Genomic DNA, 56846 nt, shown 5'->3' on the forward strand with positions numbered 1-56846 from the left:
ATGGCGGGCGTGAACTCCGGTGATCCGTGGTGAGACTGCTTCAGCACCAGAATCATACACGAATTCAGTGGATTAGCCTTGCGCCCGCCGCCCCTTGCGCCAGCCCTGATGAATTATTCGGGCTAGAGGCTCTGCTGCATCCCCGCACCCGGGAGGAGGATGAGCAGCGCCGGCTGGTCGCGGTTTTGAATCCTCTCTTGGAGCGTGATGGCTTCCACCTAGCCGAAACCGCTTCCGTGTCGGGCTATCCGCTGTTCACTGTCAAAGCCACCGGCGGCTCCGCCGAGGCTCCGGCCGACCCTCTCATCTCGGAAACGCTCGCCGCCTTCGACGAAGCCAGTGTGCACGAAGCCTGGACCCGGGCGCTGCAGCGGCGGGCAACCCATCCAGAGGGCGCGATCACTTCGGCCCGAACATTGCTGGAGACCGTCTGCAAGCACATCATCGAAGATGCTGGCGGGACCTACAGTGATCGGGAGGAGCTACCGAAGCTCTACCGGACGGCCGCCGAACACCTTCAGCTTGCCCTGGACCAGCACACCGAGGAAGTGTTCAAGACCATCCTCGGCAACTGCCAGAGCGTCGTAAACAGCTTGGCCAGCATCCGCAACAAGCTGAGCGATGCCCACGGCCGTGGCCGCAAGGCGGTCCGCCCGTCAGCGCGACATGCGGAGCTGGCGGTGAATCTCGCCGGCACAGTAGCGACCTTCCCGGTGTCGACGTGGCGGGCCCGCCAAGCGGTTAAGCCGTGATGCGCACGCGTGACGGCATCATGTGATGCGCTTGCCGCCTATCGCGGCTGTGGCAGTCCGGTCGATGGAATTTGACCAGCGCCACTGTTCTGTCGACGATGTGCAACTGTCAGCGTCAAGGCATGAGCACTGTGCGAAATCCCAGATGGCTTGCGCCGAGTGCAACCTCCTGCGGGTGGCGTGAGGCCGGGCGGTAGCGCTGGCAGAAATTCTGCGCGCAGAGGAATGACCCGCCCTTGATAACCCGGCTGGGGATGTCCGGCTGCCGGGGGTCATAGCTGTCCTCCTGCCGGGGTCCTGTCGGATTGGGAGAGTCGAGTCCATCGTGCCTGGGCCGGTACCAGTCCGACGTCCACTCCCACACGTTGCCGATCATGTCGTAAAGCCCGTAACCGTTCGCCTTGAAGCATCCCACGGGCGCAGTCGCCCGATATCCGTCCGCCTGGGTGTTCCGGATTGGAAAGAAGCCCTGCCAGGTGTTGGCCATCGCGAGCCCTTGGGGCGTGAATTCCCCACCCCAGGCATATGGTGCCCCCTCGAGGCCGCCGCGGGCGGCGAATTCCCACTGCGCCTCGGTCGGGAGCTCCCGGCCCAGCCATCGGGCGTAGGCCAGGGCATCCTGATGGGTTACGTGAACGACGGGGTGGTTCCTGCGTCCCTCGATGTCACTGCCGGGACCTTCCGGATGACGCCAGTTCGCTCCGGGCATCAGCCGCCACCAGCTGTTGGTCCCGCCCATCTGGTCGAGCGGGCTCACGAACACCACCGATCCGGCTGGCCGTGGCGAACCGGCGCCGGCAAGGCGGACGACACGCTCCGCCTCGGTCACATAGCCGGTCGCTTCGACAAATCGTGCGAATTGGGCATTCGTGACCTCGGTGCGGTCCATCCAGAAGCCATCCACCCGGACTTTGGTGGCCGGCCCCTCCTCGCTGTAATGCTCATCGGACCCGATGGTGGTCTCGCCGCCGGGCACCCAGGCCATGCCGGCGTGACGATCTCCACCGTCCGGTTTGCCGGAATAGGACTGGCACAGCAACCCCGGCTCGGAGGGTGGTGCAACGGGTGCCGCATGGGGCGCGCTGAGACCGGCTGCGCCGATGGAGACGCATAGGGCGAGCAGGGAGATGAAAGGGAAAAGGATCCTGCGAGGCATGGGACGATCTCCCGCGCTTTTTCGTTGAGCTGGACGCCGGTCGGCTCGGGAGAGCGCCACCGCTGGCTTCGGTGGCGCTCTCCCCGTTTACCTTGGTCGCGGTCACGACGGTCGCTGTCAGCGCTCGAGCTCGTCGTAGTAGCGCGTGCCGTTGCTGTATTGGAGCTGGTCGGCGATCTTGTCGTTGAAAATGACGCCGTTCCTGTCGCGGAAGCTCTCCCAGGAGGCCAGCAGCTCCTTGGTTCGCTCAGGCTGAGCGTCCGCGAGGTTGATCGCCTCTGCCGGGTCTTCGGCGAGATTGTACAGGTGCCATTCGCCGGCGCCCCAGGGCTTGTTCACCCAGACCAGCTTCCAGTCGCCCTTCCGCAGGGAGGCCCGCCCGAACAGTTCCAGGCCCAGGACATAGTCGCTCGGATGCGCGCGGTCGGATCGGCCATTCAGATAGGGCCACAGGGAGGTACCCTGCATGGGATGTACGGTGCGGCCCTTGTAGCTCCCGCCGGGATGCGTGACGCCGGCGGCCTCGAGGAAGGTCGGCGCGAGATCCATGACGGTCGCGAGCTGGTCATCCCGCTTACCGCTCCGCGCGAACTTCGGGTAGGAGACGATGGTCGGCGACCGCACGCCGCCTTCGGTCGGGAAGCCCTTGTAGAGGCGGAACGGCGTCGCGCTCACCTGCCCCCATCCCGGCCCATATCCCACATAGGATCCCGGCCGCCCGACGTTCTCCAGACTGTTGTCGAACGTCTCGTTCACCCACTTGGCGGGTACCAGATCCAGAATGTCGCTCCCTTCCGCACCGTTGTCGGACAGGAAGACGACGATCGTGTTCTCGAACTCGCCGATCTCCTTCAGGTAGGAGACCAGCCGACCGATGTTCTGGTCGAGGACGTCCACCATGGCCGCGTAGACCGCCATCCGGCGGGCCTCGATGTCTCTCTGCTGCTGCGTCAGATCCGTCCATTTGGGCCACACCGCAGACGGGGCGGGCAGCTTCATGTCTGCGGGGATCAGACCCGCCGCCTGCATGCGCTTGAACCGCTCGTTGCGAATGACGTCATAACCCGCCTTGTAGGTGTCCTTGTATTTTTCGATGACGGCGTCCGGTGCTTGCAGGGGGAAATGCGGTGCCGTGTAGGCGGCATAGGCGAAGAACGGCTTGCCGTCGGCCCGATTGCTGGCGATGTAATCGATGATCTTGTCTGTGTAGAAATTCGTCGTGTAGTCGATCTTGGGGAGGGTGGCTTCCTTGCCATTCTCCCGGTAACGGGCCTTGCTGGTGCCCTTGCCGTCCGGCGGCGGCGCGTTTCCGGTCTGATCGAAGAAGCCGGCCCCGCCCTGGACCATGGCGTAGGACTGATCGAACCCGCGGGCGGCCGGACTCAACTCCTCGGTCAATCCCAGATGCCACTTGCCGGCCATGTAGGTGTGGTATCCCGCATCGCGCAGCAGTTCCGGGAAGGGAACCACGTTCATGCTGAGCGTCCCCTCGTACCCCGGCTGGCCCTTCTGCTCCGGTGTCGGAAGCTCGGCCATGGTGCCCAGTCCAGCAACGTGGTTGTCGGCCCCCGACATCAGCATGGCGCGCGTCGGCGAGCAGGCCGGCGACACATGGAAGTTCGTCAACTGAAGCCCCGAGCGCGCCAGAGCGTCCAGATTGGGCGTCTGGATTTCGCCGCCAAAGGCACCGATGTCGGAATAGCCCAGGTCGTCGGCGAGGATCAGGAGGATGTTCGGGCGGCGCTCCGCAGAGGCCGCGCCGCCGCCCGTCCGGGCATCGGCGGCGAATGACGGGCAGGACAGGGCTAGGCCAGCCGTGGCGGCCAAAAGCGCTCCAAGAGCGAGCCGCTGCCGGAACGACGGTGATGAGCGCATAGCTTTTTCCTCCCTTGATACTGCTTACAGTCCGCCTGTTGTGGGTCAGTCAGGCGGTTGTCTCGGTGATGGAATTCGCGGAAAGCAACACTTCTAGGGCTGCGCCGCTGCTCGCCTGGAGGCCTGCGCGCGGGCTACCGTGCGCCGCATGGCCAAGACAATCGGTCGCTCGACCATTTTTCCGTTCACTTGAATGACACCCTCCGGGGCGTCCTTCCAGGCTGCGACAACCCGCTCGGCTTCGGTAACCTCGTCCGCCGTCGGGGTGTAGGCGTCGTTGATGACGGGTACCTGATTTGGATGGATAGCCATCTTCGCGGTGAAGCCCAGGGCCAGAGCCCGATGCGCTTCACTGCGACATCCGTCGGCATCGCGAACCGCGACGAAGGGCATGTCGATGGCCGGAATGCCAGCCTGGGCTGCGGCGTGCGCGACGCGCGAGCGACCGTACAGAAGGCCGTCCCAGGTCGCTGGAACGCCGAGTTCCGCCGCCAGATCCAAACCTCCGAACATGACGGCGCTCACGCGACGCGTCGCGGCGGTGATGGCTGCTGCTTGCTCAACCCCGCGCAGCGTCTCGATCTGCGCCACCAGGCGGAGAGCGAGCCCCGCCTCGGTCAGCAAGTCATCGACCCAACAGACTTCCACAGGAGAGTCGATCTTGGGAATGACGATGGTCCCGCTCGACGGGCGCGCATCAAGGAGCGCAAGGACGTCGCGCAGCCCCGCCGCACTGCGTGGCGTGTTGATTCTCACCACGCGGTCGGGAGCGTCGCCACAATCCGCCAGGAAGCGCACGGCCGCAGCACGGGCTTCCTCCTTGTGCGCCGGCGCGACGGGGCATCCTCCAGGTCCACGCAGACCGCATCAGCGCCGCGGCAAGCGCCTTGTCGAAGCGGTCGGGGCGTGATGCCGGGACAAACAGGATGCTGCGCCAGCTGAGATCATCCATGCTGCTTCCCCCTCTGTTCTATGTCGGTACGGCACCCTGCTATGACGGAGCCGGACAATGCCGGGGGAGGCCGGCCCTCGGTGGTGTCCATGCCCGAATGGCCGAAGATCGCCAGGAGCGATGTGCTTGGTGGTGCCGGGGCGGGTTTGGCTTCAGGCCCTCTCGCGCGCCACGAGGACTTCCGGAACCTTGTGGAAGAGGCCGTCCTTCATAATCGCCAGAAGACGGTTCCGGTTCTGTAGGATTGTGATATCCGCAAGCGGGTCGCCGTCGACCAGCAGCATGTCGGCCAGATATCCTTCCCGGATCAGACCGAGTTCATTACCCATGCCCATGATCTGACCGCCGAGCTTGGTTGCAGCGACCAGGGTTTCCATCGGCGTGAAGCCGAGCAGATTCACGAAGATCTCCAAGTCGCGGGCGTTTGTGCCGTGCGGCTGCCACGCAAAACCGTAGTCGCCGCCGGGGAGAACAGTGATGCCGCGCTTGTGCATCTTCTTCATGGTATCGACCGCGATTTCCAGTTCGCGCTCGTACTGGAGCGACAGCGGGGAGCCGGGTAGGATGCCGTAGGCGCCGGCCTCGCGGGCCGTGGTGAGCAGCCAAGCCAGGCCGGGTGCCACGAAATGCCGCTCCTTGACGGCCTCGAGCTGGTCCAGCGCCTCCTCATTGGCGTAGGAGGCGTGAAAGATGCCTTCGATGCCGAATTCGACGCACAGCTTGACCGATTCCGAGGAACGCGCGTGCGCGCACAGGGTCTTGCCATGCGCCTTGGCTTCGCTGACCGCCATGGCGATCTCATCGCGCGCCATCGGCGTCACCTCGGCCGCGACGCCGGTGATCTCTTCGCCGGACAGGTTCAGTTTGATGTTGTCCACGCCGTACTTGATGTAACGGCGCACCGCCCTGCGGACCTCCTCCGGCCCGGACACGATCGTGCCGAAGTTCAATCCTTCATGTTCGATGTGCGGCGGCGAAGTGTCGCCCAGCCCGCCGGGAGTGGCGATCTCCTGACCCGCGGCGCGGTACCGCGGCCCGGGAATCTGACCCGCGTTGATCGCGTTGCGGATCACGACATCCAAGCGGGGCTTGGCTGCGGCAGCCCCGAAGCCAGCCGTGAAGCCGGCGTCCAACACCAGTTTCGCCATGTCGGCGGCGAAGAGAACGTGCTCTTCCGGCGGCATCTGCTGGATGGCCGCGAGGGTGGGCTGATTGTTCCACGACAGGTGCAGGTGCGAGTCGATGAGGCCCGGCATCAGTGTGGCGCCGCAGCCGTTCACATGGCGGTGCGCGTCGCGCGAGATCGCCCCTTCCTGTCGGGAAATCTCGACAATCCGGTTGCCCTGGACCAGCACCTCGCCGGCATAGGGTTGCACCCCGGTGCCGTCGAAGACGCGCACATTGGTGAATAGGGTCGTTTGCATCGTTTCCTCCTCATCGATCGGGGTTGATGCCGGTTTGCCGGCTTATGTTTTCATTCACCCCTGGATGGACGCTTCCGTCTCGCGGAGCGCGGCCGGCAAAGCCGGGCATCCACACGTTCACACCAAGGGGGCTCACCTCCGGACGGCCCCGCTGCGCCACGGGACGTGCACGTGCTGCAGCGGTGCGATGTCACGACGGCGCTTAGGCGGCGGAGAACAGGAAATTGACCAGCGCTTCGTTGACCGCCGCCGGACGCTCGAACGTCGTCCAGTGGCCGCAGCGGTCAAGGATGCGCAGGCTTGATCCCGGGATCTTCGACGCCAGGGCTCGTACGGCCGGAGGCGGAGCCGTGCCATCCTCGTCGCCCGTGATGAGCAGCGTCGGGCAGGTGATCCGCGTCACGTCGGCCGGCTCGGCGGCGGCGAGAGCTTCGCAGGTGCGGGCATAGCCCTCCGGGTCCTGGCGCATCAGGATCTCCCGGACGAACGCTGCGACTTCCGGCCGGCTGGCCTTGGTGTTGGCCGAGGTGCCCCCTTGGACGATCGCGTCGGCAATGCCGACCATGCCCTCGCCGCGTGCCTTGGCTGCGCGGTCGCGCAGAGCCGGACGGGCGGCCTCGGGCGGCGCGTGCAACGGCCCGAGCAGCGCCAGACTGCGCACCCGCTCCGGCTGAAGGACGGCAAGGTGCTGGCACACGATGGTGCCGAGCGAGTGGCCGACCACATGGGCGCGCTCGATGCCACGGCTGTCCAGCACCGCCAAGACCGCTTCAACAAAGCCGGCGATCGAAACGTCACCCTCGGTCGGGCTGCGCCCGGAACCGGGCAGATCGAACCGCACGCATTGGAAAAAACGCGACAACGCCCCGATCTGCGGCGTGAACACGTTGGAGGTGCCGCCCAGCCCGTGGACCAGGATCACCGGATCGCCGGCGCCATGCACCTCGACGGCCAATTGCTGTGCCATAAGGCGTTTCCCTTGTTGTCGTTGCGGAAGACCGGCCGTGTTCAGTCGAGAACGTTGCTGAGGCGGCCGAGCCCGTCGATTTCGATCGTTACGCGGTCACCCGGCTTCAGGAACTTCGGCGGGGTGAAGCCGATGCCAACACCGGCAGGCGTGCCGGTGGCGATGACGTCTCCGGGGTAGAGCGTGATGCCGGCCGACAGAGTCTCGATCATGGTCGGGATGTCGAAGATCAGATCGCTCGTGTTGGCGTTCTGGCGCAACTCGTCGTTGACCCAGCAGCGGAGCGACAGGTTCGCGGCATCGACTTCGTCGGCCGTCGCCAGCCATGGGCCCATCGGGCAGAAGGTGTCGAAGCTCTTGCCGAGGAACCATTGCTTATGGCGCGCTTGCCAATCCCGCGCCGTCACGTCGTTGATGATGACGTAGCCGAACACATGATCGTAGGCCTCGGCTTTCGAGATCCCCCGACCGCCCTTGCCGATGACCAAACCCAGTTCGGCCTCGTAGTCGATGCTGTCGCTCACGCCGTGTGGATAGCGGATTGGCTCATCATTGGCGATGACGGTCTCCGGCGGCTTGGTGAAAAAGATCGGCGCTTCAGGGATGGCGTCGGAAGCCTGCTTCGATCCGGCATCGAAGCCGCTGCGGGTGAACTCGTGAGCGTGCTCGTGGTAGTTCTTGCCAACGCAAAAAATGTTGCGATCCGGACGCGGGATCGGCGCATCGAGGCGGACGTCGGCCAGCGGAATTCCCGCGGCGTTGAGCGCGATATGCCCTTTGATCGCGTCGAACCGGCGAATGAGGTCGAGCATGTCGCCGACCGGTTCACCTTGAATGGTATCGAGCGGCCACACGCGCTGCTTGTCCGGGTCGATCACGCCGACCGCGCGGCGTCCCTCATGCTGAAAGGTCACGAACTTCATGCGCTGTCTCCATTAATCCAATAATGATCCAATTGGTGCATCCATTCACCAATTTGCGCCATGTGTGATCCAATAACAGCGCTGTGGAGCACGATTGGTCAAGAAAAAAATTCGTTCTACGGACTTTTTCGTTCGCCTTCCCGGTTGGCGCACTAGCGTTCACACTGAGTTTGCGGTTGCGCCACAACAGGCGAGCCGCCATATTGGGTTACAAATGGGGCAGGCGTGGTTGCGGAGTGATCATGGACGCATTGAATCTCAGAGACCGGGCTGCTTCCGGCGCAAGCGCGGTTGTCGCGCTGATCGAGCAGAGCATTGCCGACGGCACCTGGGGCCCCGGCACCAAGCTGCCGACCGAACGTGAATTGGAGCAGCGGTTCAAGGTCTCCCGCAACACGTTGCGCAAGAGCCTGCGCGTGCTGGAGGAGCAAGGCAAGATTGTCCGGCATGTCGGACGTGGCTCGTTCGTCTCGTCGGAAGCGGCGCCGAAGGACACGGGTGCCGGTCAAAGCCTGACCAGTCGCATCATTGGCGCCAGCCCGGCGGAAATCATGGAACTGCGGTTGATGGTTGAGCCGCAAGCGGCCGAGTTGGCCGCCGGGCGTGCCACCGCCGCCGATCTCCAGCGGATGGAGGAGTGCCTCACCCACGCGGAGCGTGCCCAGGACATCCCGGAGTTTGAGCACTGGGACGGTATGCTCCACGTGGCGATCATCGGGGCCGCCAAGAACGGTCTGCTGTCCGATGTGTACGACGCGGTCAACGCCATCCGAAACCAGCCGGAATGGGCGCGGCTCAAGGTGCGTAGCCTCACCCCGGCGCGCCGTGCCGTTTATGAAGAGCAGCACCGGCGAGTCGTCGTCGCCCTCCATGACCGCGACGGCGATCAGGCCCGGGCGGCTCTTCAGGAGCATTTGCTTCAGGTCCGAGCGAACCTCTTGGGCAGCTGAGAGGCGGTTCTGAGGGAAGTGCTGGTCGGTTCGCCTCCGTGCCGGAGTAGCTATCCACAGTCGCGTTGCTCATGCTCAGGCCAATTTCGCCCTGCAAGGTCAAAAGTTTGGTGGCGGCCGCCGAAAGCTTGCGCATGAGCGAGCGACGCTCGCGGGCACGGAGCTTCTTCGGCAACGGCCCATAAGAGGCCGTTTCCAGAACCCTCATCCGATGATCAGCCCTCCAGAAACCCGCTGATGTGCTGTCGGTTTCCTGTGCCTTTGGCACAGAGAGGCAGGCATGGGACCGACAGTTGCGGACTTGGTGGCGGGAATCATCGACCGGATCGAGGATCGGCCTCTCGGCCCCGGGCGTCCGCCGATGCCCACTGTGGAGATCATCGAAACGCTCCGCTTCTTCCTGCGTGAGGGCGTCCAATGGCGTGAGCTTCGGGCAGCAGACGGGCGTGCCTCAGGCTCGACCCTGCGCCGCCGCCTGGACGAGTGGGACACGACAGCGTTGCTCCGCCGTGTTCATGCCGTCCTTGTCCGCATGGCGCGCTCCGGCCCCGACGCAGCTGCCTGGGATGTCGTGGTCGACAGTTGCTCGGTACGAGCAAAGCGAGGCGGCGACCTGACCGGGCCGAACCCGACCGACCGCGGCAAGCCTGGGACCAAGTACCACGTGGTCGTCTCGACCGACGGCCTGCCGCTGGCGGTCCTCCCTTCGCCCGCCAACGTGCATGACACCAAGCTCTTCCCTGACTTGCTGCGCTTGGCCCAGGTCGTCTGCACGGCCATCGGCAGGCTCTACGCCGACGCAGGCTACGACAGCGCCGACAATCGCTGGCTCTGTTTACGCGACAGGGTTCAGCCGCACATCCGTAAGATCGGCGAGCCCCACGGCTCGGGGCTCGGCAAGGTCCGATGCATCGTCGAGCATGGCTGCGCTTGGCTGCTGGCAAACAAACGCCTGGATCGACGACAGGATCGATTGGGCCACATCATCCTCGCTCTGCTCACCGCGGCAGCCATCTTCATCATCGCAAACCGACTCACTGCATTCTGAAAACCGCACCTTAAGGGGCTGCGGCACCGTCCTGATCCCATGCCGCTGGCGTCCCCAGAGTAAGCCACGCGCCTTGAACTCCCGCGCGTTGTCAAGTTGCAGCGCCTGCGCCATCCCGGAAACCTGCCAGGGTGTTGTGATGCCACGGGCCGCAAGCCAGGTCGCCTTTGCCCGGATGCCCTGTTCGAGGGTGTAGGCGACGCTGCATTCGCAGGGCGCGCGCAGCGAGGCGTGGAAGCCGAAGACCATCCGGGTTCAGAGGTCGATGGCCAAGGTCAACAACGGCCGGCCGATAGACTGACGGTGTGAATCGGCATGGAATAAGGGCTCTGTCGCAGTTTTGATGGTGCTGGATTGTAGTCAGTTCTGGCTTCGTCAGCGGGATCAGCATCATGGCTCAGTCGCTTCACTGTACGGGATGCGTACCACCCGGTTTTCTGGTTGTCGAAACGGCAGACAGCAGCCTTGCAGTTCAGCTCACGGTGCGCTCCACTGCCGCGTTCAGTCCTTGCCCGGTCTGTGGCGAACACTCGTTTCAGGTGCACAGCAGATACCAGCGCTTCCTTCTCGACCTGCCACTCTCGGTCCGTAACGTCCGGCTGCACCTTCAGGCGCGGCGCTTCCATTGCGATGTCCCAACCTGTCGTCGACGGATTTTCGCTGAGCGCTTCGATCCGAATGTTCTGAAACCATGGGCCCGCCGAACGGCGCGGCTCGACGGTCTCGTCTATCATCTCGGTCTCGCCCTCGGTGGACGCCCCGCAGCCCGGCTGGGGAAACGCCCGATGGTGCCGATCACCAAGGACACGCCTCTGTGGGCCATGCGACGGCACGATTGTCCTGTTTTACCGCCGCCATCAGCTATTGGAATGGACGATTGGGCTTGGCGGCGCAACCAACGATACGGAACGCTCATCTGCGATCTTGATCGCCACCGCACTATCGCGCTCCTGCCCAACCGCGAGCCGGCGACCACGGAAGACTGGCTGCTGGACCAGCAGCAGACCGGCATCGTGGGGCGCGACCGTGGTGGCGCCTACGCTCAAGCGATCTCGCAGGCTCTACCGCACGCCATCCAGGTCGCGGACCGCTGGCACCTGATGGAGAACGCCAGCCACGCCTTCCTGGATGCCGTGCGCAAGTCGATGCGCCAGATCCGCGTCGTCATCGGAGCGACAACCGTTGATTCCGGTCTGCTCACCGCAGCTGAGCATATCCAGTACGAGGGCTATCTGCGCTGGGAGGAGACCAACGGCGTCATTCTCGCCTTGGCCAAGGAGGGCATCGCCATCAAGGAGATCGTCCGCCGTACCGGTCACAGTCGCAAGGTCGTCCGCGGTCAGCGGTCCGACATGTTTCGGATCCGGGAAAGCTCGCTTGACCTGCATCTTCCCTGGCTGGATGCGCAGTGTGCTGCCGGGCGACACAATGCGACGGACCTTTGGCGTCGGCTGAGGAGGACCGGGTTCCGGGGCAACCTGCGTATCGTTGGCGAATGGGCGACGCGCCGCCGGCGCTCAGACCAGGCGCAGGCTGGGGAACGTAGCCGGACGCCGGCGGCGCGGACGATTGCGCGCTTGCTCACCATCGGACGGGAGGCTCTGACCAAAGCGGAGACGGTAACGGTCGCGGCAATTGAGGGCGGAGTGCCGATGCTGGTCGAGGCGCGTGAAATCGTTGCGGCGTTCCAGTCGATGATCCGGAAGAAAAATGCCGAGGAACTTGAACCCTGGCTGCAGGGAGCCAAGGCGGGCTTGGTGGGATCCTTCGCCAATGGGGTGGCCAAGGACCGGACTGCCGTCATCGCGGCAATCACTCTGCCGTAGTCCAACGGCCAGACAGAGGGGCAGATCACCAAGCTCAAGCTGGTCAAGCGGCAGATGTATGGCCGCGGCAAACTCGACATCCTTCAGGCACGCGTCATCGGCCCCGGATGAGGTCCGCACCATCAAACGCCAGGACTAAACATCTAGGCCGTAACGCCTCTTTTGTTTCGTCCAGACCAATTAGCAGACCAATCTCCGGCCAAACTAGAGGCTCTCCATGCAGCAATCGAGGGGCCTTCAATGCGCACTCAGAACAACAAAGCCGTACAGAATATTAGTGATCGAAAATTTGTATTGTTAATTGAGAATAGTATGTGCCTTCGAATGGCGATGAAGACTCTCGTCGAAATGTGGGGTTATGATGTCCTGGATGCCTCTTCTGCGAGGCAAACATTTCCCGCGCTCAAGGAAGTTCAGAAGCCACCCGACGTAATGATCTCTGATCATCACCCTCTTGAAATCCAAAGCGGGATCGATTCCATTCTTGCTATCCGCGCCCTCTCAAATAAAAGGTTTCCAGCGATTCTCCTGACCAATGATTTTGTTTTCCCTGATGACAGCTTGACAGCTGAAGAGATCAACTTGCTCCGCAAGCCAATCGACCCACATCAGCTTCGCACACTCTTAGCCACAATGACGATCATATGATCAGAAGGGCGTTGGAGCGCATATCAGCGTCAGAGCGGCTCCCTGGTCTGCTTGTGGGGCTCAGCCGCCAATATGGAGGGGGCGAATACACGCATCATGGTTATCTCACCCGGCCCCATGATCGACTGCATGTCGGCCATGTATCCAACCGAGTCGCCGGAACCATAGACCAAGGCCAGACAACTCAATCAGCGCTGCCGGCATCTGCGGTCATGTGGTGGACGGAAGCCTCACGTACGTTCAAGCAACCCGCGGATGCTGTCGAGATGGTTCAGCATCATCCGCCGTGCTGCCTCGCCATCGCGGGCTTCAATCGCATCGACGATAGCCGAGTGCAGTTCGCCCTGTTCGGCGGTGTAATCATGCTTGCCGGCTTTCCGGAACAGCGCGTCGTGCTTGCGCTGCCAGGGCGCGCGGTCCCGCACCGAGGCGAGCGTGAGAAAGATAGCGATCAGCAGCGGGTTGGCGCTGGCCCGTGCCACCGCCTTGTGGAAGGCGTCGTCGTAATGCTCGTATTCGCGCCAGTCCTGCGCCGCACCGGTGCTGCGGGCAAGGTCGCGCAGAGTCCTGATGTCGTCGGCGGTCGCGGACTGGGCGGCGGCGGCGGCCAGTGCCGGTTCATAGACGCGACGCGCCTCGATCAGATTGGCAGTCGACGCTGTTGCGATCACGCGCTGTACCGGCCGGTCGATCCTGGCCGGAGCCGGGCCGATGAACGTCCCCTTGCCTTGATGACTCCAAATGAGCCCCTCGTTTTCTAGAGTGCGGAGCGCTCTCCGGACAGTTTCGCGGCTGCAGCCGATCATCGTGGCCAGGGTGCGTTCCGGGGGGATCCGGTCCTGCGGTCCTAACCCTTCGTCTTCGACATATGCGCGAAGACGCCTCTCGGCCTCGGCAACCCCCATGCGACCGGACATCGGCAACTCTCGTTCAGACCAATTTGCAGGCCAATCGCCTTCTTCTATAGCGGTTCAGACACCGCCCGGCAATGCGCCTGCGAATTGCAACCGAATGGAATGCGATGATAAAGCTTGACCCGTTCCTTGTATTGATGATCGCGGCCGTCGCCGTAGCGAGCGTGTTTCCAGCAACTGGCCAGGCAGCGCAGATCGTGGATTGGCTGGGCACGGCGGGGGTCATGTTGCTCTTTTTCGGGCATGGCGCGGCACTGTCGCGCAGGGCCATTCTGGGCGGACTGAAGCAATGGCGGTTTCATGGCTTCGTCTTCACCACCACCTTCATCATTTTTCCGCTCATCGTCCAGCCGCTCCGGCTATTGCCCAACGCCCTGCTGCCTGCCGATCTGAGCCTCGGCTTCATCTATCTGGCGGTCCTGCCGTCCGCGGTGTCGTCGTCCATCGCCTACACGGCACTGGCGAAAGGCAACGTGCCGGCGGCAGTATGCAACTCGGCCGGCTCCAACGTGTTCGGGCTGTTGCTGACGCCGATGCTGATGGCGCTGTTCATCAGTTCGACGGCCGCGGGATCGGTCGAACTCGACCGCGTCCTGGGCGATGTCGTGTTCGAGCTTCTCCTGCCCTTCGCGGCCGGCCAAGCCATCCATGGCCGTGTGGGTGGGTTCCTCACCGCCCGAAAGCATTGGCTCGACAACTACGATCAATCGGTTATCGTCCTCATAATCTACGCCGCCTTTTCCAAATCGGTCACTGTGGGTCTGTGGAAGGTGTTGCCGGTGGAAGCGCTGCTGTTTGCGGCTTGCCTGTGCACCCTTCTTCTTCTCGTCGTGCTGGCTTTCACCATCCACGGGTCCCGCCTGCTCGGCTTCCGGCGCGAGGACGAGATTGCGGCGGTGTTCTGCGGGTCGAAGAAAAGCCTGGCTTCCGGCCTGCCGCTGGCGCAGGTGATCTTCGCCGGTTCAAGCGGCTTCGGAATGATCATTTTACCGATCGTGCTCTACAATCAGATCCAGATCCTGATCGGCGCCATTCTTGCCCGCCGCTACGCGACAAAGGCCGGCTTTCCAGAACCCTGAAGAGGGTGGTGGGTCGTGGGGGCCGCAAGGTCGCCTGCGGCCCGGCCGTGGGAACATCTACGGCCGGCCCCTCCCAAGCGACCGGCCATTCAGGTCGACAATGCCCGTTGCTGCCGCGACATCAATAGCCCGCCGCCGAGCCATCGCCGCGTGGGTCCGTGGCGCCGTACAGCACACCGGTGGCCGGTTCAATGAGGATCGCGCCAGCGTGCCCCATCGCATCCGTGAAATTCTCAATGACGTTCACGGGGTGGCCTCGCCGTTTTAGGTCGTCGGCGACGGCGGTGGGAATGCGGCCTTCCAATTTCAGGTCGTTGGACCATGCGCCCCAGGTCCGGCCATGCAGCCAACGTGGGGCGTCGATCGCGTCCTGCGGCGTCATGCCGAAGTCGACGATGCGGGTGACGATGGCCGCCTGGGTTTGAGGCTGTCCCTCGCCTCCCATGGTTCCGTACACCAGGAACGGCTTGCCATCTTTCAACAGCATTGCCGGGTTCAACGTGTGGAAGGTGCGCTTGCGCGGCTCCAGCCGGTTGACGTGAGTGGGATCAAGGGTGAAGAAGCTGCCACGGTTCTGGAGCAGGATGCCGGTTCCCTTCGGCACGATGGCGGAGCCGAAATCATGGTAGACGCTCTGGATCATCGACACGGCGTTGCCGTCCTGGTCCACCACGCCGAACCAGACGGTGTCGCCTTTGGGATCCAGCGGCTTCACGTTTGTGGCCGCCTTGTCCATGGCGATCCGAGCAGCCTGATCCTTGCCGTGCTGGGTCGACAGCAGCTCATCGACGGGAATCTTCACGAAGTCCGGGTCCGACAAGTATTTGTCGCGGTCGGCGAAAGCTTGCTTGGTCGCCTCCACGATCAGGTGATAGTAGTCGGCCGACCCCTCGCCAAGCGCCTTCACGTCGTAATTGTTCAGAATGTTGAGGATGGCGAGTGACGCCATGCCCTGCGTGTTGGGGGGCAGATTGTGGGCCGTGAATCCACGGTAGCGCACCTGGATGGGTTGTACCCAGTCGGCCTTGTGGTCTGCGAAATCCTTCAACGTCAGGATACCGCCATTCGCCTGAAGGTCGGCAACGATCTTTTCCGCGATCGCGCCGCGGTAGAAGACATCGGCGCCACCCTCTGCGATCATCGTGAGGCTTTCGGCCAGGTCGGGCTGTTTCAGCACTTCGCCTGTCGTGAAGGGCTGACCATCGGCGCGCAGAAAGACGCGGCGAAACTCGTCAAAACGCTGGAGGTTGTGGAACTCCTTGTCCGCGGTGTCGGTGTCGACCTTTGACCAGAAATCGAGGCTGGGTGTGACGGCGAAACCCTCTCGGGCGTAATGAATCGCCGGCTCCATCAGCCGCTTCCAGGGCAAGCTGCGGCTCATGGTTTCCTTGGCGTAGCGATAGGCTTCATCCCAGCCCGAAATGGCGCCCGGCACGGTGGTGACCGCCTGATAGCCGCGGGCTGGAATCTTCTCCAACCCTTTGCTGGTGTAAAAGGCGATATCGGCCTTCTCGCCGGCGCGTCCACTGGCATTCAGGGCCTTCAGTTCGCCGGTCTTGGCATTGTGGATGAGCCAGAAGTTGTCGCCGCCGATGCTGGTCATCTGCGGATAGACGACGGAAAGCGTCGCCGCCACCGCGATCGCGGCATCCACAGCGTTGCCACCGTTGCGCAACACGTCGAGACCGGCCTGGGTGGCTAGATAATTCGAGCTGGTCACCATTCCATGCGTGGCCATGGGATCAATGCAGCGTGATGGCGTGTCGCAGTACCGGCCGGCGGTGTCAAAGGCCAAGGCTGGTGCCCCACCGGCGGAAAGCGTGATGCCGACAACCAGCAGGCTCATCATCAATGATTTTGGTTCGGCCATGTGTCCTCACTATCGGAACGCCAGAGCGAAGGTCGCCCCCGCAGGGAACGATGGACTAGCTGATGATTGGTTTGCTAAATGGTTTAGTGAAGGTGCTTGGGCTCCGGACGGGAGAGGACCATGGGCGCGCGATCTCACCGGGCTGCCGATCTGGAGCGGCTGCGGCAGTTCCTTCGGGAGCAGGGCTGCATGCCGCATGACCGGTTGCCTCCCGAACGCTCTCTTGCCCCACTCCTGGGGATAGGCAGAACAACCCTGCGGGCTTGCCTGGAGGCGCTGGAGGCTGAAGGCTTGGTCTGGCGCCATGTTGGACAGGGTACTTTCTACGGCCCACGCCCCGTTCATGAACCGGTCCGCACGTCCCTGCTGGTAACGATGACGTCGGCTTGGGATCTGATGAACGCCCGCCTGACCATCGAGCCAGGAATCGCTGCGGCGGCGGCCCTGACGGCGACACCCTCCCAAATTGATGCCCTGCGCGCCTGCATCGAGGAGGGAAGGAGCGCCCGCGACCTTTTTGCCTGCGAACGGGCGGACAACCGGTTTCATACCACGCTGGCGCGGACGACCGGGAATCCGGTCCTCATCAGCTTTCTGGAATTCGTGTCGGGTGCCAGAAGCCGTGCGCCATGGCAAAGGGAGTGGGGCCAGACCTATCGCCACATCGGCGATGATGAGTTCCGAGGGGAGCACAGCGACCAGCACCAAGCCATCGTGGACGCTATGGTCCGCCGGGATGCGGACCAAGCGCGAGACATGATGAGCGACCATCTGGCGACCATACAGTCCGCCATGCAGTCCGCTTCCACCAAGCGGCCAGTGAACATGGATCTCGCGCCTCCGGTCCGTTGACTGTGGATCGGCATCCAACCTCAGCCCTACGAACCGGCAGGATATGTCGTTGATTTCAAGATAAGGATTCCCTGTCGAGAGTGGCCCTGCACGGACGCCGATGAAGAGCCACCCGCTAAGCGCCTTCTTTCGTCAAATCAATGACATAGCAGAAGGTTGGTGCTGACCGAGATTGGATGCTGATCCGCACCCGCGGCGATACTTTTACCCCTCGGGGTGTAGATCAGGCGGCAATGGCGCCCTGACCTTCCGCGGGACGTTCGACGGCCAGAACCGTGAGAGTCTTCGCCTCGTCCTTGCGAGTGTACCATGTGATGGACTGCCCGCTCGCGACGCCGATGAGGGCCGCGCCAATGGGGGTCAATACCGACACCCGACCGGCCGCGAGATCGGCGTCATGCGGATACACCAGGGTGACAGTGCGCTCCAGACCGGTCATCTCGTCCCGAAACGCCACGCGTGCGCCCATGGTGACCACCGCAAGCGCGATCTCGCTGGCATCGATCACCGCAGCACGATCCAGTTTGGCCGTAAGATACTCGTAAACGTCGGGCAGTTTATCGGAGGCAGCCTCGATCAATGCCAAAAGGCGGTCATGGTCAGTGGCCTTCAGCACGATGGGCGGAAACTGGTCTGCGGGACGCATCAAAGTCTTCCTTTGTTTTTCCCAGTAAGCACATGCACCAACCACCCGGTCGCGCCACCCGGTCGGCGCTTCATCGGTCATGCAGCGGTTGGACACAGCTAGCCCGGCGGCCGCATGGACGCGCATCGGGCGGATCTCATGAATTCGGAGATTGGGTTGGCCCCGGACGGTCAGGGGGCCTTGCCTCAGGCGACCAGATCCGGGGCGAGCGAGCCTGCGTGAACGCGGCCTGCACGCAGGAAGTTACGGACATGGCGGAAAGACAGGGTCATGATTGGGCAAATTTGGACAGGTTCGCTTTAGAATTCAAGGGGCAACGAGTTGACGGTGCCCCTGCGGGAGCAGTTCGCGGCTCAGGGTGTTGCAGGAAGCCCTGTTCGAATGGAAGGTGAGACACCGCGGTTGGAGTGTCTTGCCAGCTACAACCGCATCGACATTGCACTCGACTCGCCCCCTTTCCATGGTAGGACAATGACGGCGGAATGCCCATGGATGGGAATCCACGTCGTGACGCTGCGCGGTGACCGGTAGGCCGGCTGCCTTGGACAGAGCGTTCTTGCGGGAAATTGGTGCAAATTCCATCCCGCGACCGCGGTCTAGAGTCTGGGATCAGTTGTCTGAATGCGACGCAGTGCCGTGTTTGCGCAGTTTGGCGTAGAGGTTTGTGCACGATAGGCCGAGCCTCCGGGCGGCTTCAAGCTTGTTACCCCGGCAATCCTCAAGGCCTTCCAGAATGAGCGACCGTTCCAGTTCGTCCATGGCGGCGGCCAGGGACCGCTTCCAGTCGGGTGGGGCAGGCGGCTGAATTACGGCGCTCGGAAGGATGTCCGCGAAATCCTCGGCCCTGATGCGCTCACCTTCAGGACCGCCGACCAACTGATCAGCCGTGCGCACCAGGATTGTTTCGAGCGGAGCCGTGTCCCAGGAGCGGCTGGCGATGGAGTTGTGTAGCTGGTCGTAGTCGCCGGGCGTCAGCTCGGCGGTGATCGGCTGAACGCTCTTGCGTTCCGTCCGGCCATACAGGGGGTGACGCCATAGAACGGACGAAAATATACGTTAAGCGGACAAAGTTGGAACATCATGCGGCCAGGAGTTCGGTGGGCGCACGCAATGGGCGATAGCCAACCGTGCTTGGCATACGGTTCGCGCTCCAGAGATAGTCGCCGGTCAGGTTGATGTGTTCCCATCCGAGCGGCGCGAGATGGCTCAGCAACTCTTCGGGATTGCGCTCGCCCCCGCCGCGCCGGACCAAATCACCGACGGCGTCTCCATAGTCGGGTGTCTTCATAGTCGATGGCGTTTATATGGATGGAGTCGGAAACCGCGATCCAGTTGTTCCCTGTGGCGTGAATGGTATGGCGCTCAACGATCGGAGCGCCGTCGATCGCCAAATCGTGGAGGAGAAGATGTCGTTCTACGGCCCGGGCGGCAGCGGCTTCGGGAATGTCGGCATCGCCAACGGCCCCAGGAGCGACGTGCAACATCCGCGCATTCCGGTGGCCGTCATACCAGAGAGCACGAAGAGGAGCCAATCATGGCTGAACAGACCCGCTCGAAAAGCGCTTCCGCCATTCTGGGGGGCATGAAGATCCTTCTGCCCGATGTCGAGGCGCTCTACAAGGACATCCACGCCCATCCCGAGTTGTCGATGCAGGAGACGCGAACGGCGGGCATCGCCGCCGACAGGCTCGCGCAAGCCGGCTACGAGGTTACGGCCGGGGTCGGCAAGACGGGGGTGGTCGGGCTGCTTCGCAACGGCAAGGGACCGACGGTGATGCTGCGCGCCGATATGGATGCACTCCCTATCGCCGAGAACACCGGCCTTGCCTACGCCAGCAAGGCCACCGCGATGGACCCCGAAGGGAACACGGTTCCGGTGGGCCATATGTGCGGCCACGACATGCATGTAGCCTGGCTGGTCGGCGCGGCGACGCTGCTGTCGCGGGCGCGCGACGCCTGGAAGGGCACGCTGATGGCCGTGTTTCAACCGGGCGAGGAAATCGCGCAGGGCGCCCAAGCAATGATCGATGACGGTTTGCTTGACCGCTTTCCCGTGCCCGACGTCGTGCTTGGCCAGCATGTCATGGTCGGCCCCGCCGGCACCGTTGCCGGAAGCGCCGGGCCGATCACCTCCGCGGCGGACAGTCTGCAGATCCGGCTGTTCGGGCGCGGCGCGCATGGGTCGATGCCGCAAGCCAGCGTCGATCCCGTCGTCATGGCGGCGTCCGTGGTCATGCGGCTTCAGACCATCGTGTCCCGCGAGGTCGCCGCGACCGACGCGGCCGTGGTCACGGTCGGCGTGGTGCAGGCGGGCACGAAGGAGAACGTCATTCCCGACGATGCCATCATCAAGCTCAATGTGCGAACGTTCGATGCCGGCGTGCGAAAGCACGTGCTTGCCGCGATCGAGCGGATCGTCAATGGGGAGGCCGAAGTCGCCGGCGCGCCACGCAAGCCGGAAATCACGCCACTCGACCGCTACCCGCTCAACGTGAATGACGAGGCCGCCAGCAACCGCATTGCCGAGGCGTTCCGCGGCTACTTTTCTCCCGATCGGGTGAAGCACACGGGTCCCGCCCCAGCGAGCGAGGATTTCGGTTGCTTTGGCACCGCGTGGCAGGTGCCTTCGGTGTTTTGGTTCGTGGGCGGTAATGACCCCAAAACATACGCCAAGGCCAAGGCCGCGGGGAAGCTGAACGAACTGCCGGTCAATCACAACCCTCAGTTCGCACCGGTCCTGCATCCCACCCTGGAGACGGGGATCGAAGCATTGGTCGTCGGCGCGCTGGCATGGCTTGAAACGACCTGACGGTGTTTGAATGACGAGTGTGGTGGGGAGAAAAAGACCGCAGTGTGCTCACCACGCCTCGGTTGTTCAGATTTCATGAAGTCGTTTCGCGCTTGCGTTTCGACGTGTCGGTCTTCTCGGTTGGAACGGCAGGATCGTCATGGAAACCTTCGTGCATGTTCTCGACCTGATCGGGACCTTCGTGTTTGCTATCAGTGGGGCGGTGGCTGCCGTCAACCGGCGCCTCGACATTTTCGGCACTCTCGTCCTGTCGTTCGTTGCCGGAAATTTTGGCGGGGTCGCCCGTGATCTGGTGATCGGCGCGGTCCCGCCGGCCGCTTTGACTGACGGGCGATACTTGCTGGTTTCCGTCCTGGCGGGGCTCATCACCTTCTTCTGGTATGCCGGCGTTGATAGGCTGCGCAGCCCCGTACTCCTGTTTGACGCAGCGGGGCTGTCGCTCTTCGCCGTCGCTGGTGCGCAGAAGGCACTCGGATTCGGACTCAATCCAGTGATGGCTGCCCTTCTCGGCATGTTGACCGGCATCGGAGGGGGGATTGCACGCGACGTTCTTCTCGCGGAAATCCCCCAGGTTCTGCGTTCAGACCTGTATGCCGTAGCCGCCTTGACCGGCGCAGCCGTCGTCGTGATTGGCAAGATGCTCGATCTTTCCTACGGCGTCTCCGCTCTGGCCGGAGCGGCCTTGTGCTTTGGCCTTCGCTTCATGGCGATCCGACATCATTGGAATTTGCCTGTCGCCCGTCATTCGCCGACGTCGCGCGCCGAGAACGGCCCGGAAGATGAGAAAACGCGCTGACTCAAAGCCGCGCACGCGCAGTAACTACGGTCAGCCGGTTCCGTCAGGTCTCGCGCCGAGGTGAGCGAGTAGGTGCAGAGAGCCCGTCCTCCGGCTCCGTGTTGGTCAGGCGACAGCGAGCATATCGCGCAGGGCGGCGACCCTCAACATCACCCGCGACATGCGGGGTGAGGCGCGCCTCGTTGAACGCGCCTTCAACGTCGGACCCTGCGCGCTCGCCGAGGCCTTGCAGTTCATCAGCCAGCAGCTCGAACTCCAGGACGCATAGTGTCGGCGGTGATGCCCGTATTCATCATCTCGCGCCCGCCGGCAAACTTTGCAACAGAGCCTCTGGCGCGCCGTCGATCAGCACGGCGTGGTGCTTGATATCCTGGTGCAGAGCCGGCGCAACACCAAGGCCGCCAAGCGTTTCTTCAAGAAACTCCTGAAAGGCTTGCGCTACGTGCCGCGTGTCGTCGTCACCGACAAGCTGAAGTCCTATGCCGCCGCCAAGGCCAAGATCATCCCCGGAGTCGAGCACCGGCAAAGTCGGTATCTCAATAACCGCGCCGAGAATTCACACCAGCCGACCCGCCAACGCGAACGGCGGATGAAGCGCTTCACGTCACCGCGCCAAGCCCAGCAATTCCTCTCCTCCCATGGCCCCATACACCAGCACGCCCACCCACGTCGACATCGCATGAGCGCCGCTGACTATCGCGCTTACCGGGCTGACGCCTTCGCCGTCTGGCGACAGGAAACGTGTGCCCGCAAGACGGCATGATAGGCGTCGGCGGGCTGCTGCAGGCGCCCCCTTGGTCTCGATTAAGTTAATGTGACGATGCCCGCCAGTGGGCTCGAAAGTTCGGCCCCGAGATCGCCACCCGGTTGCGCCGACGGGCGCCGCGCCGCGCCGGGGCGACAAGACCCCATGTCTGCTGGGCTGAGGATGGTGGTCCGTCTCGCGATGTGCACCGTTCGAGGGTTGCTCCGGCTCATCGCCGGCGCCTTGCCTCATGCACAGGAGACGGACCGTGGAAGATCCTATCACGTTCATTGGCCTGGATGTTCACAAGGCGACGATCGCCATCGGTGTCGCCAGCGAAGGGCGTTCCGGCGAGGTGCGGTTTCTCGGCGAAATTCCAAACCGGCCGGCCGCTCTGGCACGCATGGTCGAGAAGCTCCTCAAGCAACATCCTGGGCGACTATCCTTTTGCTACGAGGCAGGCCCATGCGGCTACGCTATCCACCGGCAGCTTCGGCAATCCGTAGGGTCCGGCCTTACCAGTTCCTATGAGTATCAGCCCTACAGACGATCGGTTTTACCGACGGAATCTGGGGCGCACACCAGAAGACGTGCCGATCAGTCGCCATACCGCTCGGGCTGCTGCAATTATCTCCGGTCTCTGTTTTCTCCCGCCATCCCGATCCATTGACGGGACATGAGCTTCCGACTAAGCTGTCTAATGAACGCGTTCAGTGAACATGTTCAGAAAGAGGGAGCCATCATCATGCCCAAGCGGTTCCGATGTGAGGATCAGCACGGCCGCATTCACCGCAACACCCTGAGCACCGCCAGGGAGCTGTTCGACAGTGCAGGAATCGAGGCTGTTTCAATGCGTGCGCCCAAGGTACGGGTGGGGGTGTCCGGTTCGGCGCGGTCCCCCTGCTTCCCGACTACGCACGATCTGCTGCGCGTCTTGTGGCGGGATGCGATCAGCGAACTGCATCACCGCATGCAGGGGATCTCGGACAGCGAACCCGATCCCGTCGCAGCTGTCCGGGCGCTTGCGCACGCCTATGTCGAATTCGCTGCGGAGAAGCCTGTCCGCTTCAAAATGCTGTTCGTTACAGCTCAAGAGGATGCAGGGAGCTTGAACCTACGCGCAGCTGCCTACGAGATCTTCCGGCAGCGTGTAGCCGAGATGTTCGACAACGAGCAGCTGGGGTCCGGTGATTCGGACCTGGCCGCTCAGACGCTGTGGGCGGAAATCGCCGGGAGAGCATTGCTGGCGGCATTCGTCAATGCACATGAGGCTGGATGGAGCGGCCAAGCCGATACTACCTACGGCATTGAGGCGCCGCGTCACGGTTCCACGATGCTTGCTGGCCGCTCCGGGTTCGATTATCAGGTCAGCGGTGAGCTGGGACTGCGTCAGCTGCGCGCCTGAAGGCAGCGCGTTTCAAAGCAAGTGTGGATTATCATCATGCCCAGACAGCCCCAGAGCGAAGAACAGCGCGACAGCGTCCAGCGCCGCATCCTGAGCGCCGCCCAGGCTCTGTTCGACAGCACCGGGATTGAGGCTGTGTCGATGCGTGCGCTCGGTGCACGGGTGGGGCTGTCGGCTTCGGCGTTGTACGCCTATTTCCCGACCAAGCGCGATCTGCTGCGTGCCTTGTGGTGGGATGCGGTCAGCGAACTGCATCACCGCATGCAGAACATCTCGGACAGCGAATCCGATCCCGTCGCGGCAATCCGGGCCATCGGGCGCGCCTATGCGGAGTTCGCGGCCGAAAACCCTGTTCGCTTCAATGTGCTGTTCATCATCGACCAAGGGGAGTTGGCGGAAGAGCTGAAGAGTTCGGGTGTCCGCGCAGCCGCCTATGAGCTTTTCCGCCAGCGTGTCGCCGAGGCGATCGAGCGTGGGCGGTTGCGGCCCGGCGATCCCGATCTCGCCGCCCAGACTCTGTGGGCAGGCATCCATGGCGTGCTGACACTCACCAATTCCTCGGCCAGCTTTCCATTTCTGCCGTCCACGCTCCTGATCGACACCGTGATGGACGCGATCCTGGCTGGCCTGAATACAACCTCGACCGATGAGAGGGCGGGGGGAAAAGCCGTTCGGGTAAAGGCGGTCGTCAGAAAAGTCTACGGCCCGACATCCGACGGTCATTCGCAGCATACCGGGACATCGTCCGAAGGGTGAAGAGGCTTGGTATGCCTCCCGAATGGCGCGGCTGGACGGGATCGGATCGGAAACTTTGACTTTATATGATACTGTACCGTACAGTTAAATGTCCGAGTGCAGTGGCCTTGCGAGTTTCGCCCAGGCCAAAGGGGTAAGTTTTTCCATGCGTATGAAGACGGAAGCCAAGCGCGAGGCCATCCTCGATGCCGCGACGCTGGAATTCACCGAACGCGGATACGAGGGAGCGTCGATGTCCGCCATCGTGGCTCGCCTCGGCGGATCGAAGCAGACGCTCTACAGCTATTTTCCATCGAAGGACGACCTGTTCGTCGAGGTGATGGTGCGAACCATTACCCAGCACGCAGCCTCTTTGCAGGCTGACATGATGGACATCACCGATGTCGCAGTCTCGCTGCGTCGGTATGGAGAGCGTTACCTGAAGGTTCGCCTTTCACCGGAAATGGTCAGTCTGGCGCGGCTGGTGTACGGGGAATCCGGCCGGTCGGACGTCAGCCGGCTTCTCCATCTGCGCGGCAAAATGAAGGTGACGAACGATGTCGGGCAGTTTCTGGCAACCGCCATGAAGGACGGCCGGCTTCGTACCGCCGATCCGGATGTCGCGGCGCTGCATTACATGGCGCTGCTCGATGCGGAACTGTTCGAGCCGGTCGTTCTGCGGGTCAGGGAACCGGCCACCGACGAGGAAATCGCGGCGGCGGTCGACCGGGCGATGGGCGTCTTCATGGCCGCCTATGGGCAACCGGGAAGCGGCCGCTTCTAATCCGGTAGGCGGGTGGGGACATTCCGGCGAAGCCGCTGTCCCCGCCCGTATTGGGGAGCGATCACGGGATCATCCCACATTCGAAGAGCTTGGTCGTCACCGGCGTCGCCACTTTGCTGATGAATTCGGCGCGAACCTGCGGGTCGCTGCGCAGCATTTTCGCAAGCTCCTGTGTCATTTCCGGCTTCGGTTCCGATTTCATCGTTGCCAACTGATCGCACGACAGAGATTGGACATGTTCCGCGACCCTTTTCGCAACGATATCCGACAGAGTGCGCTGCTCTTGCGACTGGTTCTCCGGTGGGCGCTGGTCCGGTAGACGTGTCTGTGCCGGGCGCTGTTGCTGCAATGCCTGCAACTGCTGCTCAATGGCTGGCGGCGGCCCGTTCGTGGGGAAGGTGATGGGCGGCAGTGGCAGAACCTGCGCGATTGCGACAGGGATGGTCATGGCAAACGCTCCAAGCGCGATGAAAAGGGCATGTTTCATCAGACTGCTCCAGACAGACCTTGAGATTGGCACGAGCGGGTCACATCGCGAAAAACAGCGCGAGATGAACGGCAATGATGAGGAACGAGGCCACGAATTCGGCAAGAAGACGAAGGGACGTCATGGCATTCACCTGATGGCAGGGGAAGGCGAGCGGCAGTCCGCCACCGGACAGGTGGCGGGGGCGCCCGCATGAGGAACCGGGACGCGATGGTCAGCGACGACGTCCGGCCTGTCATGTAGGACGAGCTTGGTCGGGCATTGCCGCTCCGGTTCCTTGAAAACGCGTTCAATGAACGCGTTCTGAAAATAAATTAGACCTGCCGTCGGCTGCTGTCAACGAAGGAGTGGCGAAGCCCGGTCCCCTGCGGCCGGGCGTCCGCCGGTCAACGGCTCTCGTCCGGACAGGGCAGCCCTTGCCCAGCCGCGACATGGCGCAGGCTGTCGCCGATCCGGTCGGCCAGACGGCGGCTGGCGGCGGACAGCGTGGCGGCGGCGGCGGCGGCATCACGGCCATCCACCGGCTGGCGGCCGGCCCATCGGCAACCTTGCACCGCGCCGTCGGGCAGGCGCCGCAGGGTCCAGGAAGCGTCGATCATCGCGGCCCGGCCCGGCACCGCCTCGAAGCGGTCGAGCCGGACGGCCAGGCGGAAGAGCGGCAGCGTGACCGCCGAACCGGACACCGGCGCCTGATAGGTGTCGGACGCCCTTGCGGTCTTCCACAGGCCGTCGGACAGAATCTGCCGCAACTCGTCGCCGATGGGGGACAGCCAGCGTTCGGATTCCATCACCGTCACCCGTCCCGCCTCGTCGGTGAGCACCAGATTGCTTCGCGTCAGGGACTCGGGAACGGCGACGGGCAGGATCTCCACCAGCATCCGCGCCTGTCCCGAGGCGGGAAGGGCGTCGTCCGGACGGGACAAGGCGTGATAGTGCGTCGGCGGCGAGATGCCGCAGCCGGCCGGCAGGGCGAGGCAAAGGGCCAGGAGAAGGCTGCGGGTGCAGGTGCGTGTCATCGGGTCGTTTCCTTCTTGCCTCGCAGCAGGGATTCCGGGCTGCGGTCGAGTCCATCGGTCAGTGCCTTGACGGAGCGGGTCGCATCGGCCACACCGCGCAATGCTTGGCGGACCTCCTGCAGCAGCGGCGAATCGCCGGCGATGCATCCCTGGATGGTGGCCAGCGTCTGCCGCAGGTCGCGGATTGCCAGACGGACTTCCGGCATGGTGTCGTGGTCGGCGCGCCGGGCAAGGCCGCCGAGCTGCGTCACGGTGGCTTCGGTCGCCACCATCAGGCGATGGGCGTCCTGGCCGAGCGTGTCGAAGGGCAGCGTGTCGAGCTTGCGCAGGATGTTCTGCACCTGCTGCTGCATTTCCTGCAGGTCGCCCGGAACGGTCGGCAACTCCATCGGATTGCGGCGCGGATCGAACTGTGCCGGAGACGCCTGGGGAAAGAAATCGACGGCGACGTACAACTGTCCGGTCAGCAGGTTGCCCGACCTCAGCTGAGCCCGCATCCCACGCTGCACGAGATCGGCCAGCAGGGCCCGGCGACGATCCTGCGGCATGTTCTCGGGAAATACGTCGCGGACCCGTCCCAGCCGCTGGGGATAGACGTCGATCCGCACCGACGAGACGAAGTCGGTGCCGGCGGGGTCGTATTCGACACTGACCGATCGCACCTGTCCGATCTCCACGCCGCGGAAGTCGACGGGTGCGCCGGCGCTCAGGCCGCGGATGCTCTGCTGGAAATGCAGGACAAGGGACTCGGGTGCGCCATCGGGCGGTTTCAGGGCGTCGACCCTGTCGGCGGCCAGATTGAACTGCGCGCCCTCTTCGGCGGCCTGGGCCGCAGGCGACTGGGCCGATCCGCTGGTGTCCGGGCTCTCGAAGGCGATGCCGCCCAGCAGGATGGTTGCCAGGGACTGGGTTTCCAGCTTCAGTCCCGACGCATCCATCCTCAGGTCGACGCCGCTGGCATGCCAGAAGCGGCTGTTGGTGGTGACGAAGCGCTCGTAGGGTGCCTTGACGAAGATGCCCATCGTGGTGCGGCGGCCGTCTGGATCAAGGGCGAAGCTCTCCACATGGCCGACCTGGACCCGCCGGAAGAACACCGGCGACCCGATGTCGAGCGAACCGACATCGTCGGCATGCAGGATGAAGCGGCGGCCCGGCATGTCGGACGGCACCACGGGGGGCTCCTCCTCGCCGACGAAGGCGTTGCGGGCCTCATGGCCCTGACCGCCATCGACGCCGATGTAGGCTCCCGACAGCAGGGTGCCCAGGCCCGAGATGCCCGATCCGGCCATGCGCGGGCGCACCACCCAGAAGCGGCTGCCGGCGACCGCGAACGGAGCCGCGTCCTTGGCGAGGCCGATGGTCGCCACCACCCGCGTCCGGTCGGCGCTGAGCGCCAGTCCGGTCACGTCGCCGATGTCGACGTTCTTGTATTTCACCTTTGTCTTGCCGGGCTCGATGCCCTCGGCCGAGGCGAAGGTCACGGTGACGGTCGGGCCGCGCTGCCACATGGCCTGCGCCACCAGCGACAGTCCGATCAGAGCCGCGACGATTGGAATGATCCAGACCAGGGAAACCCTGCCGTGGCGACGGTCCCGCACCGGCGGTCCGGCGATCTCCGGTTGCGCGATGGAGGGATCGGCCGCGGCCGTTTGCGTATCAGTGTTCATGACTTGATGGTCCGCTTGCATCCCACAGGAGACGGGGATCGAAGCTGGCGGCGGCCAGCATGCTAAGGACGACCACGGCGCCGAAGGCTGCGGCGCCGGGTCCGGCTTCGATGGTGGCGAGGGTGCGGAAGCGCACCATGCCGACCATCAGGGCGATGACGAAGATGTCCAGCATCGACCAGCGTCCGGCCAGCTCCACCACCCGGTACAGCCGTCCCAGCCCATGCGGGCCGGCGGCGCCGGGGCGGCGGACGTTGAAGGCCAGATAGGCCAGTGCCCCGAGCTTGATCAGCGGCACGAGGATGCTGACGCTGAAGATCAGCAGAGCGAGCCCCGGCGATCCGGACGTCCAGAAATAGACCACGCCGCTGATGATCGTGTCGCGCGACGAACCCAGCATGCTGGAGGTCTGCATCACCGGCAGCAGGTTGGCGGGGACATAGAGGATCGCGGCGGCGATCAGCAGGGCCCAGGTGCGGGACAGGCTGTCGGGCTTGCGCGGACGGACGGTGGCTCCGCAGCGTGGGCAACGCTCTGCATCGCTGCCATTCCCGGCGCTTGGCCGGCAAAGCCGACGGCAGCATCGGCATGCCCACAGGCCACGGGACAGGGCGGTGGTCATGCCGCCCCCTTCCGTCCGGCGGGCAGCTGCCACAGGCAGCGTGGATCGTAGGACAGCACCGCTGCCAGCAGCACCGTCAGCGCGATGAAGGCCCACAGAGCCACCCCCGGCACCACCTGGGCCAGATGCGACAGCTTGACAAGGGAAACGAGCACCCCCAGCATCAGCACCTCGATCATGCCCCAGGGACGTACCTGCTGGATCAGCCGCAGCAGCGGCGCGAAATAGGCCGGCCGCCGACCGGTCAGCACTGCCGCCAGCAGGGCGGTCATGGCCAGCAGATCAGCCAGGGGGGCGAGTAGTCCGGTGGCAAACACCAGCGCCGCCACCATCTGGCGATCCTCCCTCCAGAGGGCGAGGATGGCATCCAGCAGGGTGGCCCTGCTGATGCTGCCCTGCACGCGCAGCTCCAGGATGGGACAGGCGTTGGCCAGCAGGAAGGCGATCAGCGCCGCCATCACCAGCGCCAGCATCTGGTCCGGCCGCCAGTATGGCGAGCGCAGGATGACGGTGCCGCAGCGAACGCACCGCGCCTTTTCCCCGGGCCGCAGCGGCAGGTCGATATGGAGCCGGTCGCATTCCGGACAGGCCATCAGCCCTGACTCAGGGGCGGCGGTCATCACGCATGCTTTCCTTCGCGGCCGTAGCCGGCCAGGAATGCATCGACCGCCCGGTCGACGGCCGCGGCGATCTCATCGTTTGCCGCCGGTTCCCGGACGCGCAGCACCACCGGTTCGAACAGTTCGGCATCGAGCAGCGCCAGATAATGCAGTGCTGCGACGGCCGGGTCGGCGACCCGGAGCCGGCCCTCCTCCATGGCCGCCGTCAGAAAGCGGCCGATGTCCTTCGCCACCTTCAACTTGCCGCGGGGGTGGAGCAGCCGGCTGACGTCCGACCGGCCGGATTCCCCGAACACCAGCCGCGCCAGACTGACCATTTCCGGTGAAAGGCGGATCTTCAGATAGCGTTCCCCATGCCGTTGCAGCGATCCGGGGACATCCGCGGTGTCTTCCAGATCTTCCCGCGGAGTGGTGACATGCCGGTCGATGATGCGGGCCATCACTTCGACGAACAGCTCGTCCTTCGATGGGAAGTAGCGGTAGAGCGTCTGCTTCGACGCCCCGAGCCGGCCGACGATGGCCGAAATCGACGCTCCCTCGTAACCGCGTTCTGTGAATTCCAGGGTCGCGGCATTGAGAATGGCGTCGCGCTTGGTTTCCGTCTTCCTGCGCATGGGGCTCCTCATTTCCTGAACCGTCCTGTGTGCTCGACATCGAGCATGGTCTTGACCGCGTCAGTCGCCAATGTTAGACCGTACGGTACGGTTTGACAAAAGAATTTGACCTGCCCCCAGTCGCGCCAAACTGCGCCCCGACGCTGCCGAAGCCGCAAGTCCGCCCTCAGGGTGGATTGCGGCGTTGCGCGTCATCGGCTTTTGCGGTGTTTCGCGGCGGGCGGTGCGGGTCGTCGATCAGGAGTGCCGACATGTTCGCCCGTATAAAGATATCCACACGGATCTACGGTGGTTTCGCCGCAGCCCTCCTCCTGCTGCTGACCGTCGCGGCGGCGACGGTCCCGGCGCTGAGATCCGCCCACCAGCACATGCTCGCCTACTCCGCGGTCGGCGAGAATGCGGTGCGCGTCGCGCTGATCACGGCTAATGTTTCCGAAGCACGCCGCAACACCGTCATCGTCGAAACCCGCGGCGATGAGGCGGCGTTGCAGGTCGAGCAGCGCATGCGGGAGCAGCTGAGCGAGGTGCTGCCGGCTGCTGTGGCGGCCAGCAGCGATGCTCGGCAGCACGCCAACCTCATGCGGATGCGCGAGCTTTTCGATGCCTATTTCGCCGGCTTCGACAAGGTGGTGACGCTGCAGCGGCGCAAGGACGCGCTGACGTCGCATCTCGCCGACACCGGGCGCAGAGCGGTATCGATGCTGGGCGAGGTGACGCGCAATGCCGTCAATGACGGCGACCTGTCCGCGGCGATGGCGACCGGAGAGGCCGAGCGGACCCTGATGCTGGCGCGGCTGGCGGTCAGCCGTTTCGATGCCGATCCGGACTTGGAGCGGGCCCATGAGGCCGAAAACGGCACGGCGCAGGCCGTCGCCGCGGCTTCCGCGCTGGCCCGGAATGCGCAGCCCGCCTCCCGTGCCGGGGCGGTCGGTGAAATCCAGCGGCTGGTGACGGACTACAAGGCAACGGCGGTCGAGACGGTCGCCGCTACCCTGGAGCTGAACCAGCTGGTGTTCAGGGACATGGCCGCCCTGGGTGCGGAGTTTGCCACCCTCGCCGCCGATACCGAGGACATCCAGTCCCGCATCCTGGCGGAACAGCGAGACGGCGTTTTCGCCGACATGAAGTCGAGCCTGCTGGCGGCCGGATCGATCACCGCCGCCGCCCTGCTGGTCAGTCTGATCCTGTCCACACTGCTCGCCAGGGATATCGTCAATCCGTTGCGCGGAATGACGGCGGCCATGACGCGCCTGGCCCAGGGTGATCGGACTGTGGAAATCCCCGCCCGCCACCGCCGCGACGAACTTGGCGAGATGGCCGCTGCGGTGCAGGTCTTCAGGGACAATGCCCTGCGCATGGAGGAACTGGCCGCCGCCAACGAAGTGCAGAGGTGCGAGACGGAGGAGGCACGGCAGGATGCCTTGCGCGGCATGGCCGCCCGGCTCCAGGGGCAGGTGGGCACGGTGGTCGACGGCCTCACCATGGCGGCGGCCCATCTGCAGGCGTCGTCGCAGCAGATGACGGCCGCCGCCCGGGACACCATCGGACGGGCCGGCGCGGTTACCGAAATTTCCGAACAGGCGTCCGGCAACGTCCAGACCGTCGCGGCGGCGGCCGAAGAACTGGCGGCCTCCAGCAACGAGATCGCCAGCCAGATGGAGCGGTCGCGCGATGTCGCCCTGCGCGCGGACAGCGAAGCCGTCCGCACCTCCACGCTGATCGGCCGGCTGTCGGAGACCGCAGGCAGCATCGGTGCCATCGTGGCGCTGATCAATGACATCGCGCGGCAGACCAACCTGCTCGCGCTGAACGCCACCATCGAGGCGGCCCGGGCGGGGGACGCCGGCAAGGGCTTTGCCGTCGTCGCCTCCGAGGTGAAAAGCCTCGCCACCCAGACCGCCCAGGCCACGGAGGAGATCGCCGCCAAGATCACCGCGGTGCAGGACGGCACCGGAGAAGCGGTCTCGGCCATCGGTTCGATCACGGCGGTGATCCGGGAAATGAGCGAAATCAATGGGTCGGTGGCGTCAGCAGTCCAGGAGCAGACCGCAGCCACCGCCGAGATCGCCCGCAACGTCGAACAGGCCGCCATGGTCACGCGGGAGGTGACCTTGCACATCTCCGGTGTCGGGACTGCCGCCAGTGAGACCGGAGAGGTGGCCAACCAGATCAGCGACCTCTCCGCCGGTCTTCTTCATGACGCGAAAACGCTCAAGAACGAGGTCGACCGCTTCTTGGAGGGGGTGCGCAACGATGCCGGGCACCGGCCGCCTGCCGCCGGCTAGACCGGGGAAAACTTTACTGGACCGTCCGGTACGATTTCATTTGACGCTCACCTTTTTAAATCATACCGTACGGTACGGTAATAATGGTTCCGGCGGTCTTCGGCTTCCGCTGCGACAGTGCCGGACCGGAATTCCCTACGAACATCGAGCAGGAACAAGAATCGCCCGGAGTCTTCGCGTGTGCCGGGCATGCGCCGACCATCCGGGCCTTTCCGAACGTGGTCAGGGAATTGGAGTTGATCATGCTGGAACGTCAAAAGCAGGAATTGCCCTCCGCCGATACGGTGCAATCGCCTTGGCAAGTGGCCCTGCGCCCACTGCAGGATGCCGTCGACTTTGCGTTGGACGGAGCGCAGCGAACCGTCCTGTTCTGGGATGTGATGCGCCGGCGGGGAAACCAGTATCTGGACCATGCGAGCCAGGATGCGCCGCATGTGCTGCATTTCAATGGCGAGGTTCTGATCGACGGACGGATGCTCGACCGTCCGGTGAATTATGGTCTGGTGCGCATCGATCCGCCGGCGGATGCGCCGCCGACCGACCGGCGCGCCCGTCCGGTCGTCGTCGTCGATCCGCGGGCCGGCCACGGGCCGGGCATCGCCGGCTTCAAGGCCGACAGCGAGATCGGCATGGCGCTGAAGGCCGGCCATCCCTGCTATTTCATCGGCTTCCTGCCCGATCCGGTACCCGGACAGACGATCGAGGATGTGGCCGCCGCCGAGGCTGTGTTCCTGGAGGCGGTGATCGCCCGTCACCCCGAAGCCGAGGGCAAGCCCTTCGTCATCGGCAATTGCCAGGCCGGCTGGGCGGTGCTGATGCTGGCCGCGCTGCGGCCCGAGCTGTTCGGCCCGATCCTGGTGGCGGGATCGCCACTGTCCTATTGGGCCGGGGTGCATGGCCGCAATCCGATGCGCTATTCCGGCGGCCTGCTCGGCGGCAGCGCCCTGACCGCTCTGACTGGCGACCTCGGGGGCGGCCTGTTCGACGGCGCCTGGCTGGTGCAGAACTTCGAGAACATGAACCCGGCGAATACCTTGTGGTCCAAGCCCTATGGCCTCTATGCCCGGGTGGACAGCGAAGAGGCGCGCTATCTCGAATTCGAGCGCTGGTGGGGCGGCCATGTCCTGCTCAATGCCGGGGAGATGCAGTGGATCGTCGACAACCTGTTCGTCGGCAACCGCCTGTCCACCGCGCGGATCGTCACCGGCTCCGGCGAGATGGTGGATCTGCGCAACATCCGCTCGCCGATCGTCTGCTTCTGCTCCGACGGCGACAACATTACCCCGCCTCAGCAGGCGTTGGGCTGGATCCTCGACCTCTACGCCGATGTCCGCGACATCCGCGCCCATGGGCAGACCATCGTCTACAGCGTTCATGCCAATGCCGGGCACCTCGGCATCTTCGTGTCCGCCGCGGTGGCGCGGAAGGAGTATGCGGAGTTCGTCCAGAACATCGACTTCATCGACTGCCTGCCGCCGGGCCTCTACGAGGCGGTGATCCGGCCCCGCCCTGACGGTGCCGATCCGGGGCTGGGCGACCACATCGTCAGCTTCGAGGAACGCACGCTCGACGACATCCGGGCGTTTGGCTGCAACAGCCCCGAGGACGACCGCGCCTTCGCCGCGGCGGCACGCCTGTCGGAGATCAATCTCGGCCTGTATCGCACAATGCTGCAGCCATGGGTGCGCCTGATGACGCTGGAGCCTCTGGCGGCTGCGGTGCGTGCCCTGCACCCGTCACGCCTGCCCTACGAGATGGTGAACGACCGGACACCCGGCGCCGCGATGCTGGCAAGTGTCGCCGAAACGGTGCGCGAGCATCGCCGGCCTTGCGCGTCCGGCAACCCCTTCCTTGCGGCGCAGGAGCGGCTGTCCGACCTCATGGAGACGTTGCTGAACGCATGGCGTGACCGGCGCGACCGGACCGCGGAGGAGATGTTCTTCGCGATCTATGGATCACAGGCGATGCAGGCTGTGCTCGGCCTCTGCGGTGCGGCGGAGTCCGCAGCGCGCCGCCCCGCCATCGATCCCGCGCATGAACGCTACGTGCGTGAACGCATCGACGATCTGCGCCGCCGGATCGCCGATGGCGGCCTGCGCGAAGCGGTGACCCGTGCCGTTCTGTACGCATTGGGGGCGACCGCAAGTGCCGACGAACGCACCTTCGCGATGATCCAGCGCCTGCGCGCCCAGGATCCGGAGGAGCAGACGCTGGACGTCTTCAAGGAGATGCTGCGCGAGCAGTTCTTCCAACTGCTGATCGACGAGGAACGCGCGGTCGATGCGATCGGTGCCATGCTGCCCTCCGATCCCGCCACCTGCAACGCGGCGTTCGAAACCGTGCGGCAGGTTGTCGGTGCCGACGAATGCGACAGCCCGGAGAGGGGTCAACGGCTTGTCCGGCTTGAGGTGCTGTTCCGCAGTCATCAGAACGGCCCCGCCAAGGCGGCGTGACGGCGGGAGCGGCCCGGATGAGCATCGAAACCACCTCCCTCCCGGCCAGATGCGATCCCAGGACCGATCGCATCCTGGCCGCATCGGAGCGGCTATTCCTGGAGCTTGGCTACACCGCGACCTCGATGAGCCTGGTGGCGCAGCGTGCGGCCGTGTCGAAGACGACGCTCTACACCCGGTTCTCCTCGAAGGAGGAGCTGTTCGTGGCGACGATCCAGGCTGCCTGCCGCCAGTATGGAACGGACTTCGTTCCGGACGATGTGGCCGACCTGCCCCTGGAGGAGGCGCTTTACCGGGTCGCCCGGCGTCTCGTCGATCTGTTGTGGTCCCCGGACACCATCATGATCCGCCAGTCGGCCCTGAGCGAGGCGCCGCGCATACCGCTGGCGGGGCATCTCTATTGCCAAGCCGGACCGCAACGGATCGTTTCCGCCCTGACCATCCTGTTCGCGCGGCTGTCCGGCCGCGGCTGCGTCGGCATCGCGGATCCGGCCTTCATCGCAAGACAGTTCCTGGCAGCGCTTTCAGGCGGTTTTCACTCCGTTCCGGAATTGGGAATTGCCGGTCCGCCGTCCAAAGCGGAACGCGATGATTTCACCCGCAAGGCCGTGACCCTGTTCATCCGGGGTCTCTGCAAAGGCGCTGCCTGAGCTTGGTTCACCGGGCCGCCGCCGCTTGCGATCCGGTGACCGCGAAACCTCCTCCGAACCCGACATCCCGATCGGACATGCGCTCCACACTTCGGCTCCCCACTGCGGTGCTTGCTGACCGCATTGCGAGCGGACTGAGACATTTTCCAAGTCAGGAAGCAAAGACGATGCATATATCCAGGATCGCAGCGGTCAGCGTCATAGCCGCCGCCCTTGCGGGCTGCCAGGAGCATGCGCCACCCGAACCCGCCGTCCGGCCTGTCCGCGCGATCACGGTCGAGCGCAATGTGCAGGGCGCCCCGGTGACGCTGACCGGGCAGGTGCGGGCGCAGGATCAGGCCAACCTGTCCTTCCGCCTGGACGGCCGGCTGTTGGAGCGGCGCGTCAATGTCGGCGATCTCGTCCAGCCGGGACAGGTCGTCGGCAAGCTCGATCCGCAGATTCAGCAGAACTCCCTGCGCCAGGCACAGGCCGGGCTGTCGGCGGCCCAGGCGCAGCTGACCCAGGCCCGCAACGCCTTCCGGCGCCAGCAGGAGCTGCTGAAGAATGGCTGGACGACCAACGCCAGCTTCGATCAGGCCCAGCAGGCGCTCGACTCCGCCGAGGCCCAGGTCACCTCGTCCCGTGCGCAGCTGCGCAATGCCGAGGAGATGCTGAGCTACACCGACCTGTTGGCGGATACCGCCGGGACCGTCACCGCGACCGGTGCCGAACCCGGCGAGGTGGTGCGGGCCGGGCAGATGGTGGTGCAGGTCGCCCGCCAGGGCGGTCGCGATGCGGTGTTCGACGTGCCCTCCCAACTCATCCGCACGGCACCGCGCGATCCGGTCGTCGCGGTGTCGCTGGCCGACGATCCGTCGGTGATGGCGGCCGGCCGTGTCCGCGAGGTCGCCCCGCAGGCCGATCCCACCACCCGGACCTTCCAGGTCAAGGTCAGCCTGATCGATCCGCCGGACGCCATGCGGCTCGGGGCCACCGTGGCCGGCCGCATCCGGCTGAGCCCGCCGGAGGGGGTCGAAGTTCCGGCCAGTGCGCTCACCCAGTCGAACGGCCAGCCGGCCGTCTGGGTCTTCGATCCGAGAAGCCAGACCGTTTCCCTGCGCAGCGTCGAGATCTTCCAGCACGAGCCGTCAAGCGTGGTGATCTCGCAAGGGCTGGCGGCCGGCGAGGCGGTGGTCACCGCCGGTGCGCAGGTGCTGCGTCCCGGGCAGAAGGTCCGCCTGCTGGGAGGTCAGTCGTGAAAAGCCTGAACCTGTCGGAATGGGCGATCGGGCGCCGGTCCCTCATCGCCTTCTTCATGCTGGTGCTCACCGTCGCCGGCATCGGTGCCTATACCCGGCTCGGCCGCAACGAGGACCCGACCTTCACCATCAAGACGATGGTCGTGCAGGCGCAATGGCCGGGGGCGACCATCAACGACACGCTGAAGCAGGTCACCGAGCGGCTGGAGCGCAAGCTGCAGGAAACGCCCGGTCTCGATTACCTGCGCAGCTATACGACCGCCGGGCAGTCGACGATCTTCGTCAACCTGAAGGGATCGACGCCCGCCGCAAAGGTGCCCGACATCTGGTATCAGGTGCGCAAGAAGATCGGCGATATCCGCGGCACCCTGCCCCAGGGCATCGTCGGGCCGGGCTTCAACGACGAGTTCGGCGACACCTACGGCATCGTCTACGGCTTCACCGCCAACGGCTTCTCGCATCGCGAGCTGAAGGATTATGTGGACGATGTGCGGTCGCGCCTGCTCCAGGTGCCGGACGTCTCCAAGATCGACGTGCTCGGCGCCCAAGACGAACGCATCCATGTGGAGTTCTCGACCGAGCAGCTTGCCGGAATGGGCATCGACCGCTCGGCGCTCATCAACGCCCTCCAGGCGCAGAACGCCGTCACCCCCGCCGGCGTGATCCAGACCGGCGACGAGAAGATCATGCTCCGCGTCACCGGTGCCTTCCGCTCCGAACAGGATGTTCTCGCCGTCAACTTCGTCGCCAACAACCGCATCATCCGGCTCGGCGACATCGCGCGCGTGACCCGCGGTCCGGCGGATCCGCCGCAGCCGGTTTTCCGGGTCAATGGCCAGGACGCCATCGGGCTGGCCATCGCCATGCGCGACGGCGGCGATGTCCTGGCGCTGGGGCACAACATCGAACATGCGATGGCCGACATCGTGAAAGAACTGCCGGTCGGGGTCGGGGCGACGCTGGTCGCCGAACAGCCCGCCACCGTCGAGCATGCGGTCGACGAATTCATGGAGGCGCTGTGGGAAGCCATCGCCATCGTCCTGGCCGTCAGCTTCGTCAGCCTCGGCACGCGGGCGGGTGCGGTGGTGGCATGCTCCATCCCGCTGGTGCTGGCCATCGTCTTCGTGGCGATGGAAATCCTCGGGATCGATCTGCAGCGCGTGTCGCTGGGGGCCCTCATCATCGCCCTCGGCCTGCTGGTCGACGACGCGATGATCACCGTGGAAACCATGGTCACCCGGCTGGAGCGGGGTGACGGCAAGGAGAAGGCCGCCACCTTCGCCTATACCTCGACCGCCTTTCCGATGCTGACCGGCACGCTGGTCACCGTGGCCGGCTTCGTGCCCATCGGCTTCGCCCGCAGTGCGGCGGGCGAGTACACCTTCTCGATCTTCGCCGTCGTCGCCATCGCCCTGATCGCCTCCTGGTTCGTCGCCGTCCTCTTCTCGCCGCTGCTGGGCGTCTGGATCCTGAAGAAGCCGAAGACGCATCATGACGAGGAAGGCGGTCCGCTCATGCGTGCCTTCCGGCGCCTGCTGGACCTGGCGATGCGGGCGCGTTGGGTCACGATCGCGCTGACGCTGGCGATCTTCGCGCTGGGCCTGTACGGCGAGCGCTTCGTTCCCCAGCAGTTCTTCCCGTCCTCCGACCGGCCCGAACTGCTCGTGGATCTGAAGCTGCCGCAGAACGCCTCGATCGAAGCCACACGGGATTTGTCGGCCCGCCTGGACGGCATCCTGTCCAAGGATCCCGATGTAGAGCGCTGGAGCACCTATATCGGCCGCGGGGCCGTCCGCTTCTACCTGCCGCTCGACGTCCAGCTTCCCAACGACTTCTTCTCCCAGGCGGTGGTCGTCACCAAGGGGGCGGAGGTGCGCGACCGGGTGAAGGCGCGGCTGGAGCAGGCACTGGAGACCGAATTCCCCAGCGTCGTCGGGCGCATCTATCCCCTGGAGCTGGGACCGCCCGTGGGCTGGCCGCTGCAATACCGGGTGAGTGGTCCCGATCCCGAGAAGGTGCGGGGGATCGCGTTGCAGGCCGCCCGGATCATGGCCTCCGACGGTACCGTCCAGAAGGTGAACTACAACTGGTTCGAACCGGCCCGCACCGTCCAGATCCGCGTCGACCAGGATCAGGCCCGCCTGCTGGGGCTGAGTTCCCAGGGGCTGGCCCAGACGCTGAATGCCGTGGTCACCGGCGTGACCGTCACCCAGATGCGCGACGACATCTATCTCGTCGATGTGCTGACGCGGGCTTCGGCCGAGCAGCGCGTGTCGCTGGCGACCATCCGGTCGCTTCCCGTCCCCCTGCCCAACGGCAAGACCGTTCCGCTGAGCCAGCTCGCCTCCATCGAGTATGGCCAGGAACTGCCGTTCATCTGGCGCCGCGACCGCAAGCCGACGCTGACGGTCCAGGCCGACGTCGCGGCAGGCGCCCAGCCCGCGACGGTCGTGGAGGCGCTGGCGCCGAAATTCGCCGAGCTGAACGCCTCCCTGCCGGCCGGCTACCATGTGGATGTCGGCGGGACCGTGGAGGAAAGCGCCAAATCGCAGGCGTCGGTGATCGCGGTGGTGCCGGTGATGCTGCTTCTGATGCTGACGATCCTGATGATCCAGCTCCAGAGCTTCAACCGGCTGTTCCTGGTGCTCAGCGTCGCACCGCTGGGGGTGATCGGCGTCGTCGCGGCGCTGCTCGCCTCCGGCAAGCCGCTCGGTTTCGTCGCGATCCTCGGCGTGCTGGCGCTGATCGGCATGATCGCGCGCAACTCGGTCATCCTGATCGACCAGATCGAGATCGAGAAGGCGCACGGGCATCACCCATGGGATGCGATCGTCATCGCGGCCACCCATCGCTTCCGTCCGATCCTTCTCACCGCGGCGGCGGCGATCCTCGGCATGATCCCGATCGCGCCGACCGTCTTCTGGGGACCGATGGCCTACGCCATCATCGGCGGCTTGGCGGTGGCGACGTTGCTGACGCTGGTGTTCCTGCCGGCGCTGTACGTCGCCTGGTTCCGGATCGAACGGCCGCGGCCGGATGCGCTCCCTCCGCATGCCGACACCCATCGGCCGCAGCGGGAGGAAGCCGCTTTGCTCGAGGGATGAGCCCGAGCGGACCCTGGTGAAACACCGGCACGGGCTCGACGGGCGTCGCAGCCGGGCGCGGTTCCGGCACCGGCCGGTGCCGATTGATCTTCAACGACAGGCGATGGTCATGGACATCTTTCAGGTCTATTGGTCCCACGGGCAGCTGGTGGCCAACGGCGTCATCCTGCTGCACCTGGTCGGCTCCCTTTTGACGGGCGTGCTGCTGGGCTACGAGCGCTCCTACCAGGGGCGGGCGGCCGGCATGCGGACCTACGGCCTGGTCTGCATGGCCTCGACGGCTCTGACCGTGATCGTCGCCTATCCGCACCTGTGGTATGGCGGCGCCGCGGCCGGCTGGACCGGCTCCGCGGATCCGAGCCGCGTCATCCAGGGCATCGTCACCGGGCTCGGCTTCCTCGGTGCCGGGGTCATCATGCGGGAAAGCCATTCCATCAGGGGATTGTCCACCGCGTCCTCGATCTGGACGACCGCCGCCATCGGCGTCACCATCGGTGTCGGTTTCTACGTGGCGGCATTTGCCGCCACCGCCCTGACCATAGCGGCGATGGTCGGCCTGCGGCGGCTGGAGCCGATCCTGCCGCACCGGACGGTGACGCACCTGACCGTGGTCTTCACGCGGGACAAGGCGCCGCCGGCCGAGAGCATCCAGGTTCTGGCGCGGGAACGCGGCTTCGAGGTCGTGGACTGGGGATACCACCTCATGAACGGCGCCGGCCAGATCGAGTACAAGCTGGCGCTGAAGACCAGCGGGTCGCCGGACACCTCGCGGATGGTCACGGAGCTGTCCGCCACCGACGGCGTGATGGAACTTCACATGACACCGTCGCGGATTTGACGGGCGTTTGTCGGGGCTGCCAAGCCTGAAGCGGTTCAGACGTCGGAGGACTCAAGGGCAATTGCGGTGTGAATCGGCGCGGGGTTCTGACGCCGAACAGTACGAAAGCGCGTTGATAAAAATGGAATTTGAGGGGGCACGGCCGTGCGCGGCTTCACATACGGGCTGCCGGGAGCGCCAAACCGCGCAGCCACGCGGGGGCCATGACCGCGAGGGCGTTGAGTGCCGCGCGCAACGTCTCGCCCAGGAGTTCCAACCGGTTCAGTTCCCGGACAGCGGCGAGCACATGGGTCGAGTCCGTCCGTTGTCGCCCGCGGGCCTTGAGCAGGCCCTGCGTCCGGCCGGCATCGAGCACCCGCTCCAAGAGGCGTTCCTCGGCGCCCCCAGCCAGCAGCCGACCGCGGAACTCGGTCAGGACGCTGTGATCGAAGCCGGCGTCGGTCAGATCCAGGCCGAGCAGGTACTTCCAGTCGATGCGCGCCCGCACCGCCTCGGCCGCCTGGCGGTCGCTCAGCCCCTCGCGGAACTGTAGGAGCGTCACCAGCGCCAGTCGCCAGGGGGGATAGGTCGGCCGGCCGCGTTTGGGATAGAGGTCATCGAAGTCCTTGTCCACAAAGGCCGGACCGAGATCATCGCGTAGTGTCAGATAAGGATTTCCCCTCGGAAAGGCGGCGTGGGCGACACGAGCGGTTTCTTCCGGGATCGGGGGGATAGATGGGACAGATGGCTGAGCGTGGAGCGACATGGCGTAATCTCCGATCACTTCACCTCCGTCAACCGTTGCTCCCTGACGCCGTCTTACGCCTGTGCCGCCCAGTCCGTTGGGCTCTGTTGCAAATTCGGCCGGCAGGCTGCGGAATGGCTGGAGGTTGGATGGAGCCAAGCCGTGTCGGACTTCAAGGGACGCCACTTTGAGGGAGAGATCGTGCTGTGGGCGGTGCGCTGGTACTGCCGATACGGTATCAGCTATCGCGACCTCGAGCAAATGATGGCCGAGCGCGGCGTTGCGGTCGATCACTCGACCATTTACCGCTGGGTTCAGAAGTACGCGCCGGAGATCGAGAGGCGGCTACGCTGGCAGTGGCGCTGCCCACGGTCAACCAGCTGGCGGGTCGATGAGACCTACGTGAAGGTCGGTGGCAAGTGGGCCTACCTGTACCGGGCGGTCGACAAGCACGGCAACACCATCGACTTCTACCTCTCTCCTACGCGAAACACCGCCGCCACCAAGCGTTTCCTCGGTAAGGCGCTGAACGGCCTGAAGGATTGGGAGAAGCCGATGGTCATCAATACCGACAAGGCGCCAACTTACGGACCGGCCTTGGCGGAGCTGAAGGCCGAGGGCAAGTGTCCCGAGGAGACTGAGCACCGGCAGGTCAAATATCTGAACAACGTGGTGGAGGCCGACCACGGCAAGCTGAAGCAGCTGATCCGCCCGGTGCGGGGCTTCAAGACCCTGAAGACGGCCTACGCAACGATCAAGGGCTTTGAGGTGATGCGGGCGCTTCGCAAAGGTCAAGCGTCCAGCTTCAACATCACCCGCGACATGCGGGGCGAGGCGCGCCTCGTCGAACGCGCCTTCAACCTTGGACCCAATGTGCTCGCCGAGGCCGTCCAGTTCATCAGCCAGAAACTCGAACTTCAGGCGGCGTAGCATCGGCGGTGATGTTCGTAACCATCATCTCGCGCCTGCCGGCAAACTTTGCAACAGAGCCCTGCCGCCCGCTCCGACGAACAGCAGCAGGAACAGCGCGAACAGGGCGATCAGGCGCCGCTTCAGGGACATGCTACCAGCGTCATGCGACCCTCCCCCAAGCGACAATCATACGGTTGGGGCGGTCGCTGTGCCATTGTCCTTTGGAACTGTGAGATTTGGATATTGCCGAATTTTCCCGGTTCTGGACCAGGAAGAACCGGTCGGCAAACGGGGAATGTTTCGTGCCCCCATTGTGCAATTGGCGATTGGAGGGATTGGCAGCTCAAATAATCAAAATATCAAGTATTTGGGGGGAAGCATGCGATTCCATGCGTTGGGAGCCTGGGTCATCGGTTCCTGCTCTTTGGGGATCGGTTTTGCAGTGGCGGCGGAGCCGGTGACGCTGGCACCGGTGAACGTGACGACCACGCCGCTGGTCGGGCCGGGCATCGAAGCCGATACTGTGCCAGCCAACCTGACCGGCCTGACCAAGGGCGATCTGTCGGAGCGCGGCGCTGCAGATGTGACCGGCACGCTGGAACGGCGGGTTCCCGCCGTGAACCTGAACGCGGCGCAGAACAACCCCTTCCAGCCGGATCTCCAGTTCCGAGGCTTCACCGCCTCGCCCTTGATCGGGAATGCACAGGGGCTCGCCGTCTATCAGAACGGCGTCCGCGTCAACGAGGTATTCGGCGACACCGTCAATCTCGATCTGATCCCCGACATTGCCGTCGACGACATGGACGTGGTGTCGAACACCCCGGCCTTCGGGCTCAACGCGCTGGGCGGCGCGCTCAACATCCGGATGAAGGACGGCTTCACCAGCCAGGGCGGCCAACTCGTCCTCCAGGGCGGCTCCTTCGGCCGCGTCCAGGGCAGCTTCGAATATGGCCGGCAGGTCGATAACGTCGCCGGGTATGTTGCAGGCCAACTGCTGCACGAGGATGGCTGGCGCGAGCATTCTCCCTCCACCCTGCGCCAGTTCTACGGCGACATCGGGGTGCGCGGCAGCCGTGGGCAGCTGAATGTCAACCTCACCGCCGCCGACAACAGCCTGACTGGCAACGGCCCGGCGCCGATCCAGCTGGTCGAGGCGGCGCGCTCGCACGTCTTCACCTATCCGGACAACACCCGCAACCGGCTGGTCATGCCGACGGTGCGCGCCGATTTCCAGGCCACCGACACGCTGTCATTCCAGGGCACCGCCTATCTGCGCCATTACGAGCGCAAGACGCTGAACGGTGACACGGTGGACGCGGAAAGCTGCACGATCACCGACCGCAACCGTGACCGCATCGACGACCGCACCGGCGAACCGACCGGGCTGCGCACCGGCCGGCTCTGCCTGAACGACACCGGTCCGATCCTCTATGACAGCACCGGCAAGCCGATCGCCGACTTTCTGAACGATACGCGTGGCGGCGTGCTGAACCGGACGAGCACCCAGACCACCTCCGGCGGCGGCACGCTCCAGGGCACGCTTCAGGAGCCGCTGTTCGGCCACCGGAACTTCCTGGTGGTCGGCACCAGCCTGGACTATGGCGTGACCCGCTTCAACGCCAGTTCGGAGCTTGGCACCCTGACCGCCGACCGCACCGTGGACCCGACCGGCATCATCGTCGCGCAGCCGGACGGGGAGATCGCCCCCGTGTCCATCCGTGCCACCAACACCTATGTCGGTGCCTACCTGTCGGACACCTTCAACGTGACGGACGCTCTGGCTCTGACCGCCGGCGGCCGGTTGAACATCGCCCGCATCTCCACCGAGGACAAGCTGGGCAGCGCGCTCAACGGCACCAACACCTACACCCGCTTCAACCCCGCGGCAGGCATGACCTACACGCTGGACAAGGGGCTGAGCAGCTATCTCGGCTATTCGGAGAGCAACCGTGTGCCGACCGCTGCCGAGCTGTCCTGCGCCGACCCGAGCCGGCCCTGCACCCTGACCAACTTCTTCCTGTCCGACCCGCCGCTGAAGCAGGTGGTCGGCCGCACCTGGGAAGCCGGGCTGCGCGGGACCGACGCGCCGGCCTTCGAGGGGCTTCACCTTTCCTGGAATGCAGGGTTGTTCCGCACCGGGCTCAGCAACGACATCCTGAACGTGGCCTCAGGCGTCCGCGGGCGCGGCTATTTCGTGAACGCCGGCGACACCCGCCGCCAGGGGATCGAGGCGGGGACGAAGCTGGCCGGCAAGGGCTGGTCGGTCTACGCCCAGTACGCCTACGTCGAGGCGACTTTCCAGAGCGACCTGGTGCTGAACAGCCCGGACAATCCCAACCGCAACCGGACGACCGGCACCGTCCGCGCCCGTGCCGGCGACAGTCTGCCCGGCGTGCCGGCCCACCGTTTCAAGCTCGGCGGCAGCTACAACGTGACGGACGCCTGGACGGTGGGTGGTGCGCTGACCGCCTATTCTGGCCAGACCTACACCGGGGATCCTGCGGGGTCGGTGGGGAAGGTTCCCGGCTATGCCACGCTCGATGCCAACACCAGCTATCAGGTCACCGACAGCATCCAGCTCTTCGCGCTGGTGCAGAACGTCACCAACGCGCATTACGCGACGTTCGGCACCTTCGGAGGCGTGCGCGAAATTCCCATCGCCGAGGCACCGGGCGCCACTGACCCGCGCTTCATCAGCGCCGCCCCGCCGCGTGCCGCCTATGGCGGTGTGCGGGTGACCTTCTGAGCCGTGGCCGAGGCTGCAAGGCAGGCCGCGGGGCGAGGTGCGCCGCCGGTGGGGGAGGGCTGCATCGTCGCGGCGACCGCCGCCTCGATGATCCTCCACGCCACCGTGGCTGCATGGCTTCTGATCCCCACGGCAGTTCCCAGCGCCAAGCCAGCGGTTGGTCCGGATGTCATCGCCGTCGATCTGGTGATGGAAGAGCCGGCGGTGGCGGAGGCCTCCGAAGCCACCGCCGGCCTCTCCGCATCGGCTCCCGAACCATTGCCCGCAATGCCCGAGCCGGTGAGGCCGGAACTCCCGATTCCACCCCCGTCCTCCTTCACACCAGAGCCGCTATCAGAGCCGGCTGCGGCCGTGCCTGAACCGTCACCGGACCTTCAGCACTTACCTCCGGTCGTACCGGTACCGGAACCGCCGGTCTTTCCTCCACCGGTGCAGGAGCCCGCTGCAGCGGATTCTTCCGCCCTCCCGCCGTCCCCACCTCCTGCGCCACCTCGTCCGTCCACGGCGCCGTCGCGCAAACCCCGGACACCGGCGGTGGCCGCGCTTCCGAAGCCGACGACGGCAGGCACGCCTTCTCCTGCCGCAGCAACGCCCACCGCAGCGGCGGGGCTACCGTTATCGGCCCCACCCACTCCCCCATCCACATCGTCCAGCGTCACGGCCGACTACGCCGCGACGGTCAACGGGCGCCTTGAACGGGCCAAGACCTATCCGCGGCTGGCCCGCATGCGGAGGGAAGAGGGAACGGTGCAGGTTCGTTTCACTCTTGCCCGCGACGGCACGGTCACGGCCTGCACCGTGACCGGCGGTTCCGGCCACGACCTGCTCGATGTTGAAGCCTGCGCTTTGGTGTATCGGGCCTCTCCGATGCCGCCTCCTCCCGATGCCGGACCCGGCGGCCGGTTGGACATGGCGGTGCCGATCCGCTTTTCGCTGAATTGACCGCTAACGGTTCCAGCGTTGACAGGCCCGCGGTCTGCCTCTATCACGGCAGGCATTGTCGGCGGTTCTCCCAGGTGCAAGCCGGGAGATTAAAAGGGAACGACGGAAGCGACAGGCGTCCAAGCCTGCTGCAAGCCGTGGCTGTCCCCGCAACTGTGAGCGGCGAGTCGGCGCCAAAAAGCCACTGACCGGAGGTCCATGACCCCGATCGGGAAGGCGGTGCCGGATGACGACCCGCGAGCCAGGAGACCTGCCTCCGACAGCGTCACTCTGCCTTCGATCGGGGTGTGTCGAAGGTGCGGAAACCCGTCGTGGTGACGCGTCCATTGGCGTTGCCGCGGCCGGATTCCGGGAAGATTAATCCTCCTTGAAGCCTGTCGCAGGTGAATGGTTCTCCAGACGCGGGGCCTCGCGTCGTGGCGTCCGTTCGGCAACGCCCGTTCAACGGCTTCGGTCTCCGGAGCCGGCATGGATGTGTGGCCCCGGACGGGCGGCTTTGCGGCCGCACCGCTTGTCCGAACGCGCCTCCATGCCTGCAGCAGGACGTGGCAGAGCATGCCGACAAGCCGTTCCACCAAGTATTTCCAACTTCGATTCGCCATGGCCAGTTTTGGGGCCGCTCTCGGGGTTGCTGCCGGCGCGGTCACCGCATCGGCGGACGACCTCCGACTTGCCCCTCTGGAGATCATGGCGCCAAAGGATGTGGCGGTGCCGCAGGAGCAACCCCTATGCCGTCACCGAGATGCTGCTGTGGCTGATGGGATCGCTGAAGGACCGGACACCGGCCGACGCGCTCACCGCCTTTCCCTTCATCCTGGCCGGCGGCGGCCTGCTGCTCGCCACCGGCCGCGGGCTAGATGGCCTGGCCCTGGGCGAGGATGCCGCCCGCAGCCTGGGGATCGATCTGGCCCGGTTGCGGCTGGCCGTCGTCGGCGGCAGCGCCGCGGCGGTCGGGGCGTCGGTGGCGGTTTCTGGCTCGATTGGCTTCGTCGGGCTGGTGGTGCCGCATCTGCTGCGCCCGCTGGTCGGGCATGAGCCCGGGCGCCTGCTGCTGCCGAGTGCGCTGGGCGGAGCGGTGCTGGTGACGCTGGCCGATCTGGCGTCCCGCCTGATCCCCACGGCGCAGGAGGTGATGCTGGGCGTCCTCACCGCGCTGGTCGGCGCGCCCTTCTTCTTCCTCATCCTGCGCGTTCGTCGGGAGGCATGGTGACGATGCTGTCCGCTTCCGCAATCACCCTGCATCTGGGCGGGCGGCCGATCCTGGACGGCGCCGGCTTCACCGCCCGGCGCGGCGCCGTCACCGGCCTGATCGGGCCGAACGGCGTCGGCAAGTCCAGCCTTCTCCGGGCGGTCGCCGGCCTGCTGCCTCATGGCGGCGACATCCGATTCGAGGGGCAGCCGCTGCCTGCCGACAGCAGAGCCCGGGCGCGCCTGCTCGGCTATCTCCCGCAAGGCCACCACGTCCATTGGCCGTTGAGCGTCCGCCGCACGGTGGCGCTCGGGCGGCTGCCGCATCTCGGTCCGCTCGGCCGACCGGGACGGGTGGATGACGACATCGTCGAGCGGGTCATGGCGGCGACGGGCGTCGCCAAGCTTGCGGCACGTACGGTACCGACCCTGTCGGGCGGCGAGCGGGCGCGCGTGATGCTGGCGAGGGTCCTGGCGACGGACGCCCCGGTCCTGCTTGCCGACGAGCCGACGGCGGCCCTCGATCCCGGCCATCAGCTCCGGATCATGATGCTGCTGCGGGCCGAAGCGGTCGAGCAGCACCGTGCCGTCGTCGTCGTGCTCCACGACCTGTCGCTGGCTGCCCGCTGCTGCGACGATCTCGTCCTGCTGATGCCGGACCGGCGCGTGATTGCGGCAGACGTGGCGACCGTTCTGACGTCCTCCCTGCTGCGTGAGGCCTATGGCGTGTCCTTCGCCGTGACACGGGCCGCCGGCATCCCGGTGGTGCTTCCCCAATACCCGACCTCGATACCCGACATGACCCAATCCGGAGACTGACCAGCCATGCCCATCGACGTGATCGTCTGCGAAACCTGCCGCCAGCCCGGCCCCGGGGCCGCGGCGGACCTTGGGGCGGACCCGCAGCCCGGATGGACCGGAGCGATGTTCGCGGCCCTGCTTGAGGGTGTTCTCGCATCCACCGGCGCCGAGAATGTCCGCGTCGGCACCATGCGCTGTCTTATGAGCTGCCGACGGCCCTGCGTCGTCCACATCCGCTCGTCGGGGCGCATGGGCTACGTTCTCGGCGACCTGCCGCCGGAGCGCTCGGCTGTCGAGGCGCTCGTCGGTTATCTTCTGGCCTATGGCGCGACCGACGATGGGATCGTTGCGTACAGGGACTGGCCGGACGGCGTCAAAGGGCGCTTCGTCGCCCGCGTGCCCGCGCCGTCCGATCAATGACCTGCCTGCCGCCCCGGCCACCGACGCGGCCGCTGCCTTGCATTCCACGGCCGGTCTTCGGATCGACATCCGGACGCGTCCCTTGCGCGGCTACGCCACTTCTTCCGACTAAAGCGCGATGATCGGAAGCCGGCACGTTTAAGAGGGACCGGCATGCCCATGGGCTGTGCGGGAGGCCGCCAGGGCGGCCTCCGACAACCGATGCAACGTGCGTCTCCGCACCGCTGGCGAGGCATGGCGCACAGCCAACCACTCGGGGCTTGAAAGAATCGCTTCCGCCAGATGCCGGTAATGGGCGGCATCCTGCAACCCGAGTGCCTGCGATGTGGATGGCGGGGTGCCCTGTGTCTTTCCAGGAAACGGCTTGCGCGCAACTGGCCCCCCTGCCTTCTGGCGTGGAACGGAGGCTTTCCGGCCATGGTGGGCCGCCCGCCTCACAGACGTCTCATCAGCGATCTTTTCCAACCGCTGCCGCAGAAGCTCCGGCCACTCCGCGCTCCGAGCAACCAGCCATGCCCTTTGGTGCTCACCGAGCCAGCGGTACAGCCAATCCAGAGAGGCGGTCCACCGGTAAGATCCGATCCAAGACTCCGAAACCAGAGCACTGGCTTCCTCATCCAGCAGAAGGGAGATCACGGCGGCCAACAGGCTTCGACGCCGCGCCGGCGGCACGCAGCATGCCCAGTATTGCAGGTCGATTCTTGATCTGAACTTACCAGACAATGGAAAGGCGGCACTGTCGAATGCATTGATCGCATGTTCGCGAGGGTAGGCGCCCTGGCCGGCCATCAGCGCCACAATCAGGTCCTCGGTCGCTGCAATGAACCCCGCTGGGCGCGATAGCCCCATCCATCGAGCCGTGGGTGTCCGGTGGTTCAGCGCCCGACAAAGGTCCGTCTCGAAGGCCATGACCACACTCCACGCGTGATCGATCAGGATGTTGCCGGTGCTCGTGCTGGCGGCAGCATCCTTGGGACCTGCCGCCGCATACTCATCAAGCGGGCGGCCGCAGTCTCCACAAGACAGTCGGGTTCCGCCATCGGACGGCACAAACCGGAGGGTGCTGGCCGTTTGACAGAATGGACAGAGATGACGCAACGGCAGGTGATGTCGATGACAAAAGCCAACCGCCGCATACGCCCAATGACGACGCAGGTACGTATGCCGGCCGGCGGCGCGATCTTCGCTCAGGCAGAGATCGCACCACCCGGGAGCCAGAGCATCGGCATAGCGCTCGGTTCCGTTGATCGGATCCAGAGCGCCCCAATCCCAGGCGTACCAATGCCGCGGCCAAGTCGGGTTGGCCGTCTTCAGAGCAAGGGTCGAAAGACGTTCGACGGGAAGCCGGGCTGCCGAGGCAAGCGCGGCAATTTCTTGGTGAGTCGGCCGGTAATCCAGACCGTTCATAGTCAGGATGGCTTCCGTATCGTCACCCAGCGTGGTCAGGATACCCCGCAAGTCACCGCCGTCGAGGTCGTACCGGCAAGCGACCCGCAACAGCCACGACGACAGCAGCTCGTCGTCCATCGGCCGGGGGGCGAGCGGCAGCACCGTCGACGCCAAGATGGAGCCAACTGTCATCGCCTACACCGTTACCGAAGTCTTCCGTCCCATGCCGCGTTGCGCCTTGACGGTCATGGAAACCAGCGGAAGCACGAGATCTTCGGCAGTGAAACTCTCTTCATCGATCATCTCCCGGCCCCCTCGGATCGCCGAGATCGCCACGGTTTCGATCAGCCGGAAGACACGCACCGTGATTCCATCCGTCATCGACAGCACGCGCCGGCTGACGGAGGCGCTGCTGAGGGACGACCGTTGCCGCAACGGCAGGATTGCCGCGAGGCTGGCAAGCAGGTCGCGGAATGCTTGATCGTCCCGCCAATGCGTCAACTCAAGCGCATCGAACCGATCGGCAAGCTGCTGATCCGTCAGCAACGCCATCCTAGCCTCGTCGGTGCCGGCGCAGACCAAGGGGATGCGCAGATCATTGGTCAGGAACCGCAGCGTGTTCAGGAAAATCCGCTGTTGACGGTAGGTGCCGGCCAGCATGGCATGCACCTCGTCGATGACCAGCAGCCAGGCGTTTATTTCACCCAAGAGACGCCTGCACAGGTTGCGAGCGCCACGCACAGTTCCCGCTCGCCGTTGCGGCACGCCGAGAGCGGTCAGCAGTTCGTCGTAGAAATCCCCCTCGTCCGGCTGGGTCGGCATCTGAAACGCCACCACTGGCATGGTCGTCACCCCCGTTCCCTCGTTGAAGACCGCTGGGTGGTCCCGCACGAACTTGCGAATGATCTTTGTCTTGCCCATGCCGACATCACCGAAGAGCAGCAGACATGGCATGCGATCCCGCTTCGGTTAGGTAAGCAGGTCTTCGAGCTTACCGAGCGCCGCTTCTGCCCTCCGGTGGTTGATCCAGCGGTCGGCCCGGATCCATTCGATGCGTTCATGGTCGGCAAGGCACGCGTATTCGCGATAGGCCGGATGAAGGTGTTCGAAGCCCTCGCTCATGACCATTCCTCCACATCGTAGGGCAACAGGGGCCGATCGGTCGGCGGACCGTCGTCGGCGGGCGAGGGTGGTGAAGGCTCCGTCCGCTCCGGCATTGCGCTCGCCGCCTCAGACCCGGCGAGTGCATAAGCGGTACGTTGCACCGCTTGTCGGGCGGCTTTGGTTCGTGCCGCAGCCTCGGCGACGAGCATTCGTTGGGCCTCGATTGCGTCGAAGATCATGGCCTCGTCGCCGGACCTGCGCCCCCGTTCCCGCAGCACCCGCATCGCCTCCAGGTGCTCCCAGCGTGTGATGCGCGGCCGGCGCAGATCGCGGTAGCGGATCGGCCAGTGCTTTCCATCGGGAGCCTGGAGAAACACCCGCGACAAATCGCGTGGGTCATATTTGACCGGCATCCGGGAGTCCGTTTGTCCGGCCCATACGCTCAAAATGCTGTCCCAGTAGTGGATGTTAAATATCCGGATGCCCTCCCGCGTCACCTTCCGCTTCTCGAACGGCAGGAAATCGTACAGGAATCGCTCCGGGTCGGCCGGATGACGCACCGGGGTGGGCCGCCGGGCAACGGCGTCCTCCCATGCCGTCATTGGCGGAAGCTGAAGGGTGCTGTGAATGCTGGCGTGGTAGACGCCCACGATTTGAATGGCGAGCCACGTCTCCAACTCCGACAGCGTCATAACCGCCGTCTTCTCCGGGTCGTAGTCGCCCTTCTCGTCGATGTTCGAGAAGGTGGTTCCCGGCAGCAGATGGACGGCGCCCATCATTGTCCCGATCAACCGCTCGATGTGGCCCCGAAATGCGGGGTCGCCGGCGGCCGATACTGTTGCTCGATGCCATACTCCCGACAGCCGCGCTCCAGAGCCTTCGAATGGAAGTCTTTCCCGTTGTCCATGTGCACGGTTTCCGGAAGCCCCGCGACCGGCCAAGGTGCCGACACCCCACGTTCCGCAAGCCAATCCACCTTCGGTAGCACAGCGTGCCGCATGGCCATGGCGACTGAAGTCGCCGACGGAGCCTCCAGGGTCAGATAGAACCCCACGACCATCCGGCTTGCGACATCGATGATCAACGTCAGCCAGGGGCGCCCAAGGGGCAGTCGGTACATCTCGTCGAGGACCATGACATCGACCCGCGTGTGGTCGATCTGGACGACCTGGAGCGCGTGATCCGATACATACTCGCCGAAGACGGGGCGGAACCGGTCACGGGCCGCTTTCGGTCCCTCCCGCGCCTTCACCAGAGCTTTCCGGCCCTGCCGATCAATGCGGACACGCAAAGCCTTCACCGATGGCGTCGAAAGGCTCCGCGCCTTGCACTCGTGCTCGATGTGCCGCCGCAACCCGGCCACCGTGGGATGCTGGCGTGTCATGTAATAATCGCGGATTGCCGATTCGATTACGCTCTCGATCTCCGGCTCCAGGCAACGGAACCCTCGGGCCGGACCCGGCTTCGGCGGAATCAAGGCGCTTGTCACCGGCTTCTCGCGATAGAGCGCCACGAGCGCATAGATGCGGCTCCGCTTAAGCCCTAATATGGCAGCGGCATCGCCGACCTCCGCCCGCGTCAAACGCTCTCGCTCTGCCAGCGGCCGTACGACGCGCTCCCGGCGCACCGCCTCGTGCCACTCTTCGTCGATGGCCGATTGATGATTGGGTTTGCTCTGCGGCATGACCGCCACCGTGACGATGTTCTGTATCGACATCGTCCGGTGATCCTGGACATCAATCCGGGGATCTTGGTTTATTTTCCACCGATCCTGGGAAACGCGGAAGATTTGAAATTGCTTGAACCTGAGTCCAGCGATCCCGGAAAATCGACAGGAGGCCCGGCGGCGCTAGGATGACGCCATGCTCCCAGACCGCCCGCTGATGGCCCCGGACGCCGCCATTCCCTTCGCTCTGGTCCCGACCCTGACGCCCGCCGAGGTCGCGCGCCTGCGCACGGCCTTCGCCGCGCGTGCCATGGCGGCGCCCACCCGGCGCGCCCTGCTCGGCGACGCGCGCCTGTTCGTGGCATGGTGCGGGCAGACCGGGCGTCCGGCGATGCCAGCCAGCCGGGAAACCGTGGCGGCCTTCCTGGCCGCGGCTGCCGTCGACGGCCGCTCCTCCGCCACCCTGCGGCGCTACCGCAGCTCGCTCGCCTGGTGGCACGCCGCCGGTGGCTTCGCCAACCCATGCGCCGGGGCGGCCGTCGCGGTGCCGGTGCTCGAACCCAACCTGACCGATGCCGCGATGGCGGCGCTGCACAGCTTCATGGCCGTCGCCCAGCGCGGCTATGCCAAGGCGACCCTGCGCGCCACCGCGGCCGACATTCGGCTGTTCGCCGGCTGGTGCGGGCAGCACGGGCTGTCCTGGCTGCCGGCCGAGCCGGCGACGGTCGGGCACTACATCCGGGAACTCGGCAGCTCCCGCAAGCCAGCGACCATCGCGCGCTACCTCGCGTCGATCAGCCTGATCCACCGCGCCGCCGGGCACGCCGACCCCTGCCGGCACTGGAGCGTGACGTTGGAACGGCGCGGCCACGCGCGTGCGGTGGGCTCCGAGCGGCGGCAGGCGGCCGCCCTGACCGACGCCATGCTGGCGCCGATCCTCGACCGCCTCAATCCGGCCCAGCCCGACCGGCCGAAACCGCTGAAGCCGATCGATCTCCGCGACCGGGCGCTGCTGTTGGTCGGCCGCGACACCCTGGCCCGCGCCGACGAGCTGGTGGCGCTGCGCTGGGAGGACCTGCACTCGGTCGATCTTGCGTTGAACCCGGATGCGCAGCCGGGTGAGGCGACCATCCGCATCCGCCGCTCCAAGACCGACCAGGACGGGGAGGGCGCCGAGGCCTGGCTGTCGGCTGAGGCCGTGGCGGCGCTCGTCGCTTGGCGGGCGGTGGCGCCGCGATGGCCGGCCGAACCGGACGGGGAGGGGCCGCGCACCCGGGACGGGGCTTTCCTGTTCTGCCACCTGTCGCGCAGCGGGGCCGGCGAACGGATGAGCCCGGCGGCGGTGCGCCGCGTGGTGGAACGGCGCACCGGCGACGCCAACCCGCTGGCCGTCGGCTTCAGCGGCCACAGCTTGCGGGTCGGCGCCGCCCAGGACCTGCTGGCCGCCGGCGTCGACCTGCCCGGGCTGATGCAGGCGGGGCGCTGGTCCTCACCGGTGATGCCGGCGCGCTACACAGAGCGCCTGCGGGCGACGCGGGGCGCGGTGGCCCGGGTCCGGCGGGAAAAGGAGAAAGGGTGACACCTGCGGCGTCTTGGTGAGACGTTCGCCGTTATGCAGCGGCCCCCAGAGCGCTTCGCCCAAGGATACCTCGGCCAAGATGACCAGCCGCTACGAACGCCGCCGCGGCCGTTTCCGCGTCACTCTCACCCAGGCGACCGGCTTGTGAGGCTGCCCCGAATCTCGGTCAGCATCGTGCAGGACAGCACGATATACGTTAAGCCGGAACAGCGAGCATTAGCGGACAATGGGTGAAGTCTGCTTTGCGCCAAAAGCGGACCGCATTGATCGACAGGTATCACGCCCGTACGTGGTGGACATATTTATGCCACGGTGACCCGGGCGAGCCTGCGGAGGCTGGTATCGTCGATACTGACCAAATTGGTGAGATGCCGGCTCTACAGGTGCGGGGCGGCTTAACAACGCCGCATCCGCAAAACGGATTGCCTTGATTCGCCCACCATCACTTCGACGATGAGTCTTGGTGCGGTGGCGGATATTCCCGATGGTTGGCGAAGCGGGAAGGGGTGACGCCGAAATGGCGGCGGAACATCGCGGTGAAGGCGCTCGGGCTGTCGTAACCGAGGTTGAGCGCCACAGTGGTGACGGAGGCGCCGGTCATCAGCATCTCCGCCGCCTGGAACAGGCGGAGACGCTGGCGCCAAGCCGAAAAACTCATTCCCGTCGCGTCGGCGAAGCGGCGGGTGACGGTGCGCCGTGACAACCCGACCACGTCCGCCAGCGCATCGAGCGACCGGTCGTCCGCCGGGTCGTCGACGATCATGCGGGCGATCTGCGCCATCGCGCGGTCGGCCGGCATCGGCAGATGTTCATGCTCCAGCGGCAGTGCCGCGATTTCGTCGAGGACCACCAGCCCGAGCCGCTCCTCGCGCGTGCCGGGATCGGCGCCGTCCTGCCAATGGCTGATGCGGGCAATCCCCTCCCGCAGCAGGCTAGGGGTGGAGGCGCTGCCGAAGCGGTCCGGCAACCGGCCGCACATCTCCGGCGCCACATAGACGTACCAGCCGGAGAAATTCCCGCACAACCGCAACGCATGTTCCTGCCCCGGCGGGATCCAGGCGGAATGGCCGCTCGGCACCATCCAGTTGCCCTGGCGGGTGTAGATCGTCAGCAGGCCGGTGGATACGACCACGGCCTGCCCGCGGGCATGGCTGTGCCAGCGGATCGTCACCGGCTTCGTCCCGCGCTCCCGCCCGATCGCCAGCACCGTCGGCTGTTCGGGCGCATCCAGGCTGGCAAGCGAATAATTCAGCAGCCGCATGGCCTCGTCTCGATAGTTCCTGTCCCGCCCGCAGGAGCGGAATGCAATGAGGAATGATACTCATTCTCATTAGGGGCCGGTAGATGCTTCCGGCGCACAGCAGGACAAACGACAGAGGATGCGATGGGGCAGACGGTGCGGATCCGGGCGGCGGAGAGCCGGAGGAAGAAGAAGAGCCGGCGCAATGCCGCGATTCCGGCGATGCTGGCGGCGGCGGCGACCGTCTGGACGCCGGTTTGGGCACAGGATGCGGCCGGGCAGCAAGGGGTTGGGCAGCAGGCGGTTGGACCGCAGGGCGGCGCGACGCTCAGCCTGCCTGCGGTGTCGGTGACGGCGAGCCCCGGCAACCCGGCGCTGGCGGCCGACGGCTACGTCGCTCCCGCCGCGGTGGGCGCCACCAAGACCGGCACCGCCCTGCTGGAAACCCCGCAGACCGTCACCGTCATCACCCGGGAGGAGCTGGACGCCCGCCGGCCGCAGACCGTCCGGTCGGTCCTGCGCTACGCCCCCGGCGTGCAGATCAGCGAGGACGCCGACAACCGGCTGGACAGCCTGTCGGCGCGCGGCTTCGCACTCGACCAGTATCTGAACGGGCTGAAGCAGCTCTCCGGCACCTGGGCGGTGCCGAAGACCGAGCCCTACCTGCTGGAACGGGCGGAGGTGCTGACCGGCCCCTCCTCCGTCCTCTACGGGCAGGCGTCGCCCGGCGGCATCCTCAACATGGTCGCCAAACGGCCGACCGCCGAGCCGCTGCATCAGGTGGAGGTCCAGACCGGCACCGGCGCCATGATGCAGGGCGCCTTCGACCTCGGCGGGCCGCTCGACAAGGAGGGCCGCGTCCTCTACCGGCTGACCGGCATCGGTCGGTCCGTCGAAACCCAGACCGACCACACCAAGGAACAGCGCATCGCAATCGCCCCGTCGGTGACCTGGAAGCCGGACGACGACACCAGCCTGACCCTGCTGGCCGGCTACCTGCACGACCCGAAGGGCGGCATCTGGAACCTGCTGCCTTATTCCGGCACGCTGCAGCCGAACCGCTACGGCAAGATCTCGCCCAGCTTCTACACCGGCGACACCGGCTTCGAGAGCTTCAAGCGCGACCAGACTCAGATCGGCTATGAGTTCGAGCACCGCTTCGACAAGGCACTGACGGTCCGGCAGAACGCCCGCTACACCCACATCGACGTCGATTACGCCTCGGTCCAGGGCTTGAACCTCCGGGCCGACCAGCGGACTCTGAACCGGCAGACCTACACCGCCGACGAGCGGCTCGACACCTTCGCCATCGACAACCAGGCGGAGCTGAAGCTGGAGACCGGGCCGCTGTCGCACACTCTGCTTGCCGGCCTCGACTACCA

Annotated in this window: 47 protein-coding genes, 5 pseudogenes and 1 riboswitch (1 of these 53 running past the window's edge); of the genes and pseudogenes, 27 read left to right on the forward strand and 25 right to left on the reverse strand. The window is 65.2% G+C overall.

The features are described 5' to 3' along the window. Positions 1-29 precede the first annotated feature (29 nt). The gene (locus tag GBZ48_RS22600; protein ID WP_343049631.1) at positions 30-752 is read left to right on the forward strand and encodes an abortive infection family protein; all 723 of its coding nucleotides are present in this window, start codon (positions 30-32) and stop codon (positions 750-752) included. Between the two features lie 115 nt (positions 753-867). On the opposite strand, the gene GBZ48_RS22605 is transcribed toward GBZ48_RS22600, so the two are convergent. The 6 genes from GBZ48_RS22605 to GBZ48_RS22630 all read right to left on the reverse strand — a co-directional run bounded on the left by GBZ48_RS22605 (position 868) and on the right by GBZ48_RS22630 (position 8049). Beyond that, complete coding sequence (locus GBZ48_RS22605; RefSeq protein ID WP_174473066.1) at positions 868-1908, reverse strand: formylglycine-generating enzyme family protein; 1041 nt, start codon at positions 1906-1908, stop codon at positions 868-870. A gap of 117 nt (positions 1909-2025) precedes the next feature. After that, entirely contained in the window at positions 2026-3783 is a 1758-nt protein-coding gene (locus tag GBZ48_RS22610) for an arylsulfatase (protein ID WP_174473067.1), read from the reverse strand. 93 nt (positions 3784-3876) lie between these two features. Beyond that, positions 3877-4581, reverse strand: coding sequence for an HpcH/HpaI aldolase/citrate lyase family protein (locus GBZ48_RS22615; protein WP_343049632.1), 705 nt, complete (start codon positions 4579-4581; stop codon positions 3877-3879). A gap of 306 nt (positions 4582-4887) precedes the next feature. Further along, positions 4888-6159, reverse strand: a complete 1272-nt coding sequence (locus GBZ48_RS22620; protein WP_174473068.1) for a metal-dependent hydrolase family protein — start codon at positions 6157-6159, stop codon at positions 4888-4890. A gap of 202 nt (positions 6160-6361) precedes the next feature. Further along, positions 6362-7126 carry an alpha/beta fold hydrolase gene (locus GBZ48_RS22625; protein WP_174473069.1) on the reverse strand — a complete coding sequence of 255 codons (765 nt, stop codon included), beginning with the start codon at positions 7124-7126 and terminating at the stop codon, positions 6362-6364. Positions 7127-7167: 41 nt separating this feature from the next. Next, the gene (locus tag GBZ48_RS22630) at positions 7168-8049 is read right to left on the reverse strand and encodes a fumarylacetoacetate hydrolase family protein (protein ID WP_174473070.1); all 882 of its coding nucleotides are present in this window, start codon (positions 8047-8049) and stop codon (positions 7168-7170) included. 242 nt (positions 8050-8291) lie between these two features. On the opposite strand from GBZ48_RS22630, the gene GBZ48_RS22635 reads away from it, so the two are divergent. The 4 genes and pseudogenes from GBZ48_RS22635 to GBZ48_RS22650 all read left to right on the forward strand — a co-directional run bounded on the left by GBZ48_RS22635 (position 8292) and on the right by GBZ48_RS22650 (position 12521). Then, a complete protein-coding gene (locus GBZ48_RS22635; protein ID WP_174473071.1) occupies positions 8292-8999 on the forward strand; it encodes a FadR/GntR family transcriptional regulator in 708 nt (235 codons plus the stop codon). A gap of 280 nt (positions 9000-9279) precedes the next feature. Beyond that, a complete protein-coding gene (locus tag GBZ48_RS22640) occupies positions 9280-10047 on the forward strand; it encodes an IS5 family transposase (RefSeq protein WP_174473072.1) in 768 nt (255 codons plus the stop codon). A gap of 392 nt (positions 10048-10439) precedes the next feature. Continuing rightward, a pseudogene (locus tag GBZ48_RS22645) lies at positions 10440-11984 on the forward strand (ISL3 family transposase). A 129-nt stretch (positions 11985-12113) separates the two neighbouring features. Beyond that, on the forward strand, positions 12114-12521 hold the full coding sequence (locus tag GBZ48_RS22650; RefSeq protein WP_174473073.1) for a response regulator: 408 nt from the start codon (positions 12114-12116) through the stop codon (positions 12519-12521). 230 nt (positions 12522-12751) lie between these two features. Here GBZ48_RS22650 and GBZ48_RS22655 read toward each other — a convergent pair whose 3' ends face one another. Next, entirely contained in the window at positions 12752-13438 is a 687-nt protein-coding gene (locus GBZ48_RS22655) for a FadR/GntR family transcriptional regulator (protein ID WP_174473074.1), read from the reverse strand. A gap of 104 nt (positions 13439-13542) precedes the next feature. Between GBZ48_RS22655 and GBZ48_RS22660 the strand changes: the two genes are divergently transcribed. Next, positions 13543-14514, forward strand: a complete 972-nt coding sequence (locus GBZ48_RS22660; RefSeq protein WP_174473075.1) for a bile acid:sodium symporter family protein — start codon at positions 13543-13545, stop codon at positions 14512-14514. A 121-nt stretch (positions 14515-14635) separates the two neighbouring features. Here GBZ48_RS22660 and ggt read toward each other — a convergent pair whose 3' ends face one another. Beyond that, positions 14636-16384 carry a gamma-glutamyltransferase gene (ggt, locus tag GBZ48_RS22665; RefSeq protein WP_174473076.1) on the reverse strand — a complete coding sequence of 583 codons (1749 nt, stop codon included), beginning with the start codon at positions 16382-16384 and terminating at the stop codon, positions 14636-14638. A 120-nt stretch (positions 16385-16504) separates the two neighbouring features. Between ggt and GBZ48_RS22670 the strand changes: the two genes are divergently transcribed. Next, complete coding sequence (locus tag GBZ48_RS22670; RefSeq protein WP_174473077.1) at positions 16505-17236, forward strand: FadR/GntR family transcriptional regulator; 732 nt, start codon at positions 16505-16507, stop codon at positions 17234-17236. Positions 17237-17459: 223 nt separating this feature from the next. Here GBZ48_RS22670 and rnk read toward each other — a convergent pair whose 3' ends face one another. The 4 genes and pseudogenes from rnk to GBZ48_RS22685 all read right to left on the reverse strand — a co-directional run. Beyond that, entirely contained in the window at positions 17460-18008 is a 549-nt protein-coding gene (gene rnk / locus GBZ48_RS22675; protein WP_246307386.1) for a nucleoside diphosphate kinase regulator, read from the reverse strand. A 483-nt stretch (positions 18009-18491) separates the two neighbouring features. Continuing rightward, the gene (locus tag GBZ48_RS36390) at positions 18492-18641 is read right to left on the reverse strand and encodes a helix-turn-helix domain-containing protein (RefSeq protein WP_246307392.1); all 150 of its coding nucleotides are present in this window, start codon (positions 18639-18641) and stop codon (positions 18492-18494) included. Positions 18642-18740: 99 nt separating this feature from the next. Next, positions 18741-18905: pseudogene (locus GBZ48_RS36395) on the reverse strand (transposase); the annotation flags it as partial. Positions 18906-18960: 55 nt separating this feature from the next. Then, positions 18961-19131 (reverse strand): annotated as a pseudogene (locus GBZ48_RS22685) (Tn3 family transposase); the annotation flags it as partial. A 285-nt stretch (positions 19132-19416) separates the two neighbouring features. Here GBZ48_RS22685 and GBZ48_RS22690 point away from each other — a divergent pair. The 6 genes from GBZ48_RS22690 to GBZ48_RS22715 all read left to right on the forward strand — a co-directional run bounded on the left by GBZ48_RS22690 (position 19417) and on the right by GBZ48_RS22715 (position 25156). Further along, positions 19417-20691 carry a M20 family metallopeptidase gene (locus GBZ48_RS22690; RefSeq protein WP_174473078.1) on the forward strand — a complete coding sequence of 425 codons (1275 nt, stop codon included), beginning with the start codon at positions 19417-19419 and terminating at the stop codon, positions 20689-20691. Positions 20692-20830: 139 nt separating this feature from the next. Next, entirely contained in the window at positions 20831-21487 is a 657-nt protein-coding gene (locus GBZ48_RS22695; protein ID WP_174473079.1) for a trimeric intracellular cation channel family protein, read from the forward strand. 316 nt (positions 21488-21803) lie between these two features. Further along, positions 21804-22250: a DDE-type integrase/transposase/recombinase gene (locus GBZ48_RS22700; protein ID WP_209798509.1), complete on the forward strand. Its 447-nt coding sequence runs from the start codon at positions 21804-21806 to the stop codon at positions 22248-22250. 727 nt (positions 22251-22977) lie between these two features. Then, positions 22978-23637, forward strand: coding sequence for a TetR/AcrR family transcriptional regulator (locus GBZ48_RS22705; RefSeq protein WP_174473080.1), 660 nt, complete (start codon positions 22978-22980; stop codon positions 23635-23637). Positions 23638-23673: 36 nt separating this feature from the next. After that, entirely contained in the window at positions 23674-24393 is a 720-nt protein-coding gene (locus GBZ48_RS22710) for a TetR/AcrR family transcriptional regulator (RefSeq protein WP_174473081.1), read from the forward strand. 88 nt (positions 24394-24481) lie between these two features. Next, complete coding sequence (locus GBZ48_RS22715; RefSeq protein WP_174473082.1) at positions 24482-25156, forward strand: TetR/AcrR family transcriptional regulator; 675 nt, start codon at positions 24482-24484, stop codon at positions 25154-25156. 61 nt (positions 25157-25217) lie between these two features. Here the strand turns inward: GBZ48_RS22715 and GBZ48_RS22720 are convergent, their stop codons facing one another. The 6 genes from GBZ48_RS22720 to GBZ48_RS22745 all read right to left on the reverse strand — a co-directional run bounded on the left by GBZ48_RS22720 (position 25218) and on the right by GBZ48_RS22745 (position 30182). After that, positions 25218-25643 (reverse strand): hypothetical protein, encoded by a 426-nt coding sequence (locus GBZ48_RS22720; RefSeq protein ID WP_174473083.1) that lies wholly within the window; start codon positions 25641-25643, stop codon positions 25218-25220. 386 nt (positions 25644-26029) lie between these two features. Beyond that, entirely contained in the window at positions 26030-26659 is a 630-nt protein-coding gene (locus GBZ48_RS22725) for a PqiC family protein (RefSeq protein ID WP_174473084.1), read from the reverse strand. Next, positions 26656-28326 carry a PqiB family protein gene (locus tag GBZ48_RS22730; RefSeq protein WP_174473085.1) on the reverse strand — a complete coding sequence of 557 codons (1671 nt, stop codon included), beginning with the start codon at positions 28324-28326 and terminating at the stop codon, positions 26656-26658. Before GBZ48_RS22730 ends, GBZ48_RS22725 begins: the two co-directional genes overlap by 4 nt. Beyond that, complete coding sequence (locus GBZ48_RS22735; RefSeq protein ID WP_174473086.1) at positions 28316-28948, reverse strand: paraquat-inducible protein A; 633 nt, start codon at positions 28946-28948, stop codon at positions 28316-28318. The genes GBZ48_RS22730 and GBZ48_RS22735 overlap by 11 nt, the downstream gene beginning before the upstream one ends. Further along, positions 28945-29568, reverse strand: coding sequence for a paraquat-inducible protein A (locus GBZ48_RS22740; protein WP_174473087.1), 624 nt, complete (start codon positions 29566-29568; stop codon positions 28945-28947). The genes GBZ48_RS22735 and GBZ48_RS22740 overlap by 4 nt, the downstream gene beginning before the upstream one ends. Beyond that, positions 29568-30182, reverse strand: a complete 615-nt coding sequence (locus GBZ48_RS22745; protein WP_174473088.1) for a TetR/AcrR family transcriptional regulator — start codon at positions 30180-30182, stop codon at positions 29568-29570. The genes GBZ48_RS22740 and GBZ48_RS22745 overlap by 1 nt, the downstream gene beginning before the upstream one ends. A 251-nt stretch (positions 30183-30433) precedes the next feature. Between GBZ48_RS22745 and GBZ48_RS22750 the strand changes: the two genes are divergently transcribed. The 6 genes from GBZ48_RS22750 to GBZ48_RS22775 all read left to right on the forward strand — a co-directional run bounded on the left by GBZ48_RS22750 (position 30434) and on the right by GBZ48_RS22775 (position 40753). Then, positions 30434-32467, forward strand: a complete 2034-nt coding sequence (locus GBZ48_RS22750; protein ID WP_174473089.1) for a methyl-accepting chemotaxis protein — start codon at positions 30434-30436, stop codon at positions 32465-32467. 242 nt (positions 32468-32709) lie between these two features. Next, a complete protein-coding gene (locus tag GBZ48_RS22755; protein WP_174473090.1) occupies positions 32710-34920 on the forward strand; it encodes a DUF3141 domain-containing protein in 2211 nt (736 codons plus the stop codon). Positions 34921-34937: 17 nt separating this feature from the next. Beyond that, positions 34938-35570, forward strand: a complete 633-nt coding sequence (locus GBZ48_RS22760; protein ID WP_174473091.1) for a TetR/AcrR family transcriptional regulator — start codon at positions 34938-34940, stop codon at positions 35568-35570. 167 nt (positions 35571-35737) lie between these two features. Beyond that, positions 35738-36811 carry an efflux RND transporter periplasmic adaptor subunit gene (locus GBZ48_RS22765; protein ID WP_174473092.1) on the forward strand — a complete coding sequence of 358 codons (1074 nt, stop codon included), beginning with the start codon at positions 35738-35740 and terminating at the stop codon, positions 36809-36811. Continuing rightward, positions 36808-39915: an efflux RND transporter permease subunit gene (locus GBZ48_RS22770; RefSeq protein ID WP_174473093.1), complete on the forward strand. Its 3108-nt coding sequence runs from the start codon at positions 36808-36810 to the stop codon at positions 39913-39915. Before GBZ48_RS22765 ends, GBZ48_RS22770 begins: the two co-directional genes overlap by 4 nt. A gap of 109 nt (positions 39916-40024) precedes the next feature. Then, entirely contained in the window at positions 40025-40753 is a 729-nt protein-coding gene (locus tag GBZ48_RS22775) for an MgtC/SapB family protein (protein ID WP_174473094.1), read from the forward strand. A gap of 169 nt (positions 40754-40922) precedes the next feature. Here GBZ48_RS22775 and GBZ48_RS22780 read toward each other — a convergent pair. Then, positions 40923-41498 (reverse strand): annotated as a pseudogene (locus GBZ48_RS22780) (transposase); the annotation flags it as partial. 141 nt (positions 41499-41639) lie between these two features. Between GBZ48_RS22780 and GBZ48_RS22785 the strand changes: the two are divergent. The 6 genes from GBZ48_RS22785 (at position 41640) to GBZ48_RS22810 (ending at position 48486) form a co-directional block, all read left to right on the forward strand. Further along, positions 41640-42407, forward strand: a complete 768-nt coding sequence (locus tag GBZ48_RS22785) for an IS6 family transposase (protein ID WP_174473095.1) — start codon at positions 41640-41642, stop codon at positions 42405-42407. Positions 42408-42831: 424 nt separating this feature from the next. After that, positions 42832-45135 (forward strand): TonB-dependent receptor domain-containing protein, encoded by a 2304-nt coding sequence (locus GBZ48_RS22790; protein WP_174473096.1) that lies wholly within the window; start codon positions 42832-42834, stop codon positions 45133-45135. 534 nt (positions 45136-45669) lie between these two features. Further along, the gene (locus GBZ48_RS36960; protein ID WP_174473097.1) at positions 45670-46077 is read left to right on the forward strand and encodes a TonB family protein; all 408 of its coding nucleotides are present in this window, start codon (positions 45670-45672) and stop codon (positions 46075-46077) included. Positions 46078-46122: 45 nt separating this feature from the next. Further along, positions 46123-46349: riboswitch (cobalamin riboswitch) on the forward strand. Positions 46350-46777: 428 nt separating this feature from the next. After that, positions 46778-47287, forward strand: coding sequence for a FecCD family ABC transporter permease (locus GBZ48_RS22800; RefSeq protein WP_246307388.1), 510 nt, complete (start codon positions 46778-46780; stop codon positions 47285-47287). A 2-nt stretch (positions 47288-47289) separates the two neighbouring features. Next, a complete protein-coding gene (locus GBZ48_RS22805; protein WP_246307389.1) occupies positions 47290-48084 on the forward strand; it encodes an ABC transporter ATP-binding protein in 795 nt (264 codons plus the stop codon). A 6-nt stretch (positions 48085-48090) separates the two neighbouring features. Beyond that, positions 48091-48486: a DUF1636 domain-containing protein gene (locus GBZ48_RS22810; RefSeq protein WP_174473099.1), complete on the forward strand. Its 396-nt coding sequence runs from the start codon at positions 48091-48093 to the stop codon at positions 48484-48486. Positions 48487-48624: 138 nt separating this feature from the next. Here the strand turns inward: GBZ48_RS22810 and GBZ48_RS22815 are convergent, their stop codons facing one another. The 5 genes and pseudogenes from GBZ48_RS22815 to GBZ48_RS35990 form a co-directional block, all read right to left on the reverse strand. After that, positions 48625-50067: a TniQ family protein gene (locus tag GBZ48_RS22815; protein ID WP_174473100.1), complete on the reverse strand. Its 1443-nt coding sequence runs from the start codon at positions 50065-50067 to the stop codon at positions 48625-48627. A 3-nt stretch (positions 50068-50070) separates the two neighbouring features. After that, positions 50071-50832 (reverse strand): annotated as a pseudogene (locus GBZ48_RS22820) (TniB family NTP-binding protein); the annotation flags it as partial. A gap of 12 nt (positions 50833-50844) precedes the next feature. Beyond that, positions 50845-50997, reverse strand: a complete 153-nt coding sequence (locus GBZ48_RS35980; protein WP_209798507.1) for a TniB family NTP-binding protein — start codon at positions 50995-50997, stop codon at positions 50845-50847. Next, on the reverse strand, positions 50994-51758 hold the full coding sequence (locus GBZ48_RS35985; protein ID WP_209798506.1) for a Mu transposase C-terminal domain-containing protein: 765 nt from the start codon (positions 51756-51758) through the stop codon (positions 50994-50996). The genes GBZ48_RS35980 and GBZ48_RS35985 overlap by 4 nt, the downstream gene beginning before the upstream one ends. 8 nt (positions 51759-51766) lie before the next feature. Then, on the reverse strand, positions 51767-52696 hold the full coding sequence (locus GBZ48_RS35990; RefSeq protein ID WP_209798505.1) for a DDE-type integrase/transposase/recombinase: 930 nt from the start codon (positions 52694-52696) through the stop codon (positions 51767-51769). 145 nt (positions 52697-52841) lie between these two features. Here GBZ48_RS35990 and GBZ48_RS22830 point away from each other — a divergent pair, with 145 nt between their 5' ends. Then, positions 52842-54224 carry a tyrosine-type recombinase/integrase gene (locus GBZ48_RS22830; protein ID WP_174473101.1) on the forward strand — a complete coding sequence of 461 codons (1383 nt, stop codon included), beginning with the start codon at positions 52842-52844 and terminating at the stop codon, positions 54222-54224. A gap of 442 nt (positions 54225-54666) precedes the next feature. Here GBZ48_RS22830 and GBZ48_RS22835 read toward each other — a convergent pair whose 3' ends face one another. After that, on the reverse strand, positions 54667-55485 hold the full coding sequence (locus GBZ48_RS22835; protein WP_174473102.1) for a helix-turn-helix transcriptional regulator: 819 nt from the start codon (positions 55483-55485) through the stop codon (positions 54667-54669). 123 nt (positions 55486-55608) lie between these two features. Between GBZ48_RS22835 and GBZ48_RS22840 the strand changes: the two genes are divergently transcribed. Beyond that, on the forward strand, positions 55609-56846 hold the 5' portion of the coding sequence (locus GBZ48_RS22840) for a TonB-dependent siderophore receptor (RefSeq protein ID WP_174473103.1). 985 nt of this gene lie beyond the right edge of the window; the window shows 1238 of its 2223 coding nt (coding positions 1-1238); the start codon lies at positions 55609-55611; its stop codon lies off the right edge, out of view.

It is taken from the genome of Azospirillum melinis (assembly GCF_013340935.1).
Taxonomy (GTDB): Bacteria; Pseudomonadota; Alphaproteobacteria; order Azospirillales; family Azospirillaceae; genus Azospirillum; species Azospirillum melinis.

Excerpts from the sequence above, each read along its gene's own strand:
- GBZ48_RS22605 (WP_174473066.1), bottom strand. The coding sequence starts at position 1,908 with ATGCCTCGCAGGATCCTTTTCCCTTTCATCTCCCTGCTCGCCCTATGC.
- GBZ48_RS22610 (WP_174473067.1), bottom strand. The coding sequence starts at position 3,783 with ATGCGCTCATCACCGTCGTTCCGGCAGCGGCTCGCTCTTGGAGCGCTT.
- GBZ48_RS22620 (WP_174473068.1), bottom strand. The coding sequence starts at position 6,159 with ATGCAAACGACCCTATTCACCAATGTGCGCGTCTTCGACGGCACCGGG.
- GBZ48_RS22625 (WP_174473069.1), bottom strand. The coding sequence starts at position 7,126 with ATGGCACAGCAATTGGCCGTCGAGGTGCATGGCGCCGGCGATCCGGTG.
- GBZ48_RS22630 (WP_174473070.1), bottom strand. The coding sequence starts at position 8,049 with ATGAAGTTCGTGACCTTTCAGCATGAGGGACGCCGCGCGGTCGGCGTG.
- GBZ48_RS22635 (WP_174473071.1), top strand. The coding sequence starts at position 8,292 with ATGGACGCATTGAATCTCAGAGACCGGGCTGCTTCCGGCGCAAGCGCG.
- GBZ48_RS22640 (WP_174473072.1), top strand. The coding sequence starts at position 9,280 with ATGGGACCGACAGTTGCGGACTTGGTGGCGGGAATCATCGACCGGATC.
- GBZ48_RS22650 (WP_174473073.1), top strand. The coding sequence starts at position 12,114 with ATGCGCACTCAGAACAACAAAGCCGTACAGAATATTAGTGATCGAAAA.
- GBZ48_RS22655 (WP_174473074.1), bottom strand. The coding sequence starts at position 13,438 with ATGTCCGGTCGCATGGGGGTTGCCGAGGCCGAGAGGCGTCTTCGCGCA.
- GBZ48_RS22660 (WP_174473075.1), top strand. The coding sequence starts at position 13,543 with ATGATAAAGCTTGACCCGTTCCTTGTATTGATGATCGCGGCCGTCGCC.
- ggt (WP_174473076.1), bottom strand. The coding sequence starts at position 16,384 with ATGGCCGAACCAAAATCATTGATGATGAGCCTGCTGGTTGTCGGCATC.
- GBZ48_RS22670 (WP_174473077.1), top strand. The coding sequence starts at position 16,505 with ATGGGCGCGCGATCTCACCGGGCTGCCGATCTGGAGCGGCTGCGGCAG.
- rnk (WP_246307386.1), bottom strand. The coding sequence starts at position 18,008 with ATGCGCGTCCATGCGGCCGCCGGGCTAGCTGTGTCCAACCGCTGCATG.
- GBZ48_RS36390 (WP_246307392.1), bottom strand. The coding sequence starts at position 18,641 with ATGGACGAACTGGAACGGTCGCTCATTCTGGAAGGCCTTGAGGATTGC.
- GBZ48_RS22690 (WP_174473078.1), top strand. The coding sequence starts at position 19,417 with ATGGCTGAACAGACCCGCTCGAAAAGCGCTTCCGCCATTCTGGGGGGC.
- GBZ48_RS22695 (WP_174473079.1), top strand. The coding sequence starts at position 20,831 with ATGGAAACCTTCGTGCATGTTCTCGACCTGATCGGGACCTTCGTGTTT.
- GBZ48_RS22705 (WP_174473080.1), top strand. The coding sequence starts at position 22,978 with ATGCCCAAGCGGTTCCGATGTGAGGATCAGCACGGCCGCATTCACCGC.
- GBZ48_RS22710 (WP_174473081.1), top strand. The coding sequence starts at position 23,674 with ATGCCCAGACAGCCCCAGAGCGAAGAACAGCGCGACAGCGTCCAGCGC.
- GBZ48_RS22715 (WP_174473082.1), top strand. The coding sequence starts at position 24,482 with ATGTCCGAGTGCAGTGGCCTTGCGAGTTTCGCCCAGGCCAAAGGGGTA.
- GBZ48_RS22720 (WP_174473083.1), bottom strand. The coding sequence starts at position 25,643 with ATGAAACATGCCCTTTTCATCGCGCTTGGAGCGTTTGCCATGACCATC.
- GBZ48_RS22725 (WP_174473084.1), bottom strand. The coding sequence starts at position 26,659 with ATGACACGCACCTGCACCCGCAGCCTTCTCCTGGCCCTTTGCCTCGCC.
- GBZ48_RS22730 (WP_174473085.1), bottom strand. The coding sequence starts at position 28,326 with ATGAACACTGATACGCAAACGGCCGCGGCCGATCCCTCCATCGCGCAA.
- GBZ48_RS22735 (WP_174473086.1), bottom strand. The coding sequence starts at position 28,948 with ATGACCACCGCCCTGTCCCGTGGCCTGTGGGCATGCCGATGCTGCCGT.
- GBZ48_RS22740 (WP_174473087.1), bottom strand. The coding sequence starts at position 29,568 with ATGACCGCCGCCCCTGAGTCAGGGCTGATGGCCTGTCCGGAATGCGAC.
- GBZ48_RS22745 (WP_174473088.1), bottom strand. The coding sequence starts at position 30,182 with ATGCGCAGGAAGACGGAAACCAAGCGCGACGCCATTCTCAATGCCGCG.
- GBZ48_RS22750 (WP_174473089.1), top strand. The coding sequence starts at position 30,434 with ATGTTCGCCCGTATAAAGATATCCACACGGATCTACGGTGGTTTCGCC.
- GBZ48_RS22755 (WP_174473090.1), top strand. The coding sequence starts at position 32,710 with ATGCTGGAACGTCAAAAGCAGGAATTGCCCTCCGCCGATACGGTGCAA.
- GBZ48_RS22760 (WP_174473091.1), top strand. The coding sequence starts at position 34,938 with ATGAGCATCGAAACCACCTCCCTCCCGGCCAGATGCGATCCCAGGACC.
- GBZ48_RS22765 (WP_174473092.1), top strand. The coding sequence starts at position 35,738 with ATGCATATATCCAGGATCGCAGCGGTCAGCGTCATAGCCGCCGCCCTT.
- GBZ48_RS22775 (WP_174473094.1), top strand. The coding sequence starts at position 40,025 with ATGGACATCTTTCAGGTCTATTGGTCCCACGGGCAGCTGGTGGCCAAC.
- GBZ48_RS22800 (WP_246307388.1), top strand. The coding sequence starts at position 46,778 with ATGTGGCGGTGCCGCAGGAGCAACCCCTATGCCGTCACCGAGATGCTG.
- GBZ48_RS22805 (WP_246307389.1), top strand. The coding sequence starts at position 47,290 with ATGCTGTCCGCTTCCGCAATCACCCTGCATCTGGGCGGGCGGCCGATC.
- GBZ48_RS22810 (WP_174473099.1), top strand. The coding sequence starts at position 48,091 with ATGCCCATCGACGTGATCGTCTGCGAAACCTGCCGCCAGCCCGGCCCC.
- GBZ48_RS22815 (WP_174473100.1), bottom strand. The coding sequence starts at position 50,067 with ATGACAGTTGGCTCCATCTTGGCGTCGACGGTGCTGCCGCTCGCCCCC.
- GBZ48_RS35980 (WP_209798507.1), bottom strand. The coding sequence starts at position 50,997 with ATGAGCGAGGGCTTCGAACACCTTCATCCGGCCTATCGCGAATACGCG.
- GBZ48_RS35985 (WP_209798506.1), bottom strand. The coding sequence starts at position 51,758 with ATGATGGGCGCCGTCCATCTGCTGCCGGGAACCACCTTCTCGAACATC.
- GBZ48_RS35990 (WP_209798505.1), bottom strand. The coding sequence starts at position 52,696 with ATGTCGATACAGAACATCGTCACGGTGGCGGTCATGCCGCAGAGCAAA.
- GBZ48_RS22830 (WP_174473101.1), top strand. The coding sequence starts at position 52,842 with ATGCTCCCAGACCGCCCGCTGATGGCCCCGGACGCCGCCATTCCCTTC.
- GBZ48_RS22835 (WP_174473102.1), bottom strand. The coding sequence starts at position 55,485 with ATGCGGCTGCTGAATTATTCGCTTGCCAGCCTGGATGCGCCCGAACAG.